Genomic DNA, 56,764 nt, shown 5'->3' with positions numbered 1-56,764 from the left:
ATGACGGCCGGCCGCAGAATGTTCACGGGATTCTGCTCCCGATTGGCGCAGCGGCCTGCCGCGGTGCGCTCGCCCCGTGGCCTCACCGGGGCAGCGGGCAGGAAGGGTCCCCGGCGGCAGGGCGCTGCGGCGGCCCGGGTTCCGGAACCTTCCGTCAGGCGTTGGAGCCGCTGTGGTGGTGCGACGGCACACCCTTCCCCCATGGCTTAGGGTAGCCTCACCTAACCAGAGAGGGTGGTTCCTGTGCCGGAAGACTCACAGCCACTGGACGGTCGGTTCGCCGACTCGATGAGGCGGCCGCGGCCGCCCTTTCGCAGCGCACTCATCCGGGATCAGCGCGTACTCGACGTACTCGACGAGCTGTACGAGCGGGAGCGCCATATCAACTGGGAGACCTACGCCCACCACCCGGATCCGCATCACCACACCGGAACGGGGTTCTCGCTGAGCCCGGAACAGGGCGACCAGCTCCATCTTCTGGTTCGTTACGGTCGCGCACACACCGTGCTGGAGTTCGCCACATCACTGGGATTCTCCACGCTCTTTCTCGCGGCAGCACTGAAGGATGCCGGGCAAGGGATGGTGTACACGGCCGAACTCGTGCCGGAAAAAGCGCAGCAAGCACGCGAGAACATTGCTCGGGCAGGCCTCGAGGACTACGTGACCCTCCTCGAGGGGGATGCCCGCGACACCCTCGCCTCCGTTCCCGAACCGATCGATTTCGCGCTCATCGACGGATGGGCGCCGACCGTCTCTCTCGACGTTCTGAAAGTCATCGAACCGAAGCTGCGGGCCGGCGCGCTGGTCTACAACGAGAACAGGGACCCGGAATTCCTGGACTACGTCCAGGAACCGGGAAGCGGCTACGTCAATCTGCCGCTGCTGAGCGGTTCCGCATTCAAGCCGCAGGGTGAACTGTCGCTCCGGCTCTGAAGTGTTCCGGGCGGTCGGGAGCGCGACCGGATCCGGATTTCGGGGCGGACGGGCGGCGGCGAGGACATCGGCGTCCGGTCCGAGGTCCCCACCGGCCGCAGCACCGCTCCGGGGCCCCGGTCGCCTGCCGGGGCCGGTGGCACACACCGGCCCCGATCGACGAGCGGGAACTCCACCCACCCGGTCGACCGCCGGCGCCCCTGCGGGGCCGGCGGTTGGCAGGCCTGTCGCCAGGGCGCCGGGCGACTGGTTCCACACACCGTCAGCGCCGGCTCGGCACCCTGACCGACGGTGCGGCCTCGAGACACCGCGGGACCGCCCCGACGAGGGTGTCACCCGCGCCGGCTGCCACGCGTTGCGGACCGGACTACGTCGCCTCGGTGAGAAGCGCAGTCGAGACGCCCATGTGCAGTCGCCGGGTGTGGTCGACCGCGCGTACCCGCCCGGTCAGCGTGACCGGGACCGTGAAGCGCGGGTCGGTGCTCGATGTGCCCAGCCGCAGTTCGAGGTCGCCCGGCTCGATGATCCGGTGCCCTTCGCGGCCCGTGAAAGCGGCGAGGTCCGCCGGGATCGCCATGTTCACCCGGGCCGCCCGGCCCGGAGCCAGGTCGAGGCGCACATATCCGACGAGGCGCTGCACAGGCTGGACCACGGAGGCGACCGGCTGGTGAAGATATATCTGCACCACTTCGACGCCCTCTCGCACACCGGTGTTGCGGACGGTGCAGGAAAGAGCGAACTCCCCTTCTGTGGATGCCCGTCCGCACTGCACGTCCAGATCGCTCCACTCGAAGTCGGTGTACGTGAGACCGTGGCCGAATCCGAATGCCGGGGTCGGGTCGATGCTGGACACCTCGCTGGAATGACCGAGCCGCGCCGCCAGGTATGTGGAGGGCTGCGCTCCCGGGCCGCTCGGGACGCTGACGGGCAGCCGGCCGGACGGTGCGGTGCGGCCGCTGAGGAGCGAGGCGATGGCTCTCGTGCCTTCCTCACCGGGGAAGAACGACTGCACGATCGCGGCTGCCTCGTGCACCGCACGCCCAAGCGCGTAGGGGCGTCCGGCGAGCAGGGCCACGACGACAGGAGTGTGCGTGTCGAGGAGCGCGTCGAGCAGGTGCTGCTGGACACCGGGGAGGGCCAGGTTCTCGGCATCGCATCCTTCCCCGCTCGTGCCGCGGCCGAAGAGGCCGGCGCGGTCGCCCAGGGCCACGATCACAAGATCTGCTCCCCTGGCCAGCTCTGCCGCCTCCCCGATGCCCCCGGTGTCCGTGCCGTCGATGTCGACGCCCTGTGCGGCGACGATCTCGCTGTGGGGGAACTCCGCCGCGCATGCCGCACGCAGGGTGGGCAGTTCGATGCCGGATGGGGTGCCGGGGTGCCGGTTTCCGACATGGACGGGGAAGGAATAGCAGCCGAGGACCGCCGTCGGGTTCTCGGCATTGGGCCCGATGACCGCGATACGGGCAGGCGCGCCGCCGGGGCCGGCCGCGAGGGGCAGGGTTCCGTCATTGCTCAGAAGGACGAGGGCCTGTTCGGCGACCCGGCGAGCGAGCTTCCGGTTCTCACGGGTGTCGAGACGGACCGTTCCCCGCAGTGCCTCGGGGGTGCCTCCTGCGGAGCCGTCCGCCTGTCCGGCTGCGCGGAGCGCCGGCGGCACCGGATTCCAGCTCGCGTCGAGCAGCCCCAACTGGGCTTTTTGGACGAGTACCCGGCGTACCGCACGATCCACCAGTTCCTCGGATACGAGCCCCTGGGCAATCGCGTCCGTCAACGGGCCGCCGAACGCCTTGACAGTGGGCAGTTCCACATCCACGCCCGCGTCGAGTGCGGCCCCGGCCGCTTCCCCGAGGGATCCCACGACGCCGTGCAGGGTCTTCAGGAACGCGATGCCGAAGTAGTCGGCGACCACGGTCCCCTCGAAGCCCCACGCGTCGCGGAGCAGACCGGTCAGCAGCTGGCCGTCGGCCGCGGAGGGGATTCCGTCGGTGTCGGTGTAGGCGTGCATGACCGAGCGGACGCCGCTCTCGCGCACGGCCATCTCGAACGGGGGCAGGATGACATCGGCCCGCTCGCGCGCCCCCATGGCGACGGGGGCGAGGTTGCGGCCCGCCCGCGAGGCGGAGTAGCCGGCGAAGTGTTTGAGCGTGGCGACGACCCCGGCCGACTCCAGTCCTCGTACGTAGGCCGTGGCGATGGTGCCCACGAGGTACGGGTCCTCGCCGATGGTCTCCTCGACGCGCCCCCAGCGCACGTCGCGTACGACGTCCAGGACCGGGGCGAGTCCCTGGTGTACGCCGACGGAACCCATGTCACGGCCGATCGCGGCGGCCATCTCGTGGATCAGCTCCGGATGGAAGGTGGCGCCCCAGGACAGTGGTACCGGGTAGGCGGTCGCACCCCAGGTGGCGAAGCCGGCAAGGCACTCCTCGTGCGCCAGTGCCGGTATGCCGAACCGGTTCGCGCGCACGATCCGCTGCTGGGTACGGAGGAGCGAGAGAGCACCGACGGCGGGGTCGACCGGGGCTGTTCCGAACGGGCGGGTCAGCTGTCCGAGGCCGTGGGGAAGCAGGTCGTCGAATGCGACGGTCTCCCCCATGTCGTGCTGGAACGGCGCGACTTCGCCTCCCTCGTCGGACGCGCCCACCCAGACGCCGAAGAGCTGGGAGACCTTCTCCTGGAGGGTCATGGCGGCGATCAGGGCGTCAGCTCGGTCCTCGGGGGTGCGGGCCGAATCGTGCCAGGGCCCGGTGCCGTGGTCCGCGGTCCCGGAGCTCGGTGTCCGGGGAGCGGCGGTCGTCGGCGCACCGGTGTTGTCCATATTGGTGGTCACTTTCCTCCGACCCCCATCAGCCCCTGTACCAGGGCACGACGAGCGAACAGGTAGACGAGCAGGATGGGGAGCATGGACAGGACGACCGCGGCGAGCAGACCGGGGGTGTCGACGCCGTGCTCGGTCTGGAACTCGTAGAGACCCAGGGTGATCACTTTGGTCTCGGCGGACTGTGTGAGCACCAGGGGGAAGAGGAAGCCGTTCCACGCCTGGAGCGCGGAGAAGACGATGATCGTCGCGAGGCCGCTTCTGGACAGCGGCAGCACCAGTTGGAAGAAGATCCGTCGTGACGAGGCACCGTCCACCGTCATGGCCTCGTACAGGTCGGGGGTGATGTCCCGCATCACCCCGGTGAGGATCAGGGCGCACACCGGCATGGCGAAGGCCGCCGTCGGGAGGATGACGCCGATGAGGTTGTCGTAGAGACCGGCCTCGCTGATGACGAAGAACATCGGGACGATGACTGCCTGCGAGGGGATCGCCAGGCCCAGGAGGAACAGCCGGAAGACCGTGGAGGCGATCCGGCCCCGGCTTCTGACGATCGTGTACGCCAGTGGCGGGACGAGGAGGAGGACGATACCCACCACGCAGGCCGTGACGATGACGGTGTTGAGGAAGTACTGCGCGAAGCCGCTGTCGAGGTCCTCGATGTAGTTGTCGAGCGTGAAGTGCTCGGGGAAGGCCAGCGGGCCGTTCGCTGCGTAGTCGGGGCGCGACTGGAACGTGGCGATCAGCATCACGTACAGCGGCAGGCCCACCACGAGGAGCCAGAGGCCTGAGCCCAAGCCGGCGAGGTGGTTGGGACGGCTCTTGCTCACAGTCCCTCCATGGTGCTGCGCATCTTGTCGTAGCCCGAGAGCCGCGCGACGATCAACGAGATCAGTGTGGAGACGAGGACCAGGAGGAGTGCGATGGCGGATGCCGATCCGTAGTCGAAACTCTTGAACGCCTTCTGGTACATGTAGTACGCACTGATGGTGGTGTCGCTCCCCGGCCCGCCCTGGGTCAGGATGAGCACGGTGTCGAAGGTCGTGAGCCCGCCGACCACCATGAGAATGGTCGAAGTGATGATCGCGTTGCGCAGCTGCGGCAGGGTGACATGGAAGAACTGCCGTACGCGTCCGGCACCGTCGATTTCCGCCGCCTGGTAGAGCACCGGCGGCACCGCGCGCGCCGCGCCTTGGTAGATCAGCGTGTGCAGCGGGGTGAACTGCCACGTGCTGACGAAGACCAGGACGGCGATCGCACCGGACTGCGTCCCGAACAGGTTTCCGTCGCCGAACAACCAGGCCGCCTGCGCGGGGACCCCGAGGTTGGGGTCGAGGAGGGCGCGCCACAGCACGGACACCGCCGCGATGGAGAGCAGCAGCGGGACGAAGTAGATGGCGGACAGGACAGCCCGGTTGCGCTGGTGCCCCGCCGCCCAGACTCCGAGCAGGATGCTCAGCACGGTCTGGACGATGACGCCGAGCGCGGTGATCAGGACGCTCAGCCAGAGGCTCTTGGCCATGAGGGGGTCGTCGAGGAGCGTCCGCCAGTTGGCGAGGCCGACGAACTCCGGATCGCTCAGACCGTCCCAGGCCGTGAAGGACAGCACAGCGACCATGATGAGCGGGATGATGGCGAAGAGGCCGAAGAAGACAGCTGCGGGAGCCGCCCAGAGCAGTCCCGGGCGGCCCGCTCCGTTGCGGGACGGGGTGGCCTTCCTGACCGCCCCGCTGTTCTTCCGGGGGATGGCGGTTCGGGTCATGTCATGGCTTCCGGGTTCGGATTCGGATGCGCTCACGAGGTCGGCAGCGCCTGCATGGCCTCGATGAAGGTGTTCTCGTCCGCCGAGCCGTTGAAGAACTGCTGGAGGGCTCGGTACATCGCGGTGGCCGCCGACTGGGGGTAGGCCTGGTCCCAGGAGAGCTGGAACGCCGGGGCGTTCTTGACCATGTCGTACTGGAACTTCGCGAACTTCGGGCTGGCGGCGGTGTCCAGGAACCGTTCGGTGTTCGTCGTGGTGGGCAGGTTGCCGATACCGAGCTGCGCCTTGACGAACTGGTCCGAGTACATGAGCTTCAAAAACTCGGCGACGGCCTCCGGGTGTTTCGTCTTCTTCAGCACCGAGTAGAAATTGTTGGTGTTGCCGACGAGATTGTCCCGATTCCCCTTGCCTCCCTCGACGGAGGGAAAGGCGCCGTATCCGAGGTCGCTCTTCGCGAACTCGGGGTGCGCGTCCTGCTGTGTCGAGTACTCCCAGGAGCCCATCAGCTCGAAGCCGGCTTTGCCGGATGCCAGGAGCGTCGGGGAGCCCTGGTCGGTGAACTTGACCGAGTCGTAGTTGGTGCCGAAGGCGCCGGCATCGACCAGTTCCCTGATCCTGCCCAGTGCCTTGCGGCTGTCCGGGCTCGCCCAGGCCTTCTTGTCGCCGTCCAGGGCCTTCTGGAAGAGCCCGGGGCCGGCGATGCGGTCGTAGAGGTACTCGAACCACATCAGGGTCGGCCAGCGGTCTCCGCCACCCAGTGCGATCGGGGTGACGCCGTCGGCCTTCAGCGCCTCGACCGCCTCCAACAGCTCGTCCCACGTCTTCGGGGGCTGGACGCCCGCCTTCTTGAGGACCTCGGCGTTGTTGAACAGCAGCACGGGCTGCGTGCCGCGCATGGGGATCCCGTAGGACTTGCCGTCGACCACGGCACTGTTGAACACCGACGGCAGGAACTTCGCCTTGAGGTCGGGGTCCTTGGCGATGAAGGGGTCCAGTGGGAGCAGCAGGCCAGCGTCGACGAACGGCTTGATGCTGCCGCCGCCCCAGTTGAAGAAGACGTCCGGCGCCTGCTTGCTCCTGATGATCGTCTGCAGCTTCGCCTGATAGTCGGCGCCCGGGATCGTGTCCAGGACGACCTTCACCTCCGACGTCTTGTTGAAGGTGGCGACGAGTTCTTTCTCGACCTTGTTCGCGGCGTCCCCGTAGACCAGGACGTGGATGGCGTCGTCGTCGGCCGCATCGGAGCCTCCTCCGCATCCGGAGAGGGACACCACCAGGGCCAGCGCGGCACCACCGACGACAACGGTCCGGGAGAACCGTGCGCGTTGCTTCATCGACCCGCCTCTCGAAACTGTTTCGGAGTACATTCCGAAACTTCTTGACTCGGGACGCTAGAACTCGGCATCTGGGGGGTCAACCCTCGGTCATCGCGTTACCCAAGCGTTACCTTCCGGCCGCGCTCGGTCCGTGCTCTATGCTCCTGGGCATGCGCGATGACGAGGAGACGGGCCGCATCACTCTGGCGCAGGTTGCCGAACGGGCAGGCGTCTCCATCTCGACAGTTTCGAAAGTCCTCAACGGGAGACAGGATGTGGCGGCCCCCACCCGTATGAAGGTGGAACACCTGCTGGAGGCCTACGCGTACCGACGCACCACACGGTCCGCCGGCGAGGCACCCCTCATCGAGATCGTGTTCCACGAGTTGGAGAGCATCTGGGCGATGGAGCTGATCCGGGGGGTGGAGAACATCGCCAAGGTCCACGACGCCGGGGTCGTCCTCACCGAGAGCGGAACCCGCCACGCGCCCGGCCCCGACTGGACGGAAGCGATGCTCCAACGTCGGCCGCTCGGTGTCATCCTGGTCCTCTCCACCCTGCCCGACGAAGTGAAACAACAACTCAGGGCGCGTTCCATCCCGTTCGTCATCGTCGATCCTGCGGGCGACCCCGACGCCGACGTGCCCTCGGTCGGCTCCGCCAACTGGAACGGCGGCCTGGCTGCCACCCGCCACCTCATCGAGTTGGGACACCAGCGCATCGGGATCGTCACCGGCCCCGAGGACATGCTCTGCTCCCTGGCACGCCTGGACGGCTTCCGCTCGGCGATGTCGATGGGAGGGCTGGAGGTGGACCCCGAACTCATCATGTTCGGCGACTTCCACGTGGAGGGCGGATACGAGCGCGCCGCCGAGATGCTGGCCCTGCCCCAGCCGCCCACCGCGATCTTCGCCGGCAGCGACCTCCAGGCACTCGGCGTGCTCGAAGCCGCCCGGGTCCAGGGCCTGCGCGTCCCCCACGACCTGTCCGTGGTCGGCTACGACGACGTGTCCATCGCCCGCTGGGCCAGCCCGGCGCTGACCACGGTGCACCAGCCGCTGCGCCAGATGGCGGAGGAGGCCACCCAGATGCTGATGCGGCTACGGGCCCAGGAGCCGGTGTCCACGCGACTGGAACTGGCCACGAGCATGGTCGTCCGCAACAGCACGGCACCACCTCCGCCGCGGTGAAGGACCCCGAGAACCTCATGCGGCTGCGGCTGTCCGTCCGCAACTTTCGGCTGCGTACGGGAGGTCATTGGGGGCCGGCCAAGGCGGCACCCACATCGAAGTGGAGGCGGCAGACGACCTCCACCGCCTCCACCCCGAACCCCGCCGGCTGCCTCCTCTGCCACCGCCATGACCTGCGGGCTCTCGAAGCCGGCCCGCATCCCGCCTACCGCTTCCTGAACCTGATCCCGCCCTTACCGCACGACGACGGGGAACCAGGCCGACAGGTGCGCGGCGATGGCCGGTACCTCGATGTTGTCCTGCGCGACTTCCTCGACGAACGGACCGGCGGTGGAGACGGGCGGCGGCGCGGTACCCGCACTGACGCCGTTGAACCGCAGGAAGACGCGCATGGCGAGCCAAGCGGTGTGCGTGTTGGCATCGATCAGCGCGTGGTTGCGGGCGACGGAGTGCAGCAGCGCCGCAGCCTTCTCGTGGAGTGTCGGGTACAGCTCGGCTCCGAACACGTTCGTCCGGGGCCGCTCGATCGCCGACACCAGGAGGCCCATGTCGCGCACACTGTGCTCGGTACCGTTGACCGTGCGGGCGATGGCCAGGATCTCGTCGATCTGGATGTAGCGCACTCCGGTCACTTCAGGTAGTCCAGGATCTCCGCGTCGCTGTCCATCAGCTCGGCCAGGACGTCGTCGACCTGCAACTCGGCCCGGTTCTGAGCGTCACGGATGGCCTCGATGGCAAGCTCCTGCTTGCTGCGGCCCTCCCGACGAGCCCGCTCGGTGAGCTTCGCGTCAAGGTCGTCGGGCAGTCGGAGTGTCATCGCCATACAAGGATGATACCTGGTAGGTATCACGTTCGCGAGGAGACCGCGCTCTCGACTCCGCGGAGCTTCAGGGATCTCCCCGGGAGTCACGTGAAGGCGCGCCCTTGCACGTACCCCGCTCACGAATCACAGGTCAGCGCGGCGCGAAGAGCGATGCGTCTCCTCGGGCCGCTACGCGGAGGGAACCCGGCCGAGCAGCCCACCCGGCAGCAGACCCCCAGTTCAGGCGCCCTTCCCCACCGGCTCCAGAATCGCAACGCACTCAACATGGTGCGTCATCGGGAACAGGTCGAAGGCGCGCAGGAAGCGGGGGCGGTAGCCGGCGGTGGCGAAGTAGGAGAGGTCGCGGGCGAGGGCGGCCGGGTCGCAGGCGACGTAGGCGATGCGGCGCGGGCCGAGTGCGGCGACCTGGTCGACGATGCGCTTGCCCGCGCCGGTCCGGGGCGGGTCGAGGACGACCAGGTCGGCCTCGGTGATGCCGGTGCGCGGCAGGACCTTGTCGACCTTGCCGTGTTCGATACGTACCCGGGGGAAGTCCTCGAGGTTCTTGCGGGCGTCGGCCGCCGCCCGCTTGCCCGACTCGATGCCGAGCACCGCGCCCTTCTCGCCGAGGCGGTCGGTCAGCGCCCCGGCGAACAGGCCGACGCCGCAGTAGAGGTCCAGTGCCGTCTCGCCCTTGCGGGGGGTGAGGCCGCGCATCACGGCGTCCACCAGGACCTCGGCGGCGCGGGGGTGGACCTGCCAGAAGCCGCCCTCGCCGATGCGCCAGGTCCGCCCGTCGGCGCGCTCGCGGACGAAGTCGCGGCCGTGCACGCGGTGTACGGCGCGGTCCTTCTCGCCCACGCGGAGGACGGAGACCTCGCGGTTCAGCTCCACGAGGGGCAGCCGGCCGCCGGGGCGGGGGGTGAGGACGACCTGGCGGTCGGCGGAGCCGGTGGCGGCGATGGCGTCGACGGTGGCGATCTGCGGCCACTCGCGCGCCTCGATGCCGAGTTCCTCGACCTCGGGTGCGGCGATCAGGCAGTGGTCGATGCGCTGCACCTCGTGCGAGCGGTGCTTGAGCAGTCCGGCGCGGCCCTCCGCGTCGATGGTGTAGCGCATGCGGGTGCGCCAGGCCGGGACCTCGCCGGGGGCGACCTTGTCGCCCGGTGCGGGCTCGACCGTGCCGTCCCAGGAGACGTCCTCGGGGGTGAGCCCGGCGAGCCGCTGGAGTTGCTCGGTGAGCACGTCGGCCTTGAGGCGTCGCTGCGCGCCGGGCTTGACGTGCTGCCAGTCGCAGCCGCCGCAGCGCCCGGGGCCCGAGAAGGGGCAGGGCGCCTCGACGCGGTCCTTGGCGGGCTCCAGGACGTCCACGGCGTCGGCCCGCAGGAAGCGCGAGTCGGTGCGGCCCTCGGTCACCCGGGCGACGACCCGCTCGCCGGGGAGCGTGTGCCGGACGAAGAGCACCTGGCCGCCGCCGGTACGGGCGACGCAGTGGCCGCCGTGCGCCACCGGGCCGACCTCGACCTCGTACTCCTCCCCCACCAGGGAGGGGGCGAGCTCTTCGGACGCGCTGGCTTCGGGCATCGGGGGGTGACTCCAAACGGCTGGAAAGGCTGAAGGCTGAAGAGCGGCTGGGCGGCGACCGGCACGGGGGAACCGGGGCCGCCGTGCGGCGGGACGCGGGTCCGGCCCGGCGGGAGGGACCGCCCGGGCCGCAGCCGCCGAGTCTACTTCCCGCGTTGCCGGGTCAGGCTCCCCGCCGGTCCGGACCCGTTTCCGGGGCCCTTGCCGCCTTTGCCGCCCTTGCCGCCGTCCTTCTGGGACTTCCGCGGCTGGATGACGGGACCGCGGCGCACGGAGCCGGGCGCGTTCCACTGCTCCCGCCGCCTGGCCCGCTTCTTGGCCAGCTCGGAGGACTCCAGCTGGTAGGGCACCGAGGTGACCATGACGCCGGGTGTGAACAGCAGCCGGCCCTTGAGCCGCAGCGCGCTCTGGTTGTGCAGCAGGTGCTCGTACCAGTGGCCGACCACGTACTCCGGGATGAAGACGCTCACCACGTCGCGGGGCTGCTCCTGGCGCAGCCGCTTCACGTAGTCGATGACGGGGCGCGAGATCTCCCGGTAGGGCGAGTCGAGGATGGTGAGCGGGATGTCGATGCCGCTCTCCTCCCACTCCCTGCGGAGCTGCTCCGTCTCGTCCTGGTCCATGTTGACGGTGACGGCTTCGAGGGTGTCGGCGCGCAGCAGCTTGGCGTAGCGCAGGGCGCGCAGCGTGGGCTTGTGGATCTTGGATACGAGCACGAAGGAGTGCACCCGCGAGGGGCGCAGCTTCGCCTCGGTGGGGTCCTCGGCCGCCAGTTCCTCGGACACTCCGTCGTAGTGCCGGCGGATGGCGGTCATCACGGCGTAGAAGAGTCCCATGCCGACCAGGGAGACCCAGGCGCCGTGGGAGAACTTCGTCACCAGCACCACCACGAGCACCAGCCCGGTGAAGAAGGCCCCGAAGGTGTTGATGGCACGGGAGCGGTGCATGCGGTGCCGGCTCGCGGAGTCGGTCTCCGTGCCGAGCAGCCGGTTCCAGTGCCGGACCATGCCGATCTGGCTGAGGGTGAAGGAGACGAACACGCCCACGATGTAGAGCTGGATCAGGCGGGTGGAATCGGCTCCGTAGACCACCACGAGTATCACCGCGGCGCCCGCCAGCAGCACGATGCCGTTGGAGAAGGTGAGCCGGTCGCCGCGGGTGTGCAACTGCCGCGGCAGGTAGCGGTCCTGCGCCAGGATGGAGCCCAGCAGCGGGAAGCCGTTGTAGGCGGTGTTGGCGGCCAGGAACAGTACCAGCGCGGTGGCCGCTGCCAGGTAGACGAAGGGGAGCGTGCCGTCGCCGAAGACCGCGGCCGCCACCTGGGAGATGACGGGGTTCTGGGTGTAGTCGGCGCCCGCGGGCCGGCCGTCGATCAGCAGGTCCTTGGCCGGGTTCTCCGCCATCCGCACCTTGGTGGCCAGCGCCAGCGCGATGATGCCGCAGAACATGGTGACCGCCAGCACGCCCATCAGGGCCAGGGTGGTCGCGGCGTTCTTCGACTTGGGCTTGCGGAAGGCGGGCACCCCGTTGCTGATCGCCTCGACGCCGGTGAGCGCCGCGCAGCCGGAGGAGAAGGCGCGCAGCAGCAGGAAGGCCAGCGCGAACGCGCCGAGGCCGGACTGTTCGGTGTGGATCTCGTAGTCGGCGGTGGGGGCACGCATCTCGTCGCCCAGGATGACTCCGCGCACCACCCCCCACACGAAGAGCCCGAAGACGCCCGCGACGAAGCAGTAGGTCGGTACGGCGAACAGCTTGCCGGACTCGCGCACGCCCCGCAGGTTCATCAGCGTCAGCAGCACGATCACGGCGACGGCGCAGAACGTCTTGTGCTCGACGACGAACGGGATGGCCGAGCCGAGGTTCTCGACCCCCGAGGCGATCGAGACCGCCACGGTGAGCACGTAGTCGACCAGCAGTGCGCTGGCGACGGTCAGCCCCGCCCTGCGGCCCAGGTTCGTGGTCGCGACTTCGTAGTCCCCGCCCCCGCTCGGATACGCCCGCACGTTCTGCCGGTAGGAGGCCACCACCGTGAACATCAGCACGACGACCGCCACTGCGATCCACGGGCTGAAGCTGTAGGCGGAGGCCCCCGCCACCGACAGGACCAGCAGCACCTCGCCCGGCGCGTACGCCACCGAGGACAGCGGGTCGGAGGCGAAGACGGGGAGGGCGAGACGCTTGGGAAGGAGCGTCTCGGCGAGCCTGTCACTGCGCAGCGCCCTCCCGAGGAGAAGTCGTTTCGGTACGTCGGTCATCCTGGACACGCAGAGGATCGTATGCGGTCAGTCGTGCGATGCTGAGACGGCCCGCTGTACGGGACGAAGGGACGGGCGTTGCACATTGTGATCATGGGCTGCGGGCGAGTGGGTGCAGAGCTCGCGCAGACCCTGGAGCGACAGGGCCACACGGTCGCGGTCATCGACCGGGATCCCACCGCGTTCCGGCGCCTCGGCTCGGGATTCGGCGGACGCCGCGTCACCGGGATCGGCTTCGACCAGGACACCCTGCGCGAGGCCGGTATAGAGGAGGCGGGGGCGTTCGCCGCGGTCAGCAGCGGCGACAACTCCAACATCATCGCGGCCCGGGTGGCGCGTGAGATGTTCGGCACAGAGCACGTGGCCGCGCGGATCTACGACCCGCGGCGCGCGGAGGTCTACCAGCGTCTCGGTATCCCGACCGTCGCGACGGTGCGCTGGACCGCGGACCAGATGCTGCGCCGGCTGCTGCCGTCCGGCTCGGAGCCGCTGTGGCGGGACCCGAGCGGTGCCGTGCAGCTGGCCGAGGTGCACACCTCCGCGTCGTGGGTGGGCGAGCGCGTCAGCCGGCTCCAGGAGGAGGCCGGGGTGCGCATCGCTTTCCTCACCCGGCTGGGCGAGGCCATACTGCCGACGTCCCAGACGGTGCTGCAGGAGGGCGACCTGGTGCATGTGATGATGCGCTGCGACGAGGTCGCGAGAGTAGAGGAAGTCTTCGCCGTGGGGCCGGAGTCGTGAACGGCACACGGGCGGCTGCCGAGCCGCGCCGGAGCAGGACGCACGCACTCCGCCGGACAGGCGGAGAAGCGAACCAGGGGAACGCATGAGAGTGGCGATTGCCGGGGCGGGCGCGGTGGGCCGCTCCGTCGCGGGCGAGCTGTTGGAGAACGGGCACGAGGTCCTGCTCGTCGACAAGGCGCCGACAGCCATCTCCGTGGAGCGGGTTCCCCAGGCGGAGTGGCTGCTGGCGGACGCGTGCGAGATCACCTCGCTGGACGAGGCGGCGCTGGAGCGCTGCCATGTGGTGATCGCCGCAACGGGTGACGACAAGGTCAACCTGGTGGTCTCGCTGTTGGCCAAGACGGAGTACGGGGTGCCCCGGGTGGTGGCCCGGGTCAACAACCCGAAGAACGAGTGGCTGTTCAACGAGTCGTGGGGAGTGGATGTCGCCGTCTCGACCCCGCGCCTGATGTCGGCTCTGGTGGAGGAGGCCGTCAGCGTCGGCGATCTGGTGCGGCTGCTGCGCTTCTCGCAGGGCGACGCGAACCTCGTGGAGCTCACGCTGCCCCCGGAGTCCACGCTGGCGGGCACCCGCGTGGGTGACGTGAGCTGGCCGGAGGACACCGCGCTGGTGACGATCATCCGCGGGTCCCGGGTGCTGACGCCGGATCCGGACGACGTGCTGGAGGCGGGCGACGAACTCCTCTTCGTCGCCGCTCCCGCACGCGAGGAACAGCTCGAGGAACTGCTCTCGACCCGCGGGTGACAGCCCCGCGATGGTGGTCGCGCGGGTGCCGCTCCCGCGGGCTGCGGCGCGCTCACGGGGGCGGAAGCCGCGGTTGACGAGAACGGTCGCGGGCGGGCTTCCGCGGCGGCGGCTCGGCCCGGCGTGAGCGGCCCGGTCAGCTCTTCTTCACCAGCGCGACCCACACCTGGCCGCGCGCGAAGGGCAGCCGATCCCCGCCGTCCGCCAGGGTGAAGGCGGTGCCGCCGCTCGCCGAGGGGCGCGACCAGTGTGCTTCGTACGCCGTGCCGTCCCGCAGCACCAGGGCGTCGCCGGAGCCGACGGTCTCGGTGTAAGGGGTGACGCTGCCGGAACTGTCGTGGAAGCGGGACGGGCGCACGGTCACGTACTGGATCACGACGGTGGCGGGGGCGAGCCGCCCGCCACCGCGGGCACGTGCCGGGGACCCGTCCATCGCCACCAGCCAGCGGCCGCGGTCGGCGGACCAGGTGAAGGTGAAGCGGGCCCCGGGGTAGCGGACGGTGTGCCGGTCGGTGGACCGGCCGCCGCCGGGTGCGGAACCGAAGCGGTAGCCGATGTCCCGGGGCGCGGAGGCGCCGTCGGCGGCCTGCTCGGCGCGGCGCGCCTTGAGACAGAGGTTGTGGGGAACGCGGCGGCCCGGGTCGCGTTCGTAGCCGTCGGTCAGCTCGCCGGGCGGCAGCAGCCGCAGCGGTGCCGCCTCCAGGGTCGGCAGGAGCTTGCTCTGCACGCCGGAGAACGCCAGGGCCGGCTCGCCGAACTGGCGCAGCAGTTCGATGTCGGACTCGCGGGCGCTGCGCACCGGGCCGACGGTGGCGGGGAGGTCGGAGGCGAAGACGGCCAGGATGCGGCTGAGACCGGCCTCGACCTGCTCGGTGTAGACGATGTCGGCGCGGTCGAGCCCGTTCTGCGGCCGGGCCGCGGTCACGTTGTCGACCTTCACCGCCAGCACCCGGCCGCCCTTGTGCTGCTCACCGGTGAACGGGGACGAGTCCCCCTCGCCTCCGTCGGAGCCGCACGCGGCGAGGGTGCCCGTGCCGAGCGCCGCGGCGGTCGCCAGGACGGTCCGCAGCACCGTCCTGCGTGCCCTGTGCGCGGCCGCTCCGTCCGTGGGCGGTCCGGGCCGCCGGGTGGGGTCGTCCATGGCGCCTCGCCTCCGTGTCGCCGTGCGCGTCGCGGAGATCCTTCCCCGCGGCGGCGAGGACGGCGCGGCAGGCGGTCCGGTTGGCCCGTTCAGCCGGACCGCGGGGCGGGCGCGTGCGCGTCGACGGCGGCGCCGGCCGGGTTCAGCGGCGGTGCCGGCCGGTCGTGCCCGCCTCCGCCGTGGCGGCCTGTGCGGCGGCCTTCTCGGCCTTGGCCGCTTCCTCCTCGGCCTCCAGCTCGGCGATGACATTGATCGGCGGCGGCGCCTTCGCCAGGAAGATCCAGGTGAGGTAGACGGCCAGCAGGAACGGCGGGATCTTCAGGATGACGGTGACCCAGCCGAACTGGGTGGTCTCGCCCCAGAAGTAGAGCGGGAAGAGCACGGCCGACTTGCCGAGCAGGATGAATCCCCAGGCGTAGCTCGCCTTGGTGTACGCCTTCTTGCGGCCGGGGTTGCGCTTGCGCCAGGAGAGGTTCTCCTTGAACACCGGACCGAGCACCAGGCCGAGCAGCGGCACGCCCGCCATGGCGGTGACGAGGTAGGCGAGCGCCAGGCCCAGCGTGTAGAGCATGCCCGGCAGGTAGAAGTCCTTGGCGTTGCCCGTCATCATCGCGAAGAGCACGCCGAAGCCGACGCCGAAGATCCCGCTGAAGGCGTGCTTGACGGTGTCCTTGCGCAGCAGCCGGAAGACGACCATCACACCGGAGAGCACCAGCGCTGTGATCGCGGCGGTGTGGATGTCCTTGTTCACCGTGTACATCGCGATGAAGACCAGGCCGGGCACCGTCGTCTCGACCAGGCCCCGCACCCCGCCGAACGCCTCGAACAGCGCCGCTTCCGTGACGGCCTGCGATCCGGTCTCCTGCGGGGCCTGCGAGCCGGTCCCGCCGGCCGGCCGGTCGTCCGGCTCCTGCGCTTCGGTCCGCTTGTCGGGAAGGGTCACCCGCTACTCCTGTCCGAGGGGTCGCAGCTCGTACTTCGGGTTGAACATGACGGGACGGCCGTGGTTGACGGTGATCCGCCCCCAGACGATCAGCTTGCGGCCCGGCTCGATCCCCGCGATGGAGCGGCGGCCCAGCCAGACGACGTCCAGCGAGGCCGACCCGTCGAACAGCTCGGCCTCCAGGGTGGGCACTCCGGCGCGCGGCCGCAGTGTCACGGTGCGCAGCGTACCGGTTACCCGCACCATCTCGCGGTCGGTGCATTCGGAGATACGGGCACAGCCGGTGTCCTCGGCTTCCTCACGCAGCTCGGCCGAGCGCAGGTCCTCCTCCGAGGAGGAGAGCCGTTCCAGGAACCGTCGGAACCGCCCGCTTCCCGTGCCCCGCTGCTCTCGGGTGGCGCCAGTCATAACCGCCAGGGTACCGCCGGACGGCGGCACGTCTCCCCCGCCCGCCGGCACCGCCGCGTACCGGGGCGCCGCAGCGTGTGCTCACGTCTCGAAGCGGTAGCCCATGCCGGCCTCGGTCACGAAGTGCCGGGGGTGCGAGGGGTCGGCCTCCAGTTTGCGGCGGAGCTGGGCCATGTAGACCCGCAGGTAGTTGGTCTCGGTGCCGTAGGAGGGGCCCCAGACCTCCCTGAGCAGCTGCTTCTGGCTCACCAGCCGCCCGGGGCTGCGAACCAGCACCTCCAGCAGATGCCACTCGGTCGGGGTGAGCCGTACGTCGCCGCCGTCGCGGTGCACCTTCTTCGCCGCCAGATCGACGGTGAAGGTCCGGGTCTCGATGACCCCGGTCCCCTCCGGCATCCCGGCCGGCGGCTCCGCGCGCCGGACGGCGGCGCGCAGCCGGGCCAGCAGCTCGTCCATGCCGAACGGCTTGGTGACGTAGTCGTCGGCTCCGGCGTCCAGCGCCGCCACCTTCTCGTCGGAGGTCTGCCGGGCGGAGAGCACCAGGATCGGCACCCGGGTCCAGCCGCGGATGCCGTGGATGACGTCCACGCCGTCCATGTCGGGCAGTCCCAGGTCCAGGACGACGGCGTCGGGATGCCGGTCGGCCGCCAGGCGCAGCGCGGTCGCGCCGTCGTGCGCGGCGTCCACCTCGTACTTGCGCGCCTTGAGGTTGATCACGAGGGCGCGGACGATCTGGGGTTCGTCGTCGACCACGAGCACCCGGTGCATTCTTGTTCCTCTCGGTTACGTCGTGCCGCTCAGGCGCCGGAGCGCTGCGACTGGAGCTGCGGTCTGCCGCCGGGGTTCGACAGCCGGCGGGGCGCGGGTCCGCGGCCGTGCGCCGCGCGCAGGGTGAGCACCATGGTCATGCCGCCCCCGGGGGTGTCCTCGGCCTCCAGCGTGCCGCCCATCGCCTCGGCGAAGCCGCGGGCGACGGCCAGACCGAGGCCGACCCCGGCACCGCCGGGTGCGTCGCCGTAGCGCTGGAAGGGCTCGAAGATGCGGTCCTTGTCGCTGTCGGGCACCCCGGGGCCGCGGTCGGTGCAGCGCAGCTCGACCCGGTCGGCCAGCGCGCTGGCGCGCACCAGCACCTTCTTCCCCTCCGGGCTGTACTTGACCGCGTTCTCCACCAGGTTGGCGACGGTGCGCTCCAGCAGCCCCGGGTCGACGGCGACCAGCGGCAGCGCCTCGGCGACGGCCAGCCGCACGCTGCCCTCCGGGACGCCGCCCAGCGCCTTGGGCACGACCTCCTCCAGGCTGATGTCCTTGATGTGCGGCCGGACGGTGCCGGTGTGCAGCCGGGACATGTCCAGCAGATTGCCGACCAGGTTGTCGAGCTTGTCCGCGCCCTCCTCGATCGCCCCCAGCAGCTCCGCCTCGTCCTCCGCCGACCACTGCACGTCGTCGGAGCGCAGCGAGGAGACGGACGCCTTGATGGCGGCCAGCGGGGTGCGCAGGTCGTGCGAGACGGCGGCCAGCAGCGCGGTGCGGATCCGGTTGCCCTCGGCCAGCTCGCGGGCCTGCTCGGCCTCGCCCAGCAGCCGCTGCCGGTCGAGCACCCCGGCGGCCTGCGCGGCGAACGCGGCGAGGACCCTGCGGTCCTCGGCGGGCAGCACCCGTCCGGAGAGCACCAGCATCATGCTGTCCCCGACCGGCATGTCCGTCTCGCCGTCCTCCGGTGCGGCCAGCCGCTTGCCGGAGCCGGTGGTGCCGACGCTGCCCGCGCAGGTCCACGCGGCCCGCTCGGCGGTGCGCTCCAGCAGGGCGACACCGTCCATGGCGAAGGTCTCCCGGACCCGCTCCAGGAGCGCCTCCAGGCTGGGCCCGCTGCCCGGACCGCCGCTCGCGTGCGGGGTCTCGCCGCGCAGCACGCTGCCCGCCAGCGCGGAGAGGATCTCCGACTCGGCGCGCAGCCTGGCCGCCTGCTGGGTGCGCCGGGCCGCCAGGTCCACCACGGAGGCGACGGCCACGGCGACGGCGAAGAAGACGGCGAGCGAGACGACGTTGCGGCCGTCGCTGATGGTCCAGGTGCGGACGGGCTCGGTGAAGAAGTAGTTCAGCAGCGCCGAGCAGACCGCGGCGGAGGCCAGCGCGGGCAGCAGTCCGCCCACCAGTCCGGCGGTGACCGTGAGCACCAGGAAGAGCAGCACGTCGTTGGCGAAGCCGATGCCCGGCTCGGTGGCCAGCATCAGGAACGTCAGCAGCACGGGAGCCCCGAACGCGGTCAGCCAGCCGGCGACGACGCGCGCCGTGCCCAGCCGGGCGGCCCGGGTGCCGGGCAGCCCGCGCCCCCGGGCGACTTCCTCGTGGGTGACGATGTGCACGTCCAGGTCCGGCCCGGAGTCCCGGGCGACGGTGGCGCCGACCCCGGGCCCGAAGACGTACTGCCAGGTCCTGCGGCGCGAGGAGCCGAGCACGATCTGGGTGGCGTTGTGGCCCCGCGCGAACTCCAGCAGGGCCTGGGGGATGTCGTCGCCGATGACGTGGTGGTAGGTGCCGCCGAGGTCCTCCACGAGGGTGCGCTGGACGGCGAGTTCCTGCGGGGAGGCGGAGGTGAGGCCGTCGGCGTGGGAGATGTGGACGGCCAGGATCTCGCTGCCCGAGCCCTTGGCCGCCATCCGGGCGGCGCGGCGGATCAGGGTGCGGCCCTCGGGCCCGCCGGTGAGCCCGACGACGATCCGCTCGCGGGCCTGCCAGGTGGTGCGTATGCGGTGCTCGGAGCGGTACTGCTGGAGATACTCGTCGACCCGGTCGGCCGTCCACAGCAGGGCCAGTTCGCGCAGGGCGGTCAGGTTGCCGGGCCGGAAGTAGTTGGACAGCGCCGCGTCGACCTTGTCCGGCGCGTAGACGTTGCCGTGCGCCATCCGGCGGCGCAGGGCCTGCGGGGACATGTCGACCAGTTCGATCTGGTCGGCGCGCCGCACCACTTCGTCGGGCACGGTCTCGCGCTGCCGTACGCCGGTGATGGACTCCACCACGTCGCCGAGCGACTCCAGGTGCTGGATGTTGACGGTGGAGACGACGTCGATCCCGGCGGCGAGCAGTTCCTCGACGTCCTGCCAGCGCTTGGCGTTCCGGGAGCCGGGCACGTTGGTGTGGGCCAGTTCGTCCACGACGGCCACGGCGGGGCGGCGGGCGAGCACCGCGTCGGTGTCCATCTCGGTGAGGTCGGCGCCCCGGTGTGTGGTCCCGCGGCGCGGCACCTGCTCCAGCCCGTGCAGCAGCACTTCGGTCCGCGGGCGGTCGTGGTGCTCGACGAATCCGACGACCACGTCGGTGCCCCGCTCCACCCGGCGGTGCGCTTCGGAGAGCACGGCGTAGGTCTTGCCGACGCCGGGCGCCGCTCCGAGGAAGACCCGCAGCCGGCCCCGCCGCCGCTGCTGCTGCTGCGTTCCGGACACCATGCCCTCCATTGTCACCGCTTTCCGGCCCTGGTCATGCGGTGCGGGCGGGGCCGGGCGTCAGGGTTGCGTATGGATCGCCCGGGTGGGCGCCGGGCGCCCGGGCGGCGTTCGGCGTCCGTCCCGGCCCGCCACGCCGGGGGCCGGGACCGGGCCGGGTGCCGCGGACCGCACTCACGGCGGGGAGGCCGGGCGCGGGCTCCGCTGGGAGCCCCGCGGTCAGCGGGAGGCTGCCGCGGCGCGCAGGGCCACGTTCAGCGTCAGCACGTTCACATGCTCCTCGCCCAGGAATCCGGCGCCGCGGCCCTCCGTGTGCGAGGCCACCAGAGCCCGCACCGCCTGCACGGGCAACCCGTTGGCCCGTGCCACCCGCGCGCTCTGGATCCTCGCGTACCGGGGTGAGATGTGCGGGTCGAGGGCCGATGCGGAACCGGTCACCGCGTCGGGGGGCACGGCGGCGGGCGGCACCCCGTTCAGCTCGGCGACCTCGTGCCGGGTCCGCCGTACGGACGCGACCAGCCGCGGGTCGCTCGCACCCAGCTGACCGGAGCCGGAGGCACGCGGATCGTAGCCGGAGTGCGAGGGGCGGCCGTGGAACCACTTCCGGCCGCGCCACTGCTGCCCGATCAGGGCCGAGCCGACCTCCTCGCCCGCCACCCGCACCGGCGAGCCGTTCGCCTTGCCGGGGAAGACGGCCTGGGCGACGCCGGTCACCGCCAGCGGGTAGAGGACCCCGCACAGGAGAGTCAGTGCGAGCAGGGCGCGGCCGGCGGCCCAGCCGAGCCGGCCCGCGGCGCGTACAACAGCTGTGGTCATGTCGCTCAGCTCACTCCGGGAAGCGTGGTCAGCAGCAGGTCGATCAGTTTGATGCCGAGGAACGGTGCGACGAGTCCGCCGACGCCGTAGACGGCGAGGTTGCGGCGCAGCAGCCGGTCGGCGCTCAGCGGCCGGTAGCGCACGCCGCGCAGGGCGAGCGGCACCAGGGCGACGATGATCAGCGCGTTGAACACCACGGCGGAGAGGATCGCCGACTGCGGCGAGGTGAGCCGCATGATGTCGAGGGTCTCCAGGCCGGGGTGGGCGGCGGCGAACATCGCGGGGATGATCGCGAAGTACTTCGCGACGTCGTTGGCGATCGAGAAGGTGGTCAGCGCGCCGCGGGTGATCAGCAGTTGTTTGCCGATCTCCACGATCTCGATGAGCTTGGTGGGGTCCGAGTCCAGGTCCACCATGTTCCCCGCCTCCTTGGCGGCGGAGGTTCCGGTGTTCATGGCGACGCCCACGTCGGCACGAGCCAGGGCCGGGGCGTCGTTGGTGCCGTCACCGGTCATGGCGACGAGCCGGCCGCCGGCCTGTTCGCGTTCGATGAGCGCCATCTTGTCCTCGGGGGTGGCCTCCGCGAGATGGCCGTCGACTCCGGCCTCGGCGGCGACGGCCTCGGCGGTCAGCGGGTTGTCCCCGGTGATCATGACGGTTCTGATGCCCATCCGGCGCAGTTCGGCGAAGCGTTCGGCGATGCCGTCCTTGACGATGTCCTTGAGGTGGATGACGCCGAGCGCCCGGGCACCGGCAGCGTCCTCGACGGCGACCACCAGGGGGGTGCCACCCGCCTCGGAGATCTCGCGCACCGCGCTGTCGACCTCCGTGCCGACCCGGCCGCCCCGCTCCTCGATCCAGCCGGACACCGCCGCGGCGGCGCCTTTGCGCACCCGCAGCCGCACGCCGGTACCGTCCGGGGCACCGACGTCGACGCCGGACATCCGGGACTGCGCGGTGAACGGCACCCAGGTGGCGCCCTCCGGCGCGGCCGGCGCGGCCGGGCCGCCGCCGTCCGGCGGGTGCTCCCCGGCGGCCAGTGCGACGACGGAGCGGCCCTCGGGTGTCTCGTCGGCGAGCGAGCCGAGCCGGGCCGCGTCCGCCAGCTCCTCCGCCGGGATGCCCGCTGCCGGGACGAAGGCGACGGCCCTGCGGTCGCCCAGCGTGATGGTGCCGGTCTTGTCGAGCAGCAGCGTCGTCACGTCCCCGGCCGCTTCCACGGCCCGCCCGGAGGTGGCCAGCACGTTGCGCTGCACCAGCCGGTCCATCCCGGCGATGCCGATGGCGGAGAGCAGCGCCCCGATGGTGGTGGGGATGAGGCAGACGAGCAGCGCCGCGAGCACGGTCAGGGACTGTTCGGCCCCGGCGTGGTCGGCGAACGGCTGCAGGGTGACGACGGCGAGGAGGAAGACGACCGTGAGGGCTGCCAGCAGGATGTTGAGGGCGATCTCGTTGGGCGTCTTCTGCCGGGCGGCGCCCTCCACCAGTGCGATCATCCGGTCGATGAAGGTCCGCCCGGGCTCGGTGGTGATCCGTACGACGATACGGTCGGAGAGCACCTTGGTGCCGCCGGTGACGGCGCACCGGTCGCCGCCGGACTCCCGGATGACGGGGGCCGATTCGCCGGTGATCGCGGACTCGTCGACGGTGGCGACCCCCTCCACGACATCGCCGTCCCCGGGTATCAGGTCACCCGCCTCGCAGACCACGAGGTCGCCGACCCGCAGTTCGGTGCCGGGCACCGCGGTCTCCCGGGCGTCGTCCGGTCCGGCCAGCCGCCGGGCCACGCTCTCGGTCCTGGCCCGGCGCAGGGTGTCGGCCTGTGCCTTGCCGCGCCCCTCGGCCACCGCTTCGGCGAGGTTGGCGAACAGGACGGTCAGCCACAGCCAGGCCGTGATCACCCAGCCGAACCAGTCCCGAGGGTGGGCGACAGCGAGGCAGGTGGTGACGACCGAGCCCACCTCGACCACGAACATCACCGGCGACGCGGCCATGCACCGCGGATCGAGCTTGCGCACGGCGGCCGGCAGCGACCGGGCCAGGTGCCGCGGGGTGAACGACCCGCCGCCCGGGGGCCGGCCGGGAGAGTGCCGGCCCTCGGCCGGATCCTGGGTGTCATCCGGCCGCGGAGTGCGGACCGCTGTTGTCGTGCTCATCAGGAGAGTCCCTCCGCGAGCGGCCCCAGGGCCAGGGCCGGGAAGAAGGTGAGTCCGGTGACGATCAGCACGGAGCCGACCAGCAAGCCGGAGAAGAGCGGCTTTTCGGTGCGCAGGGTGCCTGCCGTGACGGGCACCGGCGCCTGCCGGGCCAGCGAACCGGCCAGCGCCAGGACGCACACCATCGGCAGGAACCGGCCCAGCAGCATGCACAGGCCCAGCGTGGTGTTGAAGAACGGCGTGTCGGCGCCGAATCCGGCGAAGGCGCTGCCGTTGTTGTTGGCGGCCGAGGTGTAGGCGTACAGCACTTCGGTGAAGCCGTGCGCGCCGATGTTGGTCATCGCCCGCTCGCCGTCGGGCAGCGCCATGGCGAGCGCGGTGCCGCCCAGCACCAGAGCGGGAGTGCTCAGCAGAAAGCAGGCCGCGTACTTGATCTCGCGGGTGCCGATCTTCTTGCCCAGGTACTCGGGCGTGCGGCCGACCATCAGCCCGGCGAGGAAGACGGCGATGACGGCCATGATCAGCATGCCGTACAGCCCGGAGCCGACCCCGCCCGGTGCGATCTCGCCGAGCATCATGCCCAGCAGCGCCACCCCGCCGCCGAAGGCGGTGTAGGAGTCGTGGAAGGAGTTGACGGCGCCGGTCGAGGTCAGCGTCGTGGAGGCGGCGAACAGCGCGGAGGCGCCGGCTCCGAAGCGCTGCTCCTTGCCTTCGGTGGCGCCGCCGGCGAGCTGGGCCGCCGTGCCGTGGTGCGCGTACTCGGCGGCGGTGATCGCTGCGACGCCGGCCAGCCAGATGACGCCCATCGCGGCGAGGATCGCGTACCCCTGGCGCACGTTCCCGACCATCGTGCCGAACGTTCGGGTCAGGGAGAACGGGATGACGAGGAGCAGGAAGATCTCCAGCAGGTTGCTGAAGCCGTTCGGGTTCTCGAAGGGGTGTGCGGAGTTGGCGTTGAAGAAGCCGCCGCCGTTGGTGCCCAGTTCCTTGATGGCCTCCTGGGAGGCGACGGGGCCGCCCGGGATGTGCTGGGTGGCCCCGGAGAGGGTCTGCACCTCGTGCGTCCCGGCGAGGTTCTGCACCACGCCGGTCGCCACCAGGGCGAGCGCGCCGAGGAACGCGACCGGCAGCAGGATGCGCACCACTCCGCGGACCATGTCGGTCCAGAAGTTGCCCAGTTCCCCGGTGCGCGACCGGGCGAAGCCCCGGACGAGGGCGATGGCGACGGCCATCCCCACGGCGGCCGAGACGAAGTTCTGCACCGCCAGCCCGGTCAGCTGCACCAGATGGCCCATGGCGGACTCGCCCGCGTAGGACTGCCAGTTGGTGTTGGTGACGAAGGAGGCGGCGGTGTTGAACGCCTGGTCCGGGTCGAGTGCGCGGAATCCGAGGGACAGCGGCAGCCTGTCCTGGAGCCGCTGCAGGGCGTAGAGGAAGAGCACTCCGGCGGCCGAGAAGGCCAGCACCGCGCGGATGTAGGCGGGTGCGCGCATCCCGGCGTCCGGATCGGTGCCGACGCAGCGGTGGAGGAGCCGCTCGACGCGCAGATGCCGGTCGGAGCGGTAGACGGCGGCCATGTAGTCGCCGAACGGCCGGTGCACCAGCGCGAGCGCTCCGACGAGCGCCACCACCTGGAGCACGGCGGCGAGAGGGGTACTCATCGGCGCTCAGAACCTCTCCGGGAAGAGCAGGGCGCAGACGAGGTAGCCCAGCAGCGCGAGGGCCACCACGAGCCCCGCGGCGTTCTCTGCGCTCACAGCCGGTCCATCCCTCTGGCGACGAGCGACAGCAGTGCGAAGACCGCGACGGTGGTGGCGGCGAAGGCCGGATCGGCCATCGTGTGCTCCTGGTGGGTAGGTTGTGCGGACCCACCCAGGAAACCCCCCGCCGACGGCGTGAGCGCCTGCCGTTGACGTCCCTCATACACGTCCCGGGGCGCTCTTGACGGGGCCCGTACGTCCTTGACGCGGCCCATACGCGGCCGCCGTTGCCTACGCGTCTGCGGCGGGCGCGCACGACGGAAGGCCGGGCCCGTCGGGCCCGGCCTTCGCGGCAGCACGTCGCGCCTGGGAGTGTCTTCGAAGGCGCGCCGTCCGCCCGGAGGGCAGACGGGGCTTCGAAGACACTCCCTAACGCACCTCGGAGATCTCCGGGCCGCGCTGGAGCTTGTCGAGGCCGCCCGCGAACCGGGAGCCCTCCTCCACCGTCTCCTGCTGCACTCCGTCCGGCACCATCTGCGCGTCCTCGGGCAGCTTCAGGACGATGGGGTCGCGCGGCGCCATCGGTCCCTCGCCGCGCACCACGACCGTGTCCCGGAAGATCTGCTCCAGCACACCCGCCGCCTCGGGCTGGACCGCGCCCTGGCCGGAGATCACCCCGCGCAGGAACCACCGCGGTCCGTCCACCCCGACGAACCGGACGACCTGCACGCCGCCCGTCCCGTCCGGCAGCTGCACCGGCACCTGCGCCCGCAGCTCCCAGCCCATGGGCCCCTCGGCCTCGTCGATGACGCCGCCCTGCTGGGTGATGCCGGAGGCGATCTCCTCCCGCACCTCGTCCCAGATGCCCTCGCGCTTGGGCGCCGCGAACGCCTGGAGCTGGACGGCGCTGTCCTGCAGCACGACGGTCGCCGCGACGATCGCGTCACCCGCGACCTCGACCCGCAGCTCCATGCCCTCGACGCCGGGGATGAACAGGCCGCCCAGGTCGACCCTGCCGGAGTCGGGCTCGGTGACCTCGTCGATGTCCCAGGGACCGTCCGGACGGGGCGCCGGAGGCAGCTTGACCCGGCTCTCTCCGGCGCCGGATTCGGTGTCCGCGCCGTCCTGCGGCTCGTCCTCGCCTTCCTGTTCCGTCTCGAACTCGTCCGAGGTGCCCTGGGGCTCTTCGCTCTTCTTGCGACGACGTCCGAACACGTCACTGTCCTCTCAGGTCGGAAGCTCGATCGGCACCGACCGCAACGTAATCCTTCTGCTGTGCGGCTGTCTGCAGGGTGACGCCCGACGCGTCGGCGGGCGCCGACCGGGCCGGGCGGTCCGCCGCGTGGCCGCCCGTGGAGCCGAAGCCGCCCGCGGCGCGCACCGAGTCGGGCAGCTCCTCGACCTCGCGGAACCGCACCTTCTCCACCTGCTGGACGACGAGTTGGGCGATACGGTCGAACCGCTCGAACCGCACGGTCTCGCGTGGATCGAGATTGGCCACAATCACCTTGATCTCCCCACGGTACCCGGCGTCGACCGTTCCCGGTGCATTCACCAGCGAGACGCCGCAACGGGCCGCGAGGCCCGAGCGCGGGTGGACGAAGGCCGCGTAGCCCTCCGGGAGGGCGAGCGAGATTCCCGTCGGCAGGACGGCCCGCTCCCCGGGAGCCAGTTCCGCGCCCTCCGTGGTCACCAGATCGCAACCGGCGTCTCCCGGATGCTGGTAGGAGGGCACGGGCACCTCGGGGTCGGTCCGCCGCAGCAGGATCTCGACACCGTCGCTCATGGGTTCACCTCGAAGGCACGCGCGCGCCTGACCTGGTCGGGGTCGTCCATGGCCGCGTGGATCTCCTCCTCGCGGCCGTTCTCGATGAAGTGCTCGACCTTCACCTCTATGAAGACGGCGTCCGCGCGCACGGCCACCGGGCCCTCCGGACCGCCGATCCGGCCGGTGGCCGTCGAGTAGATCTTGCGCCCGTGCACCGCGGTCGTGCGGGCCTCCAGATACAGGAGCGTGTCCACGGGGACCGGGCGCAGGAAGTCCGTCTCCAGCCGTCCGGTCACGGCGATCACGTGCATCAGCCAGCCCAGCGAGCCCAGGGTCTCGTCCAGCGCGGTGGTCAGCACGCCGCCATGGGCGAGGCCGGGCGCTCCCTGGTGGGCGGGCTTGACGGTGAACTCGGCGGTGACGCTGACACCCTCCCCGGCCCGCGCGGCCAGGTGCAGGCCGTGCGGCTGCCCGCCGCCGCAGCCGAAGCACATGTCGTAGTGGGCACCGAGGGGCGCGCCGGGCTCGGGAGCCTCGGGGTGGCGCACCGGCGGTACGGCGTCCGGTGGCGGCACCAGCGAGGTCTTCGGGGAACTGGGGGGATTGGCTGCACTCACGGGTGCAGACCTTACCGCCGTGCGGGGCGCCGGGGGGCGCCGTGCCAAGCTGGACACATGGTTGCCCCGGCCGCGCTCCACGACGAGCGCCTCACCGCTCCCCGGTCCTGGTGGCTGATCGCCGCCGGAATCGGGGTGGCCTGCGCGCTGATGCTCTTCCCCTTCGGTCCGCTGCCGCTGCTGTGCGGCCTGGTGGGAGGCGGCGCGCTGGCAGCCGTGTGCGTGAGCAGCTACGGCAGCGTCCGGGTGCGGGTGGTGGCGGACTCGCTGATCGCCGGGGACGCGCGGATTCCGGTGTCCGCGCTCGGGGAGGCCGAGGCGCTGGACGCGGCCCAGGCGCGCGCCTGGCGTACGTACAAGGCCGACACGCGGGCGCACATGGTGCTGCGCGGCTACGTCCCGACCGCGGTGCGGGTCGAGGTGACCGATACGCAGGACCCCACGCCGTACGTGTACCTCTCCACCCGGCATCCGCAGCGGCTGGTGGAGGCCCTGGCTTCGGCCCGCGAGTCGGCCGTTTCCCAGGACTCGTCCGGTCGATCATGTGACTAGCCGGATCCGGCCTTCGGCGCGGGCGCCGGGCCCCGGTCAGCCGCGGTGCGGGCCGCTCGCGCCGGCGCGCAGATCGGCGCGGACGCGCTCGGCGAGCCGTGCGGTGTCCCTGCGGTTCAGCACGGCGCCGGCGGCGGCTCCGATCAGGAACGGCGCGAGGTTCGGCAGGGTGCGCAGGGTGCGCTTCGTGATCTGCTGCCGCAGTCGGCGGCGCAGCTCCCCGTTCATGGCCGTGCTCAGGGTGGCGGGGCGGGTGAGTTCTATGCCGCGTTCGGAGGCCCAGGCGCCCAGGTAGGCCGCGGCCCGTTCCCGGACGTTGCCGGGTGCGCGGCGGCCGTAGACCTCGTGCAGCTCGGCGATCAGCTTCAGCTCGACACCGGCGACGCCGACGATCTCGGCGGTCAGCTCGGCGGGCAGGGCCGGGGGTACCGGCAGCATCGCGGCGCCGCCGACTCCCGCTCCCACGGCGGCCGCGCTCCGGGTGGCTCCGGCCACCAGCCGGTCGGCCAGCTCTTCGGTGCTCAGCCCGGGGAACTGGCCGCGGAGGGTCGCCAGGTCCCGCACCGGCACCCGCGGGGCGAGTTCGATGACGCGCTCGGTGACCGCGCGTACGTACATCTGCGTACGCGCCCGGATCCGCCGTGTGGCGCCGCCGGACCGCGGTCCGGGGCCGGACGCTGTCCCGCCTGGCGGCGCGGACGGCACCGGGGCGTCCGCGTGCGGCGCGGTGCCCTCGGCACCGCGCTCGAAGGGAACGAGCGAGGCCGACCGGTCATGAGGGCCTCGCTCGTCATCACGTGCGCCTTCGACTGCCACGGCAGTCGGTCCGCTTCTCAGGCCGCGCAGTCGCGGCAGATGGGCTGACCGTTCTTCTCCGCGGCGAGCTGGGAGCGGTGGTGCACCAGGAAGCAGCTCATGCAGGTGAACTCGTCCGCCTGGCGGGGCAGCACCCGGACCGACAGCTCCTCGTTGGAGAGGTCCGCCCCGGGCAGCTCGAGGCCCTCGGCCTGCTCGAACTCGTCCACGTCGACGTTGGACGCGGACTTGTCGTTCCGCCGGGCCTTCAGCTCCTCGATGCTGTCTTCGTTGACTTCGTCGTCGGTCTTGCGTGGAGTGTCGTAATCCGTAGCCATGTCGCTCTCCCCCTCTGGGTGTCTGTGGTGTCTCCAGCGCACGTAACGCGTGAGAGGCCGGACTTGTGCCCGACCCGAGGCGGAGATTTTGCCTCACATCAAGGTCTGTTACTCAATCGACACCCAACGGCACCCCTGAAGAGGTGATCATGTCGGATGTCGAGGAGGACCATAGACGGTCCCCGGCGGTGCTCCGCACACAGTCCGCACCGGCCATCCGGGGTACTGCCCACGATCTCCACCTGCGGAAACCTGGATTTTCCGGGTTTTCTTCCCGTTCGGCGACCCCGGTCCGGGGCCACCCGAGAATTCGCATGTGTGATCGATCACAGCCCGGTCGCGGGCGGCGAGAAGTGGCCTCGATTCCGCATATAGCGAACGAGTCGCCGACTACACCGGGGTGTTTTCGGTCACTTTTCGTCACCTCCATGTCCTTCGCCCTTTCCGCGAAGCTCCGCGGCTTCGGCCGCCGCTCACAGCGGCAGCGTCACCCGCATCACCAGGCCGCCGTCCTCGCGCGGCACGGCCGAGACCGCGCCGCCGTGCGCCCGCGCGACCGAGCGCACGATCGACAACCCGAGCCCGACGCCCTTGTCGCTGCCCGTCCGCTCCGTACGGAGACGCCGGAACGGCTCGAAGAGGTTGTCCACCTCGTAGGCCGGGACCACGGGTCCGGTGTTCTCGACGCTGAGCACCGCCTGCCCCGGCTGGGCCTCGGTACTGACCGAGACCCATCCGCCCGCACGCAGGTTGTAGCGCACGGCATTCTGCACCAGGTTCAGTGCGACGCGCTCCAGGAGTACCCCGTTGCCCTGTACATATGTGGGCTGCCGTACTCCGCGCAACTCGACGCCCTTGGTCTCGGCCTCTCCGCGCGCCTGCTCGACCGCCTGGGAGGCCACCTCGGCCAGGTCCACCGGCTTGCGGTCGACCAGCTCGTTCTCGCTCCGCGCGAGCAGCAGCAGCCCCTCCACGAGCTGCTCGCTGCGCTCGTTGGTGGCCAGCAGCGTCTTGGCCAGCTGCTGCAGCTCCGGCGAGGCGTCCGGATCGGCGAGCTGCACCTCCAGCAGTGTGCGGTTGATCGCCAGCGGGGTGCGCAACTCGTGCGAGGCGTTGCCCACGAAGCGCTGCTGGGCCGTGAAGGCGCGCTCCAGCCGGTCCAGCATGTCGTCGAAAGTGTCCGACAGCTCCTTCAGCTCGTCGTCCGGGCCCTCCAGCTCGATCCGCTTGTGCAAATCCGAGCCCGCCACCTGGCGCGCGGTGCGGGTGATGCGGCCCAGCGGCGCGAGCACCCGGCCCGCCATCACGTAGCCGAAGGCGAACGCGGCCACGGCGAGCCCGAGCAGCGCGAGCAGGGAGCGGCGCAGCAGCCCGTCCAGTGCCATCCTGCGCTGCGCCTCCGCGCACTCCGACAGGCGCTGCATGAACACGTCGCTGGGGAGGGTTCCGGTCAGCCCCTGGCAGTCCGAGGTCGGCTGGACCTCCCCGTTGAGGATGCGGAACGAGACATGGCTGGCGTCGTCCAGCGCCTGCGCCGCCAGCAGATAGATGATCGTCAGCAGCAGCATCCCGGCGATCAGGAACATCCCGCCGTACAGCAGCGTGAGCCGTATCCGGATGGTGGGGCGCAGCAGGGGCGAGGAACGGGGGGTCTCGCGCGGGTCCCAGCTCGGTTTGGGGGGTGTCCGCGGCGGGGCGCCACCGGGGCGGCCGCCGCCCTCCGGGCCGGAGGGGCCGGGGGCGCCCTGGGAAGCGGGGGAACCCGGGGACTCGGGAGAGGTGGAGGGGGCCATCGACGTCAGATCCGGTACCCCGCGCCCGGCACGGTGACGATCACCGGCGGCTCACCGAGCTTGCGGCGCAGCGTCATCACCGTCACACGCACCACATTGGTGAACGGGTCGGTGTTCTCGTCCCAGGCCTTCTCCAGGAGCTGCTCGGCGGAGACCACGCTGCCCTCGCCCCGCATCAGCACCTCCAGCACCGCGAACTCCTTGGGTGCCAGCTGGATCTCCCGGCCGTCCCGGGAGACCTCGCGGCGCCCCGGGTCCAGCCGGATACCGGCCCGCTCCAGCACCGGCGGGAGGGCCGTGGTGGTGCGCCGCCCCAGCGCCCGCACGCGGGCTGTCAGCTCGGAGAAGGCGAAGGGCTTGGGCAGGTAGTCGTCCGCACCCAGCTCCAGGCCCTCGACCCGGTCGCTGACGTCCCCGGATGCGGTGAGCATCAGCACCCGGGTGGGCAGCCCCAGCTCCACGATCCGCCGGCAGACATCGTCCCCGTGCACCAGCGGCAGGTCCCGGTCGAGTACGACGACGTCGTAGTCGTTGATGTCGACGCGCTCCTGCGCCGCCGCTCCGTCGTAGACCACATCGACGGCCATGGCCTCTCTGCGGAGGCCCGTCGCCACGGCATCGGCGAGCAGTTGCTCGTCCTCGACGACGAGTACGCGCACGGCGCTGTTCCTTCCCTGGATACGGATGGGGGATCGTGCTCCCCATCGTGCCCCGGACCCCGGTAAATCGGCGGTAAGAGCAGGGGTGGGAAACCGGGCGCGGACTCCGGCACGAGCCGCCGGCACTTTTCCGGGGCGGTTGAGGTTTCTCTGAGGTTCCGGTTGGGGAGGACCTGAGCACCATCCACGATCACGCCCTGTGCGCAGGGTGCCACGACGCACCTCCGACGCAGTCCGGGGACCACGCCGTGATCGGGCACGCACCACTTCCCTCGGCACACCCCGTGCCACCGACCCGCGACGAGGGGGCACACCATGGACGCATTCACCGCAGGCATCCTGCAGCGTATACGGACCACCGAGTCCGACCTGCACCGCGCACGTGAATCCGGCGACGACTTCCTCGTGGACGTCGAGCAGTCGGAGTTGGAGGACCTCCGCCGGCTGGCCGCCGAGCACGGCGTGCAGGTCGCCTGACCGCCCTTCCGGTCCCGCCTTCGGTGATGCGGCCCTCCGGTCCGGGGGGCCGCATCGCCGTTCCCGGCTACTGCTCCGCGCCCGCCGCGCCGACCGACTGGTCGTGCCAGGCGCCCAGCTCCTCCAGCAGCGGCTGGAGGACCTCGAAGACCCCCGGCGAGGCCGCGACGGTGAGATCACCGTCGGCGGGCAGCCCCGGACGGCCGCCCGTGCGGGCACCGGCCTCCCGCGCGACGAGGTCCCCCGCGGCCAGATCCCACGGGTTGAGGCCGCGCTCGTAGAAGCCGTCCAGCCGCCCGGTGGCGACATCGCACAGGTCGATGGCGGCCGAGCCGCCACGGCGGATGTCGCGCACCCGCGGCACCAGCCCCTGGGCGACGGCGGCCTGGGCCACCCGCCGCTCCCTGATGTAGCCGAAGCCGGTGCCGATCAGCGCCTGGTCCAGCGGCGGGGACGGGCGGCACCGCAGGCGCCGGCCGTCCAGGTAGGCGCCCTGCCCGCTGACCGCCTGCCAGGTCTCACCGCGTACCGGTGCCGCCACCACCCCCACGATCCGCTCGCCGTGGTACTCGGCGGCGATCGAGACGGCCCAGTCGGGACGTCCGTAGAGGTAGTTGACGGTGCCGTCGACGGGGTCGATGACCCAGCGGACACCGGAGGTGCCCTCGCTGACGGCGCCCTCCTCGCCGAGGAAGCCGTCCTGCGGACGGTGCTCGGCCAGGAATCCGGTGATCAGCCGCTCGGAGGCCAGGTCCATCTCGGTGACCACGTCGATGGGGCTGGTCTTGGTCGCCGCGACGCCCAGGTCGGCCGGGCGGCCGTCGCGCAGCAGGGTGCCCGCGCGGGCGGCGGCCTCCTGCGCGAGGGCGAGCAGCTCGGCCTTGAGCGCGTCGTCGGCGGGTTCGGGTGCGGACTGCGGGGTGTCGGTCACGAGTGTCGATGCTCCTGTCGTGTTGACCGGGTACCGGCGCGGCGGTGGGCCGGGGCGGGCGGTCGGGCGCGCCCGGGGTCCGGGCGCGGGACTGTCACAAGGGCGGTGCGTCGGCGCCCGCCGCGGCCGGCTTCGGTGTCCGCGCCGGGCAGCAGCCGACCGGGCACACGTCGTGGCTCGGGCCCAGTGCGCCCAGCGCGCACCGGGCGGGCGCCTCGCCCCGCTCGGTGGCGGCGCGCTCCAGCACCAGCTCCCGCACCGCGGCGGCGAACCGCGGATCGGCGCCCACCGTGGGCGAGCGGCGGGCGGGCAGGCCCAGCTCGGACGCCTTGTCCAGGGCCTCGGTGTCCAGGTCGTAGCGGACCTCCATGTGGTCCGAGACGAAGCCGACCGGCACCATCACCACCCCGGGCGTCCCGTCGCCGTGCAGCTCCTCCAGGTGGTCGCAGATGTCCGGCTCCAGCCACGGCACGGAGGGCGGGCCGCTGCGCGACTGGTAGACGAGGCTCCAGGGGTGCCGTACACCGGTGCGCTCCCGGACGGCCTCGGTGATCAGTTCGGCGGCGTCGAGGTGCTGCGCGACGTAGGCGCCGCCGTCGCCGTGCGCCTCGACGGGGCCGGAGGTGTCGGCGGCGGCGGTGGGGATGGAGTGCGTCGTGAAGGCGAGATGCGCGCCGTCGCGCACCTCGGCGGGGAGGTCGTCCAGACAGGCGAGCACACCGTCGACCACGGGTTCGAGGAAGCCCGGGTGGTTGAAGTAGTGGCGCAGCTTGTCCACCTGCGGCGGACGCAGCCCCTCCTCGCGCAGCGCCGCCAGTGACTCGGCGAGGTTCTCCCGGTACTGGCGGCAGCCCGAGTAGGAGGCGTACGCGCTGGTCGCCAGGGTGAGCACCCGCCGGTGGCCGTCGCGGACCAGTTCGCGCAGGGTGTCGGTGAGGTACGGCGCCCAATTGCGGTTGCCCCAGTAGACGGGGAGGTCGAGGCCGTGTGCGGCGAAGTCCTCGCGGAGCGCCGCCAGCAGGGCCCGGTTCTGCTCGTTGATCGGGCTGACCCCGTCGAAGAGGTAGTAGTGGCGGCCCACCTCTTCGAGGCGTTCGGTGGGGATGCCGCGCCCCCGGGTGACGTTCTGCAGGAACGGGACGACGTCGTCCATCCCCTCGGGACCGCCGAACGACAGCAGCAGGAGGGCGTCGTAGGGGGCCGGGGAGGAGTCCGGCCCGGGGCCGGGGGGTTCGGTGGGCAGCGCATCGGACATGTCCCGATCCTCCCATCCGGGGGACGCGGCAGGCGCCCGGCCTCCGCTGCGCGGCGCACTGCCGGGCACCTGTGCGAGAGCCGTGAGTATGATCCCTCTCCAACTGGTGGGGACCCGCCGGTGCGGGGGCGTCGGCGGTCGTGGTGCGTTCCTCGGCCCCGGCCGCGCTCTCGGACGGAGCGCCGCGGCGAGAGGGGACGGTCACGGATGAGCGGGCGATCGGGTGTGCGGTCGACGGCGGACGGCCGGGCGGGAACGTGGCGGAACTGGGCGGGCAACGTGGTGGCCGCCCCCCGGCGGACCGTCTCGCCCTCCACCACGGAGGCGCTGGCCGAGGTGGTGCGCCGGGCGGCGGCCGACGGACTGCGGGTGAAGGCGGCGGGCACGGGCCATTCGTTCACCGCCGCCGCCGTCACGGACGGGGTGCTCATCCGGCCCGAGCGGCTGACCGGGGTGCGCGCCGTGGACCGGGCAGCGGGCACGGTCACCGTCGCGGCGGGTACCCCGCTGAAGGTGCTGAACGCCGCGCTGGCGGCCCGGGGCCTGTCGCTGACGAACATGGGCGACATCATGGAGCAGACCGTCTCGGGCGCCGTCAGCACCGGCACCCATGGCACGGGCCGCACCTCGGCCTCGGTCGCCGCGCAGATCACCGGGCTGGAGCTGGTGCTCGCCGACGGCTCCGTGGTCCGCTGCTCGGCGGCGGGGACACCGCAGGAGCAGGCTCTCTTCGCCGCCGCGCGGGTGGGGCTGGGAGCGCTGGGCGTGGTCAGTGAGATCACCTTCGCGGTGGAACCGGAGTTCCTGCTGACCGCGCGGGAGGAGCCGATGCCGTTCGACCGGGTCGTCGGCGAGTTCGATCAGTTGGTGGCCGAGAACGAGCACTTCGAGTTCTACTGGTTCCCGCACACCGAGAGCTGCAACACCAAGCGCAACAACCGCAGTACGGGTCCCGCGGCTCCGCTCACCCCGCTGCGGGGCTGGGTCGACGACGAGTTGCTCTCCAACGGCGTCTTCCAGGCGGCCTGCGCACTCGGCAGGGCGGTGCCCGCCACCGTCCCCGGGGTGGCCCGCGTCTCCAGCCGCGCGCTGTCGGCACGCAGCTACACCGACATCCCGTACAAGGTCTTCACCAGTCCGCGCCGGGTGCGTTTCCTGGAGATGGAGTACGCGATACCGCGGGCCGCGCTGGTGGAGGCGCTGCGCGCGCTGAAGGCGCTGGTGGAGCGCTCGGACTTCCGGGTGAGCTTTCCCGTGGAGGTGCGTACCGCGCCCGCGGACGACATCCCGCTGTCGACGGCGAGCGGCCGTGAGACGGCGTACGTGGCGGTGCACATGTACCGGGGCACCCCGCACGAGGCGTACTTCAGCGCGGTGGAGCGGATCATGACGGCACACGCCGGCCGCCCGCACTGGGGGAAGCTGCACAGCAGGGACGCGGAGTACCTGGCCGGGGTGTATCCGCGCTTCGAGGAGTTCACGGCCCTGCGCGACCGCCTGGACCCGGACCGGGTCTTCGGCAACGACTATCTGCGGCGCGTGCTGGGCGACTGACGTGCCCGTGCCGGGCACGGGCGCGGGCGCGGGCGCGGGCGCGGGCACGACGGAACGACGGAACGGGCCGTGCCGCACATCCGGAGCGATGTGCGGCACGGCCCGTCGAACTGCCGGGTCCCTGCGGGGTGCTAGCCGGGCTGCTGCCCCTGCGGCAGATCGGCACCGGAGCCTCCGGTCTCTCCCCCGCCGGTTCCGGCACCGCCGTCCTGGCCGCTGTCCGAGCCGCTGTCACCGGTGCCGGTGTCGCCGCTTCCGGAGTCACCGCCGCCGTCGGTGCCGTCCGGCTGGGAGGGGGACGGCTCGGGGGCCGGCGTCGATCCGCCCCCGGTGTCACCGGAGTCGTCCCGCCCGCTCTCGCCGCCGTTCCGGTCGCCCGGGTCGGGCGACCGCCCGGAGCCGGACGGGTCGGTGGTCGGGCGCTGCCCGTCCTCCGTACCGTCCTGGTCCGGACTCGCCGGGGGCGCGTCCGGGGAGTCGTCGCCGGTGGACGAGTCGTGGCCCGGCCGGAACACGTCGCTGAGGGAGGTGCCCTTCCCGCCGGAGACGCTGTGCCCGGAGAGCGCCTCGTAGAGCGTGATGCCGCCGATCGCGATCACGAACACGAGCACGGCGGGCAGCAGTGTGCGCCGCCGGCCGCGCCACTTGGTGCCGTGCGTGGTGGCCGCGGTGAACTCCCCGTCACCGGGGGCCGCCGCGGCGTCGGCCGCCCCGTCCCGCGCGGGCGCGGACCGGTCGGCGCCCGCGAGCACCCGGGTGGCGTCGGCGGGGAGCGGTGACCGCGCCGGGTCCTGGCTCCGCAGTACCCGGGTGGCGTCCGCGGCGTCCCGGGGCGGGACGGCTTCGGCCCCGGAGCGCAGGGCCCAGGTCAGGTCGTCGCGCCGCAGCGCCCGGGTGGCGTCCGCGGCGTCGGGCTCCGCGCCGGGTCCGGTGCCGCGCCCCGCCCCCTGCCCCCACGTGGTGGTGACGGGCCCGGTGCCGTGCAGCACGTCGGCGTTGTGGACGGCCTGGGTGGAGTGCCCGCCCTCGTCGTCCTTCCAGCCGGCGGCCGGGTCCCGTACCGGGACCTGCCGCGCCTTGGGCGGCACCGTGACTTCCTTGATCTGCTCGCCGGTCCTGCTGAAGAAGTGCTGGAAGACCGGGCCGCCGCTGGTAGCGACGAGGCTCATCACACCGGCGCCCAGGAAGGTGCCGTACACCCCGAGTTGCCCGGCGGCGAACGCGGCCGCCACCGCGGCGACCGCGCTGCCCAGCACCTGGGCGACGCTCAGCTCCAGCCGTTTTCCACTCCTGCCCTCCTCCTGCTCGGGGGCTCCCCTGCTGGATATGGATTGCTTGTCACTCTTGTCCATTTACCGCCCTTGATCGCACACTCCAAGCACTGTGCACGATTAGGGGACTTTCGAGCGAAGGTCAGGGTTCCATTTCGGGTGGTTCTGTGACGCTTCCCACCCCCGTATCCAGGCCAAATGGACTCTTGGGGCGTCAACTCCCTTACTCCGGAGCAACTTCGGTGGCGCGGCGGTCCACCCGGGTGGCCCTAATGGAGTAGTGTGACGAGCCCTGGTCTCGGTTCTGACCCGGCGCTGGCTGCACACGGTGACCACCTCGATCACCGTGCGTTGTGAGGAGGTAACCGTGCCGTAGCGGCGGTTCCGGGCAGTTCCACACGATTCGAACAACGATCTGGAAACAGCCTCGGACCCCGAGGAAGTCGGCAAGGTTGTGGCAGGCTGCACCCGGGCAGGCCACACTCGTCTAGCGGGAGCAGCGACGCACGTGACGTCGGCAGGCACCACCCGGGAGGTCCCCATGCCCGAACTGCGTGTCGTGGCCGTCAGCAACGACGGCACACGACTGGTGCTCAAAGCTGCCGACAGCACGGAATACACGCTTCCGATCGACGAGCGGCTGCGCGCCGCCGTCCGGAACGACCGGGCACGGCTGGGCCAGATCGAGATCGAGGTGGAGAGCCACCTGCGGCCTCGGGACATCCAGGCGCGGATAAGAGCCGGTGCCTCCGCCGAGGAGGTCGCCTCCCTCGCGGGGATCCCGGTCGACCGGGTGCGCCGCTTCGAGGGCCCGGTGCTCGCCGAGCGCGCCTTCATGGCCGAACGCGCCCGCAAGACCCCGGTGCGCCGCCCCGGCGAGAACGTCGGCCCGCAGCTCGGCGAGGCCGTCGCCGAACGGCTGCTGCTGCGCGGCGCCGACAAGGAATCCGTGCACTGGGACTCCTGGCGGCGCGACGACGGCACCTGGGAGGTGCTGCTCGCCTACCGCGTCGCCGCCCAGCCGCACTCCGCGACCTGGACCTACGATCCGCCGCGCCGTCTGGTGCAGGCGGTGGACGACGAGGCCAGGGCGCTGATCGGCGAGACCGACGACACCCCGGAGCCCAGCTTCCCGTTCGTGCCCCGGATCGCCCGGCTGCCGCGCGAGCGCCCCGACCGCGGCGAGCGCTCCGGCCGGCCCGAGCTGGAGCCCGCCGCGCTGGCACCTGCGCCCGGCGACGAGGACGACCATGCGCTGTCCGACGCCGAGGACGGCTCCGGCACCCCCGACTCGCTGACCAGCCTGCTGGAGGCGGTGCCCAGCTTCCGGGGCGACCTGGTCGTCCCGGAAGCGCAGCCGGGTGCGGTGGAGGACGAGGACGAGGAAGCCGCCGCCGTGGCCGAGAGCGCCGCGAGCGAGCGGGACCGCGAGGAGGAGCAGGAGGCCGTGGAGCCGCCCGCCCCCGCCGCGAGCGCCGGTTCCGCCTACGCGGATGTGCTGATGCCGCGCTCGGTGACCGCGCACCGGGACCGGCTCAAGGGCAACACCGACCGGCAGGCCGAGGCCGACGGGGTCCGCCCGGGCCGCCGTGCCGCGGTGCCGAGCTGGGACGAGATCGTCTTCGGCACCCGCCGCAAGAAGGAGTAGGCGACAGGCCGGGCCCAGGGTCCCTCCCGGCGCGCGCCGGGGGGGCGATCCGAGCCGGACCGTCCCCCCCCGTTCCGTCCGCCGCGCCGGGTGACCGCGGGGTGTGCTCAGCCGCGCTCCGGCCCGGTGGCCACCGGACGGCCGCCTCCGGCCGTCCACTCGCTCCAGGAACCCACGTACAGCGCCGCCTCGATCCCGGCGAGCTGGAGGGCCAGCACTTCCTGGGCCGCGGAGACGCCGGAGCCGCAGTAGACACCGACCTCCGTGCCCGGCCCGGCGCCCAGCGCCGCGAAGCGTTCCGCGAGGGCGTCCGGGGAGCGGAAGGCACCCGTGTCGGTGAGGTTCTCCGTGGTGGGGGCGGAGACCGCACCCGGGATGTGCCCCGCCACCGGGTCGAGGGGCTCGACCTCTCCGCGGTAGCGCTCCGCCGCGCGGGCGTCCAGCAGCACCCCGCGCCGGGCCAGGGCCGCGGCCTCGTCGGCGTCCAGGGACGGCAGGCCGCCGGGGGCGGGCGTGAAGTCGCCGGGCACCGGTTCGGGGGTCGTGGTGCTGAGCGGCAGCGGCTCCCCGCTCCCGGGGTCGCGGTGGCTCTGCCAGGCCGCCAGGCCCCCGTCCAGCACTCTGACGTCCGGGTGGCCCGCCCAGCGGAGCAGCCACCAGCAGCGGGCCGCGGCCCAGCCGCCGCCGGGACCACCGGCGTCGTAGACGACCACGGGGCGGTCCGCCGTCACTCCCGCACGCCGCATCGCCGAGCCGAAGACGTCCGGTGCGGGCAGCGGGTGCCGGCCGGTACCGGCCCCCGCCGGAGCCGCGAGCTCGCTCTCCAGGTCGATGTAGACGGCACCGGGCAGATGGCCCGCACGGTAGGCGGGCAGACCGGGCGGGTCGCCGGGCTTGTAGCGCACGTCGAGCAGCACGGGCGCGGCGTCCGCTGCGAGGTCGCCGGCGAGCGCCGTTGCGGAGATGATGGCTGTCATGGCGCCATCCTCGCGCAGGTCCGCTCCCCCGGGGTCCCGGGGTCGGTGACGGCACACGGATCGGGGATTCTCCACCGGAAGCGGCAACAGCGGCGCGGCCGGGGAGCGCGGCACGGCGGATGGTGACAGCATCTGCACTGGCGAGTAGTCACGACGCCGCGGCAACGAGGCCGCGGCACTTCCACCCGCACGACCGCATCGATGATGGTCAAGGAGCGAAGCAGATGACCGAGGCAGCGACTCGGCTGCGGCACACGCCCGGCGCGCCCGCGTGGGCGAGCCTGATGGTGCATGGACTGGACGCCGGCAAGGAGTTCTACCAGGGCCTGTTCGGCTGGGAGTTCCGGGCCGGACCCCGGCAGCTCGGCCCGTACGTGCGCGCGGTCGCCGCGGGGCACGAGGTCGCGGGACTGGGCAAGAAGGCGGACGGCAGGCAGCTCCCGGTGGCCTGGCTGCCGTATCTGGCGACCGACGACGCGGACGACACGGCCGCCGCGGTCCGTTCGTACGGTGGCACGGTCGCGGTGGGCCCGCTGGACGCGGAGCAGGCGGGGCGGATGGCGATCGTCTCGGATCCGCACGGGGCCCCGTTCGGCCTGTGGCAGGACGTGCACGTGCCGGGTCTGGGCACGGCACCGCGCGGGATGGCGGGGGCTCCGGTGTGGTTCGAACTGGTCACGCGGGAGACGGGCCGGGTGGTCAAGTTCTACCAGGCGGTGTTCGGTTACGACGTGCAGAGCGTCGAGGCGCCGGGCGCTGACTATCTGACCCTGTGCGTGGCGGGCGTTCCGGTGGCGGGCATCCAGGGCGTGGGCGACGCGCTGCCGCGGGACCGGGGGCCGCACTGGCGTACGTACTTCGCGGTGGCGGATCCGGACGGGATGGCGGGACGCGTCGAGAAGCTGGGCGGCGGTGTGGTGCGCGGCCCGGGCGACTCACCGTACGGGCGCGTGGCGACGCTGGCCGACCCGGAGGGCGCGCACTTCAGCGTGATCCGGCCCGCCGCAGCGGATCGCTGAGCCCGCGCCCCGGCGGCACCTTCGCCCCGGCGGCTTCGTCCACCGGGAGGACGTCGGGCGAGAGCGCGCCCGCCCCTGCCGTGGCGGCCGTCAGCCGTCTGCGGTGGTGGCGCCTGCACAGGACTTCGTAGCCGACTTCCCCGCTGGGCTCGCCCACGTCCCCCACGACCACCTGAGCGCCCTCGACGACCATGCGGCCGCCGACGGTGCGCGCGTTGTGCGTGGCGCGGGCGCCGCACCAGCACAGCGCCTCGACCTGGAGGGTCTCCATCCGGTCGGCCAGTTCCATCAGCCGCTGGGAGCCGGGGAAGAGGCGGGTGCGGAAGTCGGTGGCGATACCGAACGCGTAGACGTCGATCCCCAGATCGTCGACGACGCGGGCGAGCTGCTCGACCTGCTCGGGCGAGAGGAACTGCGCCTCGTCCACGATCACGTAGTCGGTGCGGCCGCCCGAGGTCAGATGGCGGACCAGGTGCCGCTGGAAGTCGAGTTCCTCGGCCACCTCCACGGCCTCGGCGACCAGCCCGAGCCGGGAGGAGAGCCTGCCGGTGCCCGCGCGGTCGTCGCGGGTGAAGATCATGCCCTGCAGGCCGCGCGCCGAGCGGTTGTGCTCGATCTGGAGCGCGAGCGTGCTCTTTCCGCAGTCCATCGTTCCGGAGAAGAACACCAGCTCTGGCATGGGGGGTCGGGCCCTTTCTCGGTTCGGGTTCCTCGGGCGTGGGCACATGGGGGCGCCGGGCGGGCGCACCGGACGCGATGCGTCAGGTGCGGACCTCCAGCAGCGGGACGAGTTGCTCCGCGGACGTCGCCGAGCCGTGCATCCCGATCAGCTCGGACTCCTTGGGTTCGCGCCGGGTCGCCACCACGGCGACGTCGTCGCGCATCGCGGCGATCACGTCGCCGATCCTGCCGCGCACCCGCGGTTCGACCCCGGGGCCGAACCAGCCGAGGCCGACGGCCTCTTCGCGGGTGGCGACCCACGCCTGTTCGGCCAGCACCTCGCGCCAGACGGCGTGCACGTCACCCGCCGCGCCCGGCACCGCGTACACGTGCCGCATCCGGCCCTCGCCGCCCAACTGCGCGACCCCGGCGCTCAGCTCCCAGTCCTCGTCGAAGTCGATCCGCGCCTCGGGCCCCTGCGGGATGTCGACCATGCCGTGGTCGGCGGTGACGTAGAGCACCGAGCGCGGGGGCAGCTGCTCCGCGAGGCGCTGCGCGAGCCGGTCGACGTACATCAGCTGGCCCCGCCAGGCGTCCGAATCCATGCCGTGCCGGTGCCCGTTCCCGTCCAGCTCCGCGTAGTACGTGTAGACGAGGGTGCGATCCCCGGCGGCGAGGCGCTCGGCGGCCAGATCCATCCGGTCCTCGGCGGACAGCCGCCCCAGGAAGGTGCCGCCGGAGAGGGCGATCTTGGTGAGCGGCGTGTGCTCGAAGTGCGGCGCCGTCACCTGGCAGACCTCCACCCCGGCCGCCGCCGCCTGCTGGAAGACGGTCGGGTACGGCTGCCAGACGTGCGGCTCGGTCCAGGGCTGCCAGCGGAGCTGGTTCATCAGTGCGCCGGTGGCCGGGTCCAGCACGGTGTAGCCGGGCAGCCCGTGCTCCCCGGGCACCCGCCCGGTCCCCACCGAGGCCAGCGAGGTGGCCGTGGTGGAGGGGAAGCCGGAGGTGATCGGCTCGCCGGTGCCGGCGGTGGAGCCGGCGAGCAGCGAGGTGAGGAACGGCGCCTCGTCGGGATGTGCCCTGAGCGCCTCCCAGCCCATCCCGTCCACCAGGAACACGCAGGCCCGGTCCGCGGCCGGGAGCCGCAGTCCGGCGGCCAGGCCGGGAACGCCGAGACCGGCGGCCACCGACGGCAGCAGATCGGCCAGCGAGCCGGAGCCGTAGCGCGGGACGGGCGCCGTGCGCGGGTCGAGCGGGCCGTCCGGTACGGCGCCGCCGTACCCGGCCCCGCCGGACGCCGAGGTGGCGGCCGGGTACCGGAGCGGGTGCGGGATGTTCTCAGCGGTCACTGCGGGGGTCCGACCCGGGTGGTTCCGGCGGTGGCCTCGGACAGCGCCTGTGCGAAGGCGAGGGTCTGGCGGACGGTGTCGGGACCGTCGCCCGCCTCGCTGACCCGCAGCGAGAGGTCGTCGGCGGTCGCGGATCCGGTGTAGCCGTGGTCGGCCTCGCAGTTGGGGTCGCCGCAGGTGGCCGGCTCCATGTCGAGCCGGGAGACGGCACCCCAGCCGATGGTGAGGACGACCTCGCGGGGCAGGGTGCCCGGTGTGTAGGACTCCGGGTTGGCCACCACCCGGGAGAGCACCACCGAGGAGATCCGCTCCAGCTTCACGGACTCGGTGGAGGTGGTGGCGTAGGGCGAGGGCGAGGTGCCGTCCGCCGCTTGCTCGTCGGTGTGGCTGACGAGGAAGCGGGTGCGGGTGAGCACCAGGACCGTGACGTGGCGGCGGACCTCGTTGGAGTCGAACGTCGTCTCCTGGTGCACAAGGTATGAGGCCACGGGCTCGCCACCCACCGCCGCCTCGACGGCCTCGGCTACGAGGGCCGGGTAGTAGCCGCTGCGTTCGATCGCCTCACGCAGCCCCTGCGTCGTCGTACCGGTCTTCGCCATGACAGCCATCCTAAGGGCCGTACGGCGGGCTCGGCCCGGGCCGCTCCCCCCGGTACGCTCCCGCCGCGCCGTCAGTACGCCGGAAGCCTGCGCGCCCCCAGGTCGGGACGCCTTCCCGGGTCGGCGACACGGACGGAGGCGCTCAACACTGTCACACCGCGCGGCGCCACCACCACCGGGTCGAGCTCCACCGCGACGACCTGCGGATGATCGTCCATCAGCAGCGAGACCCGCAGCAGCACCTCCTCCAGCGCCGCGGTGTCGGAGGGCTCGGCCCCGCGCCAGCCGAACAGCAGCGGCGCGGAGCGGAGCGCGCGGACGAGCCCGGCGGCCTCCTTGTCGGTGACGGGCACCAGCCGGTGCGCCGTGTCGCCCAGCAGTTCGGAGGGCGGACCGGCCAGCCCGAAGGAGAGCACGGCGCCGATGGCCGGGTCCAGAGTGCCGCGAACCAGGGTGCCCACGCCGCGCGGCGCCATCGCCTGCACCACCGGACGCAGCTCCTCGGGGGCGCCGAGCCCCTCGACGAGCTCCCGGAAGGCCCGGCGCAGCCCGTTCTCGCCGGCGATGTCCAGTCGCACGCCGCCCAGATCGGCGCGGTGCCGCAGATGCGGGGCCGTGGTCTTGAGCGCGACGGGGAAGCCGAGGGTGCGGGCCGCCTCGACGGCCGTGTCGGCGTCCGGAGCCGCGAGGGTGGGCTGTACCGGGATGCCGTAGCCGAGCAGCAGCCGGGCCGCCTCCTCGCCGGTCAGGGCCCGGCCGCGGCCCGGTGCGGCCGGCGTCGCCTCGGCCAGCAGCGCCGTCGCCGCGGACTCGTCCACCTCGAGGTCGGGCACCTTGCCGGGGCTGCCGGCCTCCGCGCGCCAGCGCGCGTAGCGCACCGCCTCGGCCAGGGCGCCGGAGGCGCGCTCGGGGGTCGGATAGGAGGGCAGGCCGCGCTGGGCGAGCGCTTTCTGCAGGCCCTCCATTGCCAGGTGGACGACCGCGACCGGCTTGCGCGGGGTGCCCTCGGCCGCGGCCGCCTCGACCGCTTCCCGCAGCGCGTCGGCGAGGGCCTCGACATGGCCGCCGGGCGGGGTCCTCGGCTCGACCGGTCCCGCGCTGTCCGGCAGCTCGGTCGGCACGGTGGGGACCACGGTGACCAGCACGGCGTCGGCTGCCGGGTCGGCGAGCGCCGTGCGCAGCGCCCGGCCGAACGCGCCGGGCCCCGCCGAACCGGGCAGCGCCACGACCGGACGGGGCTGCAGCCCGTCGGCGAGGCAGGCGTCGTAGGCCAGCAGGCTCATCGCGTCGGTGTTGCCGAGGATGCCGACCCGCGGGCCCGCCGGGGGCGGCTGCTCGATCAGGAGTACCCCGGTGTCCAGCAGCTCGGTGAAGGTGTCGACCATCAGGACGCCCGCCTGGCGCAACAGGGTGCGGACCGTGGCGTCCGGGGTGCGCGCCGCGGGCGCCGCGTGGCCGGGCGGGGGCGTGCTGCCGCGCTGCCGCGAGCCCTTGACGACGACGACCGGCTTGCGGGCCGCGGTGCGCCGGGCGAGCCTGGTGAACTTGCGCGGGTTGCCGATGGACTCCAGGTACATCAGGACGACGTCGGTGGCCACGTCCTCGTCCCAGTGCTGCAGGAGGTCGTTCCCGGAGACGTCGGCGCGGTTGCCCGCCGAGACGAAGGAGGAGGGCCCGATGCCGCGCCGGTCCAGACCGTCGAGCAGCGCGATGCCGATGGCCCCGGACTGGGTGAAGACGCCGATGCCGCCGCGCTCGGGCATCCGCAGCGCCGGGGTGGCGTTCAGCCGCACGTCCTCACCGGTGTTGATCAGTCCGAGGGCCCCGGGGCCGATCAGCCGCATGCCGTAGGAGCGGGCGAGCCGCACCAGCTCGCGCTGCTCGTCCCGGCCGACCCCCTCGGAGAGGACGACCAGCCCCTGCACGTCCGCCTCGCCGCACTCGGTGACCGCCCGGTGGAGCTGGTCCGCGGGGACGGCCAGCACGGCCAGGTCGACGTGCTCGGGGATGTCCCGCACCGAGCGGTGCGCCGACACCCCGGCCGGCGGCACGGCCTCCCGCGGGTCCAGCGCGTGGTTGACGGCGTGCAGCCGCCCGGCGAAGCCGCCGGTGCGCAGGCTGTCGAGCACCGCGCGCCCGGCGCCGCCGGGACTGCGGCTGACCCCGACGACCGCGACGGAGCCGGGGGCCAGGAGACGTGCGACGGAGCGGGCCTCGGCGCGCTGCTCGCGGGCCCGCATGACGGCCAGCGAGCGCTCGGTGGGTTCCAGGTCGAGGGTGAGGCGGACGGCGCCGTCCTCGAAGCTGCGCTTCTGGAAGTAGCCGGCGTCCGTGAACACCTTGATCATCTTGGTGTTGGCCGGCAGCACCTCGGCGGCGAAGCGGCGGATGCCGCGCTCCCGGGCCACGGCGCCGATGTGTTCGAGGAGGGCCGAGGCCACTCCCCTGCCCTGCTGGTCGTCGCGGACCAGGAAGGCGACCTCGGCCTCGTCGGCGGGCTCGCTCGCGGGGCGGCCCAGGTGGTCGATGCGGTCGTAGCGCACCGTCGCGATGAACTCGCCGCCGATGGTCGCCGCGAGTCCGACGCGGTCGACGTAGTCGTGGTGCGTGAAGCGGCGCACGTCGCGGTCGGACAGCCGCGGGTAGGGCGCGAAGAAGCGGTAGTACTTGGACTCGTCCGACACCTGCTCGTAGAAGCTGACCAGCCGTTCCGCGTCGTCCGGGGCGATCGGCCGCACCCGGGCCGTACCGCCGTCGCGCAGCACGACGTCCGCTTCCCAGTGGGCCGGGTAGGCGCGCTCCTCGGGACTCGGCATGAGGCCAGCGTACGGCGGAGGGAGGGCGCGTGCTCAGGGGTGTGCGGAGGCGTCGTATCGTCGGCGGCCGGAGCACCGTCTCCCGGGACCGCCGTCGCCGGTTCACGGCGGACTCGGGCGACCGTGCAAGACTGGTCTAGACAACCTCGTACGACTCGAAGGGCAACACCATGGTTGAGCGCCGCGTCACCGTCGGCTGGGCCGAGGGGCTGCACGCCCGCCCCGCCTCCATCTTCGTCCGCGCCGCGTCGGCGACCGGAGTGCCGGTCACCGTCCGGAAGGGCGAGGGCACCCCCGTCAACGCGGCCTCGATGCTCGGCGTGCTCGGCCTCGGTGCCGAGGGCGGCGAGGAGATCGTCCTGGCCTCCGAGGCGGACGGCGCGGAGGACGCTCTGGACAGGCTGGCCAAGCTGGTCGCGGACGGGCTGGAGGAGCTCCCCGAAACGGTCTGAGGACCTGTCGGCACCGGGCACACCTCCTGCGGCCGCCGGAGCGCGAGTCCCCGCCGGCCCCGGATGCGGGGCCGGCGGGGACTCGTGCGTCAGGGCGGGAACCCGCGCGTCAGAGCTTCACACCGTGCTTGCGCAGATAGGCGACCGGGTCGATGTCCGAACCGTAGTCGGGACCGCTGCGGGCCTCGAAGTGCAGGTGGGGGCCGGAGGAGTTGCCGGTCGAGCCGGAGAGCCCGATCTGCTGCCCCGAGGTGACCTGCTGGCCGACCGAGACGCCGATCGAGTTGAGGTGGCCGTACTGGGTGTACGTGCCGTCCTTGTGCTTGATCACGATGTTGTTGCCGTAGGCACCGCCGTTCCCGGCCTCCACCACCTCACCGGCGGCCACCGAGTGGACCGGGGTGTTCATCCCCGCGTGGAAGTCGATCCCGGTGTGGCTGCCGGACGACCACATGCCGCCGCCCTGCTGGTATCCGGTCGAGACGTAGGAGCCCTCGACCGGCAGCACATAGGCGTTGAGCTTCGCGCGCTCCGCCTCCCGCGCGGCCTTGCGCTTGGCCTCGCGCTCCTTCTCCGCCTTCTCGGCAGCCGCCTTGCGCCGGGCCTCGTCGGCCTTCCGCTTGGCCTCCGCCTTCGCCTCGGCAGCCGCCTCCTTGGCCTCGGACTCGGCCTTGGCCTGCTCGGCCCGGAGGGCCTGCGCGGACGCCTGCTCGTCCAGCGTGTCCGAGATCGGGCCGCCGACGGCCTCGGTCACCTCGGCGTTCTGCTGGAGTGGCACGTTGTTCTGGCCACCGCTCGCGGCGAAGGCGGGGGAGGCGATGGACCCGACGACGCCCACGGTGGCGAGGCCGGCTATGCCGGCCGCCCCGCCCGCGGTCCTGCGGGCCTTGCCCGGACGCCTGTGCTTGCCGGTGGCACGGGTGAACGCCATAGGGCGGCGTACTCCTTTCCTTCCTTCTCGCCTACCGGGTTAGCTGACGGGTTCGGAGCAGGAAGGTCTCCTACGGACCGCCTCTTGCGAGGCCGTCCGATTCACCCCAATGGGACGTGGGTCCCCGGTCCCCCTCGGCCGCTGCCTCGGGGATTCGGCGATCGCGGTCCGTCGGCCGCGGGTGCGGTCACTTCTGACGGACAGCGGCAACGACGCTAATCGGGGCCAAGTCCGGGCGGCAAACGAATCCCTGGCTTTGTCATCTACGCCACACTCCAACTCGCCAGCAACCACGACGAAAGCGGACATCGCAGCGGGCCCGGAAGGAGCAATTCCTCCTCCCGGGCCCCACTTCCTGCCCCGGTACCGCGCCCGTCGGCCGGGCTCAGCCGCCGGTGACCACCTTGACGTCGCCGATGCCCAACTCCCGTACCGGATCGGCGATCTGGGACGCGTCACCGACGAGCACCGTCACCAGCCGGTCGGCGGGCAGCGCGCTGACAGCCGCCGCCGTGGCCTCCACCGTGCCGGTCTCGGCCAGTTGGGCGTAGAGCCGGCCCTGGTAGTCGTCGGGCAGGTGCTCCTCGACCTGGTCGGCCAGCGTCTCCGCGACAGCCTGGGCCGTCTCGTAGCGCAGCGGAGCGACCCCCACCAGATTCTGCACGGCCACGTCCCGCTCCTCGTCGGTCAGCCCCTCCGCCGCCAGCGTCCGCAGCACCTGCCACAGATCGGCCAGCGCGGGACCGGTCACGTCGGTGGCGACCGAGCCGCTGATGGCCAGCAGCGCGGCCCCGCTGCCGTCCTCCGCCGAACGCAGCACATGCCCGAACGCGCGGACGCCGTAGGTGTAGCCCTTCTCCTCGCGCAGCACCCGGTCCAGCCGGGAGGTGAGGGTGCCCCCCAGGCAGTAGACGCCCAGCAGCTGCGCGGGCCACACCCGGTCGTGCCGGTCCGCTCCGACCCGCCCGATCAGCAACTGCGTCTGCACCGCACCGGGCCGGTCCACGATGACGACCCGGCCGGTGTCGTCGGCGGTGATCGGCGGCATCGCACGCGAGTCGACCACAGCACCCGTCCAGCCGCCCAGCGTCTCGGCGAGCGCCGCCTCGACGCCGCCGTCGCGGAGCCCGTCCAGATCGCCGACCACCACGGCGGTCGCCGTCGCGGGGCGCACATGGGCCTCGTAGAAGGCGCGTACCGCCGCCGCGTCGATGCGCCGCACCGTCTCCTCGGTGCCCTGCCGGGGCCGCGACATCCGCGCCTCGGCCGGGAACAGCTCGCGGGAGAGCTCCTTGGCCGCGCGGCGGGCGGGATTGGCCAGCTCGTGCGGGATCTCGTCCAGCCGGTTGGCCACCAGCCGCTCGATCTCGCTGTCGGGGAACGCCGGGGCGCGCAGCGCGTCCGCGAGCAGCCCCAGCGCCTTGCGCAGCCGCGACACGGGCACCTCGAGCGACACCCGCACACCGGCGTGGTCGGCGTTCGCGTCGAGCGTGGCACCGCAGCGCTCCAGCTCCGCGGCGAACTCCTCCGCCGTGTGCTTGTCCGTGCCCTCGCTCAGCGCCCGGGCCATGATGGTGGCGACACCGTCCAGCCCCTCCGGCTCGGCGTCCAGCGGCGCGCGCAGGTCCACCTCGACGGCGACGACCTCCTGGCCGGGCCGGTGGCAGCTCAGCACCGTCAGCCCGTTGGAGAGCGTGCCGCGCTCGGGGGTGGGGAAGGCCCACGGCTTGGGAGCACCGCCGGCCGGCCGGGGATGGAACTCCATGCTCTCGCCTGCCGCCGCCGCGATGCCCGCGGGGCTCGTGCTCGCCGGTGTCTCGCTCACTGCCCGGTCTCCTCGTCGTCGTTCGCCAGCGGTTCGTACACGAGCACGGCACGGTTGTCCGCACGCAGCCGCTCCGCCGCCACCTGCCGCACCTCCTCGCGGGTCACTTCCAGGACGCGCCGCACCGCGGTGAGCGCGAGCTGGGGATCGCCGAAGAGCACCGCGTACCGGCACAGTTCGTCGGCCCGGCCGCCGACCGTGCCGAGCCGGTCCAGCCACTCGCGCTCCAGCTGGGCCTGGGCCCGCTCCATCTCCTCCTCGCTGGGCCCCTCCTCGGCGAAGCGGCGCAGCTCCTCGTCCACCGCCACCTGGATGTCGGCGGTCTCCGCGCCGCTGGACGCCTTGATGTCCAGCCAGCCCAGCGAGGGGGCACCCGCCAGCCGCAGCAGGCCGAAGCCGGCCGCCACCGCCGTGCGGTCGTGCCGCACCAGCCGGGTGTAGAGCCGGGAGGACTCTCCTCCGCCGAGCGCGGTCAGCGCCAGGTCGGCGGCGTCCGCCTCGCGGGTGCCGTCGTGCGGCAGGCGGTAGCCGTTCATCAGCGCGCGGGAGGGCACGTCCTCCTCGACGACCTCCCGCTGCTCCTCCCCGACCGGGTCCGGGAGCGCGCCGTCCCGCGGGGGGCGCTTGCCGTCGTGGCCGGGGATGGAGCCGAAGTACTTCTCGATCCAGGCCAGCGTCGTGTCCGGGTCGATGTCGCCGACCACCGAGAGGACGGCGTTGTTGGGCGCGTAGTAGGTACGGAAGAACTCCCGGGCGTCCTCCAGGGAGGCCGCGTCCAGGTCGGCCATGGAGCCGATCGGGGTGTGGTGGTACGGGTGGCCCTCGGGGTAGACCATGGCCGTCATGCGCTCGAACGCGGTGCCATAGGGCACGTTGTCGTAGCGCTGGCGGCGCTCGTTCTTGACCACGTCGCGCTGGTTCTCCATGGACTCCTCGTCCAGCGCGGCCAGCAGCGAACCCATCCGGTCCGCCTCCAGCCACAGGGCGAGCTCCAGCTCGTGGGCGGGCATGGTCTCGAAGTAGTTGGTGCGCTCGAAGCTGGTCGTGCCGTTGAGCGAGCCGCCCGCACCCTGCACCAGCTCGAAGTGCCCGTTGCCCTGGACCTGGGCCGAGCCCTGGAACATCAGGTGCTCGAAGAGGTGGGCCAGGCCGGTGCGGCCCTCGGCCTCGTGGCGGGAACCGACGTCGTACCAGAGGCAGACAGCGGCGACGGGGGTCAGATGATCCTCGGAGAGCACCACCCGCAGGCCGTTGGCCAGCCGGTGCTCCGTCGCTGTCAGCCCACCGGTGGCCGGCGGGGGCGTGGCCGTGTGACCCATGGGCGTGGAGTCCCTTCGCTCGCGGGATGTCCCGGCCCGACGCCGGGAACTGCCGCCGCCGCGCGTCTCACGCGACCGGCGGCCCTGTCACTGTATGCAACCACGCCGACAAGGTGCGAAGTTCCCGTACGGTCTACCGAGCGACCGCCCTGTCAGTGCGGCGGTCCACAATGGTCGGCCGGGACCCGTCCGGTCGGCCGACCGCAGGGCCCTTACCAGTCACAGTCGACAGCACAAGAGCGACAGCACGAAGCCGAAGGAGCCGCAGCCGCGATGGCCCGCCGCAGTAAAAGCCGTACACCGGCACCGGAGCCGGGAGAGGACTTCGAGGAGCGCATCGTCGACATCGACGTCGTCGACGAGATGCAGGGCTCCTACCTGGAGTATGCGTATTCGGTCATCTACTCGCGCGCGCTCCCCGACGCCCGCGACGGGATGAAGCCCGTGCAGCGCCGGATCCTGTACCAGATGCACGAGATGGGGCTGCGCCCCGACAGGTCGTACGTGAAGTGCGCGCGTGTGGTGGGCGAGGTGATGGGAAAGCTCCACCCGCACGGCGACTCCCCCATCTACGACGCGCTCGTGCGCATGGCGCAGGACTTCTCGATGCGCCTGCCGCTCGTCGACGGTCACGGGAACTTCGGGTCGCTGGGCAACGACGATCCGCCGGCGGCGATGCGGTACACCGAGTGCCGTTCCGCGCCCGCCGCCGGGCTGATGGTCGAGTCGATCGACGAGGAGACCGTCGACTTCGGCGCCAACTACGACGGCAGCGAGGAAGAGCCCGTCACGCTGCCGGCCGCCTACCCCAACCTGCTGGTCAACGGCTCCTCGGGGATCGCGGTCGGGATGGCGACGAACATGCCCCCGCACAACCTGGGCGAGGTCGTCGCGGCGGCCCGGCATCTGATCAAGCATCCGGGTGCCGACCTGGAGACCCTGATGGGCTTCATCCCCGGCCCCGATCTGCCGACCGGCGGCAAGATCGTCGGCCGGGAGGGCATCAAGGACGCCTACGTCTCCGGACGCGGCACCTTCAAGATCCGCGCGACGGTGTCGATCGAACAGGTCACCGCCCGGCGCAAGGGCATCGTGGTCACCGAACTGCCGTTCGCCGTCGGTCCCGAGAAGGTCATCTCGAAGATCAAGGACCTGGTCAACGCGAAGAAGCTGCAAGGCATCGCGGACGTCAAGGACCTCACCGACCGCGAGCACGGGCTGCGGCTGGTCATCGAGGTCAAGAACGGCTTCAACCCGGAGGCCGTCCTCTCCCAGCTCTACAAGCTGACGCCGATGGAGGAGTCCTTCGGCATCAACAACGTCGCGCTGGTCGACGGCCAGCCTCTCACCCTCGGCCTCAAGGAGTTGCTGGAGGTCTATGTCGACCACCGCTTCTCCGTGGTGCGCCGGCGCAGCGAGTTCCGGCGCGGCAAGCGGCGCGACCGGCTGCACCTGGTGGAGGGCCTGCTGGTGGCGCTCGTCGACATCGACGAGGTCATCAGAATCATCCGGTCGAGTGAGAACGCCGCCGAGGCGAAGGCCTCGCTCATCTCCCGGTTCGGCCTCAGCGAGATCCAGACCCAGTACATCCTGGACACTCCGCTGCGCCGGCTGACCAAGTTCGACCGGATCGAGCTGGAGGACGAGCGGGACCGGCTCAAGGGCGAGATCGAGCAGTTGACGCGCATCCTGGACTCGGACGCGGAGCTGCGCAAGCTCGTCTCCTCGGAGCTCTCCGGCATCGCGAAGAAGTACAGCACGCCGCGCCGCACCGAGCTGCTGGACTCCGCCGAGGCTCCCGTCGTCTCCGTTCCCCTGGAGGTCGCCGACGACCCCTGCCGGGTGCTGCTCTCCTCCACCGGCCTGCTCGCCCGCACGGCCAACGGCGGAGCCGAGTTCGACCGGGCCCCCAAGCGTGTCAAGCACGACGTGATCGTCTCCGCCGTGCCCGCCACCACCCGCGGCGAGGTCGGCGCCGTGACCTCGACCGGCCGCCTGCTGCGGCTCCAGGTGGTGGACCTGCCCCAGCTCCCGGAGTCGACCACCTCGCCCAACCTGGCGGGCGGGGCGCAGATCTCGGAGTTCCTCAGCCTGGAGTCCGACGAGACACTGATCTGCCTGACGACGCTGGACGAGTCCTCGCCCGGACTGGCGATCGGCACCCAGCAGGGCATCGTCAAACGCGTGGTCCCCGACTATCCGGGCAACCGCGGCGAACTGGAGGTCATCACCCTCAAGGAAGGCGACCGCATCGTCGGAGGCGTCGAACTGCGCACCGGTGAGGAGGACCTGGTCTTCATCACCGACGACGCGCAACTGCTGCGCTTCCAGGCCGGCCAGGTGCGGCCGCAGGGCCGCCCCGCGGGCGGGGTCGCGGGCATCAAGCTCGCCCAGGACGTGCAGGTGCTCTTCTTCGGCGCCGTCGACCCGGCCTCCGAGGCGGCGGTGTTCACGGCCGCCGGTACGGAGGGCACCCTCGACGACTCGTTGAGCACGGCGAAGCTCACCCTGTTCGACCAGTACCCGCGCAAGGGGCGCGCGACGGGCGGCGTGCGCTGCCAGCGCTTCCTCAAGGGCGAGGACCGGCTGCGGATGGCCTGGGCCGGCACCACACCCGCGCTGGCGGCGACCAAGAGCGGCGCCCCCGCCGAACTGCCCGAGCCCGACCCCCGCAGGGACGGTTCGGGGCTGCCGCTGAAGAAGTCGGTCGCCGCGGTGGCCGGGCCCGTGTAGCAGAACGTCCGGCGGTACGGCCCCGGGGAGCTCGATGCCCGGGACCGGCGGAGACACATCGGGGCCCGGGGCCGGAGGCGAGTGGCGCAGCCACCGGCACCGGCCCCGGGCCCCGCGGTCTTGCACGGCCGCGGCGCGCCTTCGCAGGCCCGTTCGCCGGTCAGCGCGGCACCGTCCGTCCTCCGGCGTCCGCGGTGCCCGTTCCGGGCCACGCGCCGGTCCGGGAGGGCGGCCTTCCCCCTGCGGGGCGGGTCAGCGCCCTCCGGGTTCCGCCGTGGACAGCCTCTCCGGTGCCCTGCCCTCCGTGACACTCAGCTCCTGGGTTCCCACCACGGACAGCAGTTCCAGCTGCTCGGCTCCCCGGCTTCCGGGCGGAGCGGTGAACCACAGCAGGCGCTGGCGTCCGTCCTCGCTGAGGAGGTTGTAGCAGTCGAGTTCGATGACGCCGAGCATGGGGTGGACGATCCTCTTGTGGTCCATGCGGCGCACCGCGACGTCGTGGGTGTCCCAGAGGGCCGCGAACTCCTGGCTGCGGCGGCGGAGCACGGCGACCATCTTCGTGACCTGCGGGTCCCGGCCGCGCCGGGCGGCCGCTGCCTGGAGGTCGGCCACGAACGCCCGGGAGTGCTGCGGATGGTCCGCGGGCGGGTAGATGTCGCGCGCCTGCGGGTCGGTGAACCAGCGGTACACGAAGCTCGCCGACGGACCGCGCCGTGCCGGGGACTCACCGAGCAGGGTCGAGGCCAGGTCGTTCTCCACCAGGGTTTCGTGCAGGTCGGTGATGACGCGTGCGGGCGTGTTGGACAGCCGGTCCAGGAGTCCGAGGAGCGCGGGCTGCACATGTGCCGATGGTCCGTGCAGCGACGGCGGGACCGGCCGTTCGGCCAGGTGGAACAGGTGGTCGCGCTCGTCGCCGTTCAGGCGCAGGGCTCGGGCGAGGGCGGCCAGGGTCTGGGCGGACGGCTGCGCCCCGTTCTTCGTGCTGCCGCGTTCCAGCTCGGTGTAGTAGTCGGCTGACAGTCCCGCCAGCTGAGCGACTTCCTCGCGGCGCAGCCCGGGGACGCGCCGCCGCGGGCCCTGGGGCAGACCGACCTCGGCGGGACGGATGCGGTCGCGGCGTGTCCTGAGGAAGGCGCCGAGTTCAGGGAGGTTCACCCCTCCATCGTCGCTCGTACGCCGGAGCGCAGCCAGGGGGTGGCATCCCCTGGGTAGACGCAGCCCTGGTCAGGGCCGGGCGACCGGCCGATCGTGGAGGACCCAGCAGGGCAACGGCAAGGCCGCGGCCCGCCCCCGACCACCACAGGAGTCAGCCATGCCTGCCCCCACCGCCCTCGACGGGACCGCTGCCTCGGCCCAGCCCTCCGACTCACCCCGTGTCGCGATCGTCACCGGCGGCTCGCGCGGCATCGGCCGCCGGACCGTCAGCCGACTGGCCGCCGACGGATACGCCGTCGTGGTCGGCTACGCCGGCAACCGGAACGAGGCCGAGGCAGCCGTGCGGGAGGCCGTCACCAGTGGTGGCCGGGCGACTGCGGTACGCGCCGACGTCGCCGACGAACACGCGGTCGCAGCCCTGTTCGACACGGCCGAAGCAGAGTTCGGCGGGGTCGACGTCGTCGTGCACGCGGCCGGGCGGATGCACCTGGCACCGATCGCCGAGCTGGACCTGGCCGACCTGGACGACCTGCACCGCACCAACATCCGCGGCACGTTCGTCGTCGTCCAGCAGGCCGCCCGCCGGGTGCGCCCCGGCGGTGCGATCGTGACGTTCTCGACGTCCGTGGTGGGGCTCGCCTTCCCGGGCTACGGCGCGTACGCCGCCGGCAAGGGCGCGGTCGAGGCGCTGACGCTGATCCTGGCCCGGGAGCTGCGGGGCCGGGACATCACCGCCAACACCGTCGCGCCCGGCCCCACGGCCACCGACCTGTTCCTGGACGGGAAGGACGAGGAGACCGTCGCCCGCCTGGCCGCCCAGCCCCCGCTGGAGCGCCTCGGCACTCCGGCCGACATCGCCGAGGTCGTGGCGTTCCTGGCCGCACCGGCCGGCCACTGGATCAACGGACAGGTCCTCCGCGCCAACGGCGGCATCGTCTGAGCCGGGCACCCGGCCCCCGCGCACCCACGCACCCGCACACCCGCACACCCGCACACCCGCGCACCCGCGCACCCGCGCACCCGCGCACCCGCACAGCCTCCAGCCGGGACGGCAGCGAAGTGCTCTCCGCGGCCGCCGACCGCAACCGCGCCGGCTTCTTCCACCGCACCGGACTGGACAGCCTGCTCACCGCAGGCACATCCCTGTGACGCCCCACCGAGAAGAGGAACGACCAGCCATGCCCTTCGCGAACTTCAAGGTCCCCGAGAAGACCCTCACCCCGAAGCAGAAGGAGGAGATCGTCACCCGCACCACCGAGCTGTACGTCGAGCTGTACGGCGAGCGCGCCCGCAACAACACCATGGTGCTGGTCGAAGAGGTCGCCGACGGCGGCTGGGGCATCTCCGGCAACGTGCTGACCCTCGCCATGCTCGGCGAGGCGGCGGCCGACACCGGCGACGCCTGACCGCACCAGCGGCCGCCATGCGGCCATGGCAGCACCCCGAAATGGAGGGCCGCCGGGTCGGGCATCCGGCGGCACGGCCTCGTGCCTCCAGGGGTCGGTGAGGTCGGCGAAGGCCTTGGCCGTGTCCCCGTACCCGATCGGTCGACGGTGTCCGCCCGGGTGCGGGGACGGGACACGGCAGCGGCGCCCGGGGGGAGCCGGTCGTCCCTGTTCGGGCAGTTCGCGGCCGCGTCCGCGGGGACACCGGCTACCCGGCGAACTCCTGGACGGCGCCGGGCTCGTCGTACGGGTCGGACTCGTACTCGCCGTACAGGCCGTACGGGTCGGGCGCGGCGTACGGGCGCTCGTCGCCTTCGTACCCGCCGTCGTCCTCCGGGGCGCGGTCGACGAAGCGGAGCACTCCCCACAGGGCCTGTTCGTCCGGGGCTTCGGGGCCGGCGGTGCAGGCGTGGAGACCGCGGAGCAGCGCCGCGCCGTCCACACCGGAGCCGATCAGCACCAGTTCCGTCCCACGCTGCCCGGACCGCGGCCCGGGCTCGGGGGCGAAGCGGAGGAAGCCGCCCACCGCGTGCACCTCGTAGCGGTGGTCGGGATCCGCCGCGCCGAAGTCCACATAGCCCTTGATCCGGTACAGGCCGACGGGCCTGGTGTCCAGGAACTCCAGGAAGCGGCGCGGATCCAGCGCCCGCTCCGAGGCGAACTCCACCGACTCGTAGAGGTCGTGCAGATGACCCTGGTGACCGCCGCCGGCCTCGCACAGGCGCCCCGCGGCGGGATGCTCGTGTCCGTGCCCCTCATCGGAGCACCCGTCGTCGTCATCGGTGCCGTACAGCAGCGAGTCGAACGAGAGCTGTTCGACAGGCGGCCGTTCCCGCCGCACCCGGTCGAACAGCAGCGACGGATCGACGCGGCCGAAGGAGGCGGGCACCACGGGCGTGCCGGGGCTGAGGCGGTGCAACTGGGTGCGGAGAGCTTCGCGCTGGTCGCCGGTCACCCGGTCGGCCTTGTTGAGGACGAGCAGGTCCGCCGCACCTGCGTGACGCTCCAGTTCGGGATGGCGGGCCCGGACGGACTCGAACTCCGCCGCGTCGACGACCTCCACGAGACCGCCGTAG

Annotated in this window: 50 protein-coding genes and 1 riboswitch; of the genes, 13 read left to right on the top strand and 37 right to left on the bottom strand. The window is 72.2% G+C overall.

What is annotated here, in order from left to right:
* Window positions 1-243 precede the first annotated feature (243 nt).
* Entirely contained in the window at window positions 244-933 is a 690-nt protein-coding gene (locus A949_RS0130335; RefSeq protein ID WP_019359827.1) for an O-methyltransferase, read from the top strand.
* A 367-nt stretch (window positions 934-1,300) separates the two neighbouring features.
* Here the strand turns inward: A949_RS0130335 and A949_RS0130330 are convergent, their stop codons facing one another.
* The 4 genes from A949_RS0130330 to A949_RS0130315 are packed head-to-tail and all read right to left on the bottom strand — an operon-like array spanning window position 1,301 to window position 6,847.
* A complete protein-coding gene (locus A949_RS0130330; RefSeq protein ID WP_026005181.1) occupies window positions 1,301-3,763 on the bottom strand; it encodes a glycoside hydrolase family 3 N-terminal domain-containing protein in 2,463 nt (820 codons plus the stop codon).
* Entirely contained in the window at window positions 3,760-4,581 is an 822-nt protein-coding gene (locus tag A949_RS0130325; RefSeq protein WP_019359825.1) for a carbohydrate ABC transporter permease, read from the bottom strand. The genes A949_RS0130330 and A949_RS0130325 overlap by 4 nt, the downstream gene beginning before the upstream one ends.
* Entirely contained in the window at window positions 4,578-5,513 is a 936-nt protein-coding gene (locus A949_RS0130320; RefSeq protein ID WP_019359824.1) for a carbohydrate ABC transporter permease, read from the bottom strand. The genes A949_RS0130325 and A949_RS0130320 overlap by 4 nt, the downstream gene beginning before the upstream one ends.
* Window positions 5,514-5,545: 32 nt before the next feature.
* A complete protein-coding gene (locus tag A949_RS0130315; protein WP_019359823.1) occupies window positions 5,546-6,847 on the bottom strand; it encodes an ABC transporter substrate-binding protein in 1,302 nt (433 codons plus the stop codon).
* A 140-nt stretch (window positions 6,848-6,987) separates the two neighbouring features.
* Here A949_RS0130315 and A949_RS0130310 point away from each other — a divergent pair, with 140 nt between their 5' ends.
* Window positions 6,988-8,019, top strand: a complete 1,032-nt coding sequence (locus tag A949_RS0130310; protein WP_026005179.1) for a LacI family DNA-binding transcriptional regulator — start codon at window positions 6,988-6,990, stop codon at window positions 8,017-8,019.
* 233 nt (window positions 8,020-8,252) lie between these two features.
* Here A949_RS0130310 and A949_RS0130305 read toward each other — a convergent pair whose 3' ends face one another.
* From A949_RS0130305 to A949_RS35105, 4 genes are all read right to left on the bottom strand, one after another.
* Window positions 8,253-8,651 (bottom strand): type II toxin-antitoxin system death-on-curing family toxin, encoded by a 399-nt coding sequence (locus A949_RS0130305; RefSeq protein ID WP_019359821.1) that lies wholly within the window; start codon window positions 8,649-8,651, stop codon window positions 8,253-8,255.
* Window positions 8,648-8,842, bottom strand: coding sequence for a ribbon-helix-helix protein, CopG family (locus A949_RS0130300; protein WP_019359820.1), 195 nt, complete (start codon window positions 8,840-8,842; stop codon window positions 8,648-8,650). Before A949_RS0130300 ends, A949_RS0130305 begins: the two co-directional genes overlap by 4 nt.
* Window positions 8,843-9,061: 219 nt before the next feature.
* The gene (locus tag A949_RS0130295) at window positions 9,062-10,405 is read right to left on the bottom strand and encodes a class I SAM-dependent RNA methyltransferase (RefSeq protein ID WP_019359819.1); all 1,344 of its coding nucleotides are present in this window, start codon (window positions 10,403-10,405) and stop codon (window positions 9,062-9,064) included.
* Between the two features lie 143 nt (window positions 10,406-10,548).
* Window positions 10,549-12,669 carry an APC family permease gene (locus A949_RS35105; protein WP_051019699.1) on the bottom strand — a complete coding sequence of 707 codons (2,121 nt, stop codon included), beginning with the start codon at window positions 12,667-12,669 and terminating at the stop codon, window positions 10,549-10,551.
* 69 nt (window positions 12,670-12,738) lie between these two features.
* On the opposite strand from A949_RS35105, the gene A949_RS0130285 reads away from it, so the two are divergent.
* Both A949_RS0130285 and A949_RS0130280 read left to right on the top strand, forming a co-directional pair.
* Window positions 12,739-13,398 carry a potassium channel family protein gene (locus A949_RS0130285; RefSeq protein WP_026005178.1) on the top strand — a complete coding sequence of 220 codons (660 nt, stop codon included), beginning with the start codon at window positions 12,739-12,741 and terminating at the stop codon, window positions 13,396-13,398.
* Window positions 13,399-13,483: 85 nt separating this feature from the next.
* Entirely contained in the window at window positions 13,484-14,146 is a 663-nt protein-coding gene (locus A949_RS0130280; RefSeq protein WP_026005177.1) for a potassium channel family protein, read from the top strand.
* A gap of 136 nt (window positions 14,147-14,282) precedes the next feature.
* On the opposite strand, the gene A949_RS0130275 is transcribed toward A949_RS0130280, so the two are convergent.
* From A949_RS0130275 to A949_RS0130215, 12 genes are all read right to left on the bottom strand, one after another.
* Complete coding sequence (locus A949_RS0130275; RefSeq protein WP_019359815.1) at window positions 14,283-15,287, bottom strand: DUF3048 domain-containing protein; 1,005 nt, start codon at window positions 15,285-15,287, stop codon at window positions 14,283-14,285.
* A 142-nt stretch (window positions 15,288-15,429) separates the two neighbouring features.
* A complete protein-coding gene (locus A949_RS0130270) occupies window positions 15,430-16,230 on the bottom strand; it encodes a DUF3159 domain-containing protein (RefSeq protein ID WP_019359814.1) in 801 nt (266 codons plus the stop codon).
* A 3-nt stretch (window positions 16,231-16,233) separates the two neighbouring features.
* Window positions 16,234-16,638: an OB-fold nucleic acid binding domain-containing protein gene (locus A949_RS0130265; RefSeq protein WP_019359813.1), complete on the bottom strand. Its 405-nt coding sequence runs from the start codon at window positions 16,636-16,638 to the stop codon at window positions 16,234-16,236.
* 81 nt (window positions 16,639-16,719) lie between these two features.
* Window positions 16,720-17,406, bottom strand: coding sequence for a response regulator (locus A949_RS0130260; RefSeq protein ID WP_019359812.1), 687 nt, complete (start codon window positions 17,404-17,406; stop codon window positions 16,720-16,722).
* Window positions 17,407-17,435: 29 nt separating this feature from the next.
* Window positions 17,436-20,090, bottom strand: a complete 2,655-nt coding sequence (locus A949_RS0130255) for a sensor histidine kinase (RefSeq protein WP_019359811.1) — start codon at window positions 20,088-20,090, stop codon at window positions 17,436-17,438.
* A 207-nt stretch (window positions 20,091-20,297) separates the two neighbouring features.
* Window positions 20,298-20,894, bottom strand: coding sequence for a potassium-transporting ATPase subunit KdpC (gene kdpC, locus A949_RS0130250; RefSeq protein ID WP_019359810.1), 597 nt, complete (start codon window positions 20,892-20,894; stop codon window positions 20,298-20,300).
* A 5-nt stretch (window positions 20,895-20,899) separates the two neighbouring features.
* Window positions 20,900-23,050, bottom strand: a complete 2,151-nt coding sequence (gene kdpB / locus A949_RS0130245) for a potassium-transporting ATPase subunit KdpB (RefSeq protein WP_019359809.1) — start codon at window positions 23,048-23,050, stop codon at window positions 20,900-20,902.
* Window positions 23,050-24,711 carry a potassium-transporting ATPase subunit KdpA gene (gene kdpA, locus A949_RS0130240; RefSeq protein WP_019359808.1) on the bottom strand — a complete coding sequence of 554 codons (1,662 nt, stop codon included), beginning with the start codon at window positions 24,709-24,711 and terminating at the stop codon, window positions 23,050-23,052. The genes kdpB and kdpA overlap by 1 nt, the downstream gene beginning before the upstream one ends.
* 6 nt (window positions 24,712-24,717) lie before the next feature.
* Entirely contained in the window at window positions 24,718-24,807 is a 90-nt protein-coding gene (gene kdpF, locus A949_RS35940; RefSeq protein ID WP_019359807.1) for a K(+)-transporting ATPase subunit F, read from the bottom strand.
* 372 nt (window positions 24,808-25,179) lie between these two features.
* Entirely contained in the window at window positions 25,180-25,965 is a 786-nt protein-coding gene (locus A949_RS0130225; RefSeq protein ID WP_019359806.1) for a DUF3710 domain-containing protein, read from the bottom strand.
* 1 nt (window position 25,966) lies between these two features.
* Window positions 25,967-26,536 carry a dUTP diphosphatase gene (gene dut / locus A949_RS0130220; protein WP_019359805.1) on the bottom strand — a complete coding sequence of 190 codons (570 nt, stop codon included), beginning with the start codon at window positions 26,534-26,536 and terminating at the stop codon, window positions 25,967-25,969.
* On the bottom strand, window positions 26,533-27,135 hold the full coding sequence (locus A949_RS0130215) for a PaaI family thioesterase (protein WP_051271732.1): 603 nt from the start codon (window positions 27,133-27,135) through the stop codon (window positions 26,533-26,535). The genes dut and A949_RS0130215 overlap by 4 nt, the downstream gene beginning before the upstream one ends.
* Before the next feature lie 57 nt (window positions 27,136-27,192).
* Between A949_RS0130215 and A949_RS0130210 the strand changes: the two genes are divergently transcribed.
* Window positions 27,193-27,687 carry a DUF3093 domain-containing protein gene (locus A949_RS0130210; protein WP_019359803.1) on the top strand — a complete coding sequence of 165 codons (495 nt, stop codon included), beginning with the start codon at window positions 27,193-27,195 and terminating at the stop codon, window positions 27,685-27,687.
* A 36-nt stretch (window positions 27,688-27,723) separates the two neighbouring features.
* Here A949_RS0130210 and A949_RS0130205 read toward each other — a convergent pair whose 3' ends face one another.
* From A949_RS0130205 to A949_RS0130190, 4 genes are all read right to left on the bottom strand, one after another.
* Window positions 27,724-28,305, bottom strand: coding sequence for a hypothetical protein (locus A949_RS0130205; protein ID WP_019359802.1), 582 nt, complete (start codon window positions 28,303-28,305; stop codon window positions 27,724-27,726).
* 215 nt (window positions 28,306-28,520) lie between these two features.
* On the bottom strand, window positions 28,521-28,820 hold the full coding sequence (locus A949_RS0130200) for a DUF4193 domain-containing protein (RefSeq protein ID WP_019359801.1): 300 nt from the start codon (window positions 28,818-28,820) through the stop codon (window positions 28,521-28,523).
* A gap of 473 nt (window positions 28,821-29,293) precedes the next feature.
* Window positions 29,294-30,613, bottom strand: a complete 1,320-nt coding sequence (locus A949_RS0130195) for a sensor histidine kinase (protein WP_019359800.1) — start codon at window positions 30,611-30,613, stop codon at window positions 29,294-29,296.
* Between the two features lie 5 nt (window positions 30,614-30,618).
* Window positions 30,619-31,272, bottom strand: a complete 654-nt coding sequence (locus tag A949_RS0130190; RefSeq protein ID WP_019359799.1) for a response regulator transcription factor — start codon at window positions 31,270-31,272, stop codon at window positions 30,619-30,621.
* 315 nt (window positions 31,273-31,587) lie between these two features.
* Here A949_RS0130190 and A949_RS38645 point away from each other — a divergent pair, with 315 nt between their 5' ends.
* A complete protein-coding gene (locus tag A949_RS38645; RefSeq protein WP_019359798.1) occupies window positions 31,588-31,749 on the top strand; it encodes a hypothetical protein in 162 nt (53 codons plus the stop codon).
* A gap of 67 nt (window positions 31,750-31,816) precedes the next feature.
* On the opposite strand, the gene A949_RS0130180 is transcribed toward A949_RS38645, so the two are convergent.
* Both A949_RS0130180 and A949_RS0130175 read right to left on the bottom strand, forming a co-directional pair.
* The gene (locus tag A949_RS0130180) at window positions 31,817-32,680 is read right to left on the bottom strand and encodes an inositol monophosphatase family protein (RefSeq protein ID WP_019359797.1); all 864 of its coding nucleotides are present in this window, start codon (window positions 32,678-32,680) and stop codon (window positions 31,817-31,819) included.
* Between the two features lie 94 nt (window positions 32,681-32,774).
* A complete protein-coding gene (locus tag A949_RS0130175) occupies window positions 32,775-33,935 on the bottom strand; it encodes a ferrochelatase (RefSeq protein WP_019359796.1) in 1,161 nt (386 codons plus the stop codon).
* 207 nt (window positions 33,936-34,142) lie between these two features.
* Here A949_RS0130175 and A949_RS0130170 point away from each other — a divergent pair, with 207 nt between their 5' ends.
* Complete coding sequence (locus A949_RS0130170) at window positions 34,143-35,489, top strand: D-arabinono-1,4-lactone oxidase (protein ID WP_037708254.1); 1,347 nt, start codon at window positions 34,143-34,145, stop codon at window positions 35,487-35,489.
* 131 nt (window positions 35,490-35,620) lie between these two features.
* Here A949_RS0130170 and A949_RS0130165 read toward each other — a convergent pair whose 3' ends face one another.
* A complete protein-coding gene (locus A949_RS0130165; RefSeq protein WP_026005172.1) occupies window positions 35,621-36,841 on the bottom strand; it encodes a hypothetical protein in 1,221 nt (406 codons plus the stop codon).
* Window positions 36,842-37,301: 460 nt separating this feature from the next.
* On the opposite strand from A949_RS0130165, the gene sepH reads away from it, so the two are divergent.
* Complete coding sequence (gene sepH / locus A949_RS0130160) at window positions 37,302-38,408, top strand: septation protein SepH (protein ID WP_019359793.1); 1,107 nt, start codon at window positions 37,302-37,304, stop codon at window positions 38,406-38,408.
* 107 nt (window positions 38,409-38,515) lie between these two features.
* Here the strand turns inward: sepH and A949_RS0130155 are convergent, their stop codons facing one another.
* Entirely contained in the window at window positions 38,516-39,385 is an 870-nt protein-coding gene (locus A949_RS0130155; protein ID WP_019359792.1) for a sulfurtransferase, read from the bottom strand.
* Window positions 39,386-39,609: 224 nt separating this feature from the next.
* On the opposite strand from A949_RS0130155, the gene A949_RS0130150 reads away from it, so the two are divergent.
* Entirely contained in the window at window positions 39,610-40,404 is a 795-nt protein-coding gene (locus tag A949_RS0130150) for a VOC family protein (protein ID WP_019359791.1), read from the top strand.
* Here the strand turns inward: A949_RS0130150 and A949_RS0130145 are convergent.
* From A949_RS0130145 to A949_RS0130130, 4 genes are all read right to left on the bottom strand, one after another.
* The gene (locus A949_RS0130145; protein ID WP_019359790.1) at window positions 40,370-41,083 is read right to left on the bottom strand and encodes a thymidine kinase; all 714 of its coding nucleotides are present in this window, start codon (window positions 41,081-41,083) and stop codon (window positions 40,370-40,372) included. The two genes, A949_RS0130150 and A949_RS0130145, sit on opposite strands and share 35 nt — an antisense overlap.
* Before the next feature lie 82 nt (window positions 41,084-41,165).
* On the bottom strand, window positions 41,166-42,413 hold the full coding sequence (locus A949_RS0130140) for an alkaline phosphatase family protein (protein WP_019359789.1): 1,248 nt from the start codon (window positions 42,411-42,413) through the stop codon (window positions 41,166-41,168).
* Complete coding sequence (locus tag A949_RS39415; protein ID WP_019359788.1) at window positions 42,410-43,012, bottom strand: DUF5998 family protein; 603 nt, start codon at window positions 43,010-43,012, stop codon at window positions 42,410-42,412. The genes A949_RS0130140 and A949_RS39415 overlap by 4 nt, the downstream gene beginning before the upstream one ends.
* 71 nt (window positions 43,013-43,083) lie before the next feature.
* Window positions 43,084-45,828, bottom strand: coding sequence for a bifunctional acetate--CoA ligase family protein/GNAT family N-acetyltransferase (locus A949_RS0130130; protein ID WP_019359787.1), 2,745 nt, complete (start codon window positions 45,826-45,828; stop codon window positions 43,084-43,086).
* A gap of 170 nt (window positions 45,829-45,998) precedes the next feature.
* Here A949_RS0130130 and A949_RS0130125 point away from each other — a divergent pair, with 170 nt between their 5' ends.
* Window positions 45,999-46,280, top strand: coding sequence for an HPr family phosphocarrier protein (locus A949_RS0130125; RefSeq protein WP_019359786.1), 282 nt, complete (start codon window positions 45,999-46,001; stop codon window positions 46,278-46,280).
* Between the two features lie 109 nt (window positions 46,281-46,389).
* Here A949_RS0130125 and A949_RS0130120 read toward each other — a convergent pair whose 3' ends face one another.
* From A949_RS0130120 to A949_RS0130110, 3 genes are all read right to left on the bottom strand, one after another.
* On the bottom strand, window positions 46,390-47,211 hold the full coding sequence (locus A949_RS0130120; protein WP_019359785.1) for a M23 family metallopeptidase: 822 nt from the start codon (window positions 47,209-47,211) through the stop codon (window positions 46,390-46,392).
* 14 nt (window positions 47,212-47,225) lie between these two features.
* Window positions 47,226-47,381, bottom strand: a riboswitch (cyclic di-AMP (ydaO/yuaA leader).
* A 215-nt stretch (window positions 47,382-47,596) separates the two neighbouring features.
* A complete protein-coding gene (locus tag A949_RS0130115) occupies window positions 47,597-48,976 on the bottom strand; it encodes a M16 family metallopeptidase (RefSeq protein ID WP_037708269.1) in 1,380 nt (459 codons plus the stop codon).
* A 56-nt stretch (window positions 48,977-49,032) separates the two neighbouring features.
* Window positions 49,033-50,355: a M16 family metallopeptidase gene (locus tag A949_RS0130110; RefSeq protein ID WP_019359783.1), complete on the bottom strand. Its 1,323-nt coding sequence runs from the start codon at window positions 50,353-50,355 to the stop codon at window positions 49,033-49,035.
* Window positions 50,356-50,628: 273 nt separating this feature from the next.
* On the opposite strand from A949_RS0130110, the gene A949_RS0130105 reads away from it, so the two are divergent.
* Window positions 50,629-53,088, top strand: coding sequence for a DNA gyrase/topoisomerase IV subunit A (locus A949_RS0130105; protein ID WP_019359782.1), 2,460 nt, complete (start codon window positions 50,629-50,631; stop codon window positions 53,086-53,088).
* A 252-nt stretch (window positions 53,089-53,340) separates the two neighbouring features.
* Here A949_RS0130105 and A949_RS0130100 read toward each other — a convergent pair whose 3' ends face one another.
* Window positions 53,341-54,243, bottom strand: a complete 903-nt coding sequence (locus tag A949_RS0130100) for a helix-turn-helix transcriptional regulator (protein WP_019359781.1) — start codon at window positions 54,241-54,243, stop codon at window positions 53,341-53,343.
* Between the two features lie 157 nt (window positions 54,244-54,400).
* Between A949_RS0130100 and A949_RS0130095 the strand changes: the two genes are divergently transcribed.
* A complete protein-coding gene (locus A949_RS0130095; RefSeq protein WP_019359780.1) occupies window positions 54,401-55,183 on the top strand; it encodes an SDR family oxidoreductase in 783 nt (260 codons plus the stop codon).
* A 238-nt stretch (window positions 55,184-55,421) separates the two neighbouring features.
* Window positions 55,422-55,649, top strand: a complete 228-nt coding sequence (locus A949_RS0130085; RefSeq protein WP_019359778.1) for a tautomerase family protein — start codon at window positions 55,422-55,424, stop codon at window positions 55,647-55,649.
* A gap of 247 nt (window positions 55,650-55,896) precedes the next feature.
* Here A949_RS0130085 and A949_RS35095 read toward each other — a convergent pair.
* A partial coding sequence (locus A949_RS35095; protein WP_019359777.1) for a CobW family GTP-binding protein occupies window positions 55,897-56,764 on the bottom strand: 868 nt, incomplete at its 5' end.

The sequence above is a fragment of the Streptomyces sp. AA1529 genome, from assembly GCF_000280905.1.
GTDB lineage: Bacteria > Actinomycetota > Actinomycetes > Streptomycetales > Streptomycetaceae > Streptomyces.
Note: the sequence above shows the minus strand (reverse complement) of the source record. Positions and strands in the feature narration are given on the sequence as shown.

Excerpts from the sequence above, each read along its gene's own strand:
- A949_RS38645 (WP_019359798.1), top strand. The coding sequence starts at position 31,588 with ATGGACGCATTCACCGCAGGCATCCTGCAGCGTATACGGACCACCGAG.
- A949_RS0130320 (WP_019359824.1), bottom strand. The coding sequence starts at position 5,513 with ATGACCCGAACCGCCATCCCCCGGAAGAACAGCGGGGCGGTCAGGAAG.
- A949_RS0130265 (WP_019359813.1), bottom strand. The coding sequence starts at position 16,638 with ATGACTGGCGCCACCCGAGAGCAGCGGGGCACGGGAAGCGGGCGGTTC.
- A949_RS0130205 (WP_019359802.1), bottom strand. The coding sequence starts at position 28,305 with ATGTACGTACGCGCGGTCACCGAGCGCGTCATCGAACTCGCCCCGCGG.
- A949_RS0130155 (WP_019359792.1), bottom strand. The coding sequence starts at position 39,385 with ATGACAGCCATCATCTCCGCAACGGCGCTCGCCGGCGACCTCGCAGCG.
- A949_RS0130125 (WP_019359786.1), top strand. The coding sequence starts at position 45,999 with ATGGTTGAGCGCCGCGTCACCGTCGGCTGGGCCGAGGGGCTGCACGCC.
- A949_RS0130315 (WP_019359823.1), bottom strand. The coding sequence starts at position 6,847 with ATGAAGCAACGCGCACGGTTCTCCCGGACCGTTGTCGTCGGTGGTGCC.
- A949_RS0130120 (WP_019359785.1), bottom strand. The coding sequence starts at position 47,211 with ATGGCGTTCACCCGTGCCACCGGCAAGCACAGGCGTCCGGGCAAGGCC.
- A949_RS0130300 (WP_019359820.1), bottom strand. The coding sequence starts at position 8,842 with ATGGCGATGACACTCCGACTGCCCGACGACCTTGACGCGAAGCTCACC.
- A949_RS0130110 (WP_019359783.1), bottom strand. The coding sequence starts at position 50,355 with ATGGGTCACACGGCCACGCCCCCGCCGGCCACCGGTGGGCTGACAGCG.
- A949_RS0130200 (WP_019359801.1), bottom strand. The coding sequence starts at position 28,820 with ATGGCTACGGATTACGACACTCCACGCAAGACCGACGACGAAGTCAAC.
- A949_RS39415 (WP_019359788.1), bottom strand. The coding sequence starts at position 43,012 with ATGGCGAAGACCGGTACGACGACGCAGGGGCTGCGTGAGGCGATCGAA.
- A949_RS0130085 (WP_019359778.1), top strand. The coding sequence starts at position 55,422 with ATGCCCTTCGCGAACTTCAAGGTCCCCGAGAAGACCCTCACCCCGAAG.
- kdpA (WP_019359808.1), bottom strand. The coding sequence starts at position 24,711 with ATGAGTACCCCTCTCGCCGCCGTGCTCCAGGTGGTGGCGCTCGTCGGA.
- A949_RS0130260 (WP_019359812.1), bottom strand. The coding sequence starts at position 17,406 with ATGCACCGGGTGCTCGTGGTCGACGACGAACCCCAGATCGTCCGCGCC.
- A949_RS0130130 (WP_019359787.1), bottom strand. The coding sequence starts at position 45,828 with ATGCCGAGTCCCGAGGAGCGCGCCTACCCGGCCCACTGGGAAGCGGAC.
- A949_RS0130295 (WP_019359819.1), bottom strand. The coding sequence starts at position 10,405 with ATGCCCGAAGCCAGCGCGTCCGAAGAGCTCGCCCCCTCCCTGGTGGGG.
- A949_RS0130145 (WP_019359790.1), bottom strand. The coding sequence starts at position 41,083 with ATGCCAGAGCTGGTGTTCTTCTCCGGAACGATGGACTGCGGAAAGAGC.
- A949_RS0130170 (WP_037708254.1), top strand. The coding sequence starts at position 34,143 with ATGAGCGGGCGATCGGGTGTGCGGTCGACGGCGGACGGCCGGGCGGGA.
- A949_RS0130105 (WP_019359782.1), top strand. The coding sequence starts at position 50,629 with ATGGCCCGCCGCAGTAAAAGCCGTACACCGGCACCGGAGCCGGGAGAG.
- A949_RS0130280 (WP_026005177.1), top strand. The coding sequence starts at position 13,484 with ATGAGAGTGGCGATTGCCGGGGCGGGCGCGGTGGGCCGCTCCGTCGCG.
- A949_RS0130150 (WP_019359791.1), top strand. The coding sequence starts at position 39,610 with ATGACCGAGGCAGCGACTCGGCTGCGGCACACGCCCGGCGCGCCCGCG.
- A949_RS0130095 (WP_019359780.1), top strand. The coding sequence starts at position 54,401 with ATGCCTGCCCCCACCGCCCTCGACGGGACCGCTGCCTCGGCCCAGCCC.
- A949_RS0130210 (WP_019359803.1), top strand. The coding sequence starts at position 27,193 with ATGGTTGCCCCGGCCGCGCTCCACGACGAGCGCCTCACCGCTCCCCGG.
- A949_RS0130310 (WP_026005179.1), top strand. The coding sequence starts at position 6,988 with ATGCTCCTGGGCATGCGCGATGACGAGGAGACGGGCCGCATCACTCTG.
- A949_RS0130275 (WP_019359815.1), bottom strand. The coding sequence starts at position 15,287 with ATGGACGACCCCACCCGGCGGCCCGGACCGCCCACGGACGGAGCGGCC.
- A949_RS0130165 (WP_026005172.1), bottom strand. The coding sequence starts at position 36,841 with ATGGACAAGAGTGACAAGCAATCCATATCCAGCAGGGGAGCCCCCGAG.
- sepH (WP_019359793.1), top strand. The coding sequence starts at position 37,302 with ATGCCCGAACTGCGTGTCGTGGCCGTCAGCAACGACGGCACACGACTG.
- A949_RS0130115 (WP_037708269.1), bottom strand. The coding sequence starts at position 48,976 with ATGGAGTTCCATCCCCGGCCGGCCGGCGGTGCTCCCAAGCCGTGGGCC.
- A949_RS0130195 (WP_019359800.1), bottom strand. The coding sequence starts at position 30,613 with ATGGCCCCCTCCACCTCTCCCGAGTCCCCGGGTTCCCCCGCTTCCCAG.
- A949_RS0130255 (WP_019359811.1), bottom strand. The coding sequence starts at position 20,090 with ATGGAGGGCATGGTGTCCGGAACGCAGCAGCAGCAGCGGCGGCGGGGC.
- A949_RS0130175 (WP_019359796.1), bottom strand. The coding sequence starts at position 33,935 with ATGTCCGATGCGCTGCCCACCGAACCCCCCGGCCCCGGGCCGGACTCC.
- kdpC (WP_019359810.1), bottom strand. The coding sequence starts at position 20,894 with ATGACCACAGCTGTTGTACGCGCCGCGGGCCGGCTCGGCTGGGCCGCC.
- dut (WP_019359805.1), bottom strand. The coding sequence starts at position 26,536 with ATGAGCGACGGTGTCGAGATCCTGCTGCGGCGGACCGACCCCGAGGTG.
- kdpB (WP_019359809.1), bottom strand. The coding sequence starts at position 23,050 with ATGAGCACGACAACAGCGGTCCGCACTCCGCGGCCGGATGACACCCAG.